Here is a 55555-nt window from a genome sequence, read left to right as displayed (position 1 = left end):
CTGCCACAGCCCCCCTGGCGGCAGCTCCGCTCCGAGCGAGGACAGCGTGCCGGCCGACTGCGGGGTCACCGGTCCGCGTTTCTCGAAGAAGACCAGCCCGGGGCGGGCGCCGAAGTCGCAGTTGCGCAGGGCGGTGGCACCGGTCTCGCCCTCGGGCAGGGCGGCGTGCACCGCGCGGACGCCGACGGCGAAGAGCCGTTGCTCAAGGGCGGTGATCAGGGCACTCCCCAGCCCGCGCTGCCGCCAGCCGGGCGCCATGCAGATGCGCAGGATCCATGCCCGTTCGCCCTCCACCCTGCTCACCGCGGCGCCGATCAGCACGTCGTCGGCCGTGGCCACCACGGCCGGGTGGCGGGTCTGGAGGGCCGTCACGGCGTCCGAGAGCGGGAAGAGCGGCGGCTCCTCGGTCGTGCCGCTCTCCATGTCGACACGGATCACCGCTTCGAGATCGTCCTGGGTGTAGTCCCTGACCCGCCAACCCGTCATGATCAGCTCCGCGTGTTCGGCCGTACTCCCATCATCAGCCGGTGCCCGGAGGATGCGCGCGACAGGCGACGGTCACGAATCCTCCCTGGTGCCACGGATCGCTCGGGCCGTAGTCGGCTTCACGCCGCGGTGCCGGGCGCGCTGCCTGCCGGGCTGAGGGACGTGTCGGTGCGGCCGGTGCCGGCCGGTGGCGCTGCCGCGGCGGGTGCGGCGGCAGCGGTTTCCCGGGCGAGGAAGGAGCCGAGCTCGCCGATCGTGCTCATGAGGGGGGCCGGGAAGACGACGGTGGTGTTCTGGTCGACACCGATCTCCACCAGGCTCTGGAGATTGCGCAGTTGGAGCGCCAGGGGGTGGGCCATCATGGTGTCCGAGGCGTCGCCGAGCGCGGCTGCGGCCAGGGACTCGCCCTCCGCGTTGATGATCTTCGCTCGCTTCTCCCGTTCGGCCTCGGCCTGGCGGGCCATGGCGCGCTTCATGGTGTCGGGCAGCTGGATGTCCTTGAGTTCGACCAGCGTGACCTGCACACCCCAGTCGACGGTGGTGACGTCGAGGATCTGGCGGATGTCCAGGTTGATACGGTCCGTCTCCGACAGTGTCTCGTCGAGCGTGTGCCGGCCGACGACCTTCCGCAGGGTGGTCTGGGCGATCTGGTTGATCGCCGCGTTGACGTTCTCCACGGCGACGACCGACTTCACGGCGTCGACGACCCGGAAGTAGGCGACCGCCGACACGTCCACGCTCACGTTGTCCCGGGTGATGATGCCCTGGGACTGGATCGGCATGGTGACGACCCGCAGCGACACCCGGTGCAGGGTATCGACGAACGGGATGATGAACCGCAGTCCTGGGGAGCGTGTTCCGACGAGTCGACCGAAGCGGAACAGCACTCCCTTCTCGTACTGCTTGACGACCTTCACGGACAGGGCGAGAGCCAGGACGGCCAGGAGGCCGATCACGACGATGAGAACGATCACGACTTGCATGTGCTGCTCCTCGGGACGAGGACCACCTGGGGCGGGGACCCGCCGGTCGAGACCTCTGCATGGGCCTGCGTCGGTTCGTGAGACAGCGCCGAAACCCGTCGGTACGAACCGCGCCGACGGCCGGCGACCTGGACGGTGCTGGTCGCAGGGGGTTGTGCCGTGTCGGTGCTGCGGCGCGGGCCGCCGGGCAGCGCGCGACTGTACCGGTGCACGGCGATCCTTTCCGCCTGCTCGAAGTTGAGCCGGTGGATCACGGACGCCGCCGCTGCGATGAGGACCAGGAAGACGCTGGTCGTCAAAAAGGTGCTCATGTCTCACATGCCGATGATCAGGCGACTGACGCGACCGGTCTGTGCCGGATCGGCCGCAGAGGAGGGGCCGCTCTCGTACTTCCCTGGCTCGTCCGGTTCGAGCGGCCGGTCGGCGGCGGAGACGGCGTGCCGGGTCTCGTCCGCGGCGATGAGAGCGCTTGCGGTCAGCGGCGGACCGTCGTAGTCGGACGCGGCCGCCATCAGGCGGGCCGCCGACTCCGTCTCGGTCTCGGGTGGGATGACCAGCAGATCCCAGCGGCCGGTTCCGTAGGAGAGCAGCAGCAGCTTGTGTGGGTCGATCTCCGGGGTGAACCATCCGACCTTGACGACATGACCGCCCACGGGGATCTCGTGCGGGATGACCGGCCAGTACTTCGGGTTGACGGCGATGCGGGTGATGCGGCCCCACAGAGGGTCCAGCACATCGGTCAGTGCGGGCAGCTCGCTCAGCAGGTCTCGGGAGCGGGGCCACCAGGCACCGTCCAGGAGGCCGCGCGACGGGCCGTCGGTCTTCAGCGCGAGACGCACGGCCGGGGCTGCGACGGGCTCGTGGTGTGGCAGGAGTTGGTGCAAGGTCGCCGACATGATGCGGACCCGTCTCCGGGCAGCCTTCGCGGCGACCCGGGTTTCATCTCTCGCCGAGAACGACCCGGCGTGGAAGCCGGTGTGCGAAATGCCCTCGGTGCTGTCCACGGTACTCCGCACACGCCGGGGCGGTTGTGGAGACGCCGCCGCATTCGGCGAAGCGGCCGTCGATACCGGCGGCAGTGGGCCGAGGGCGCCGGGGCCCTTGGTATGCCGGCTCCCGGACCGGTCTCACGCCCGACGGCCCGCATGCCCCGGCCCAGCACTCCCCTGGCTCTGTGACGTGTGTCGTTCCGTTCAGCCCGTCACTCCCCGCCAGTCCGCCGGGCCTCGGCGAGGAGTATCCTGGTGATTACCGAGAGCATCTCGTACACCGGCTTCCACGCCGGGTCGTTCTCGGCGATTCATGGCAACCGGGCCGGCCGTGACCGGCCCGGGGTTGGGTCCGCGTCATGACCGCGACCATTCCGTTCACACCCGCAGTCGGAGACCGGGCCCCTTCTTCGTCACCGCTCCGACTCACGCTGGCGCGGGCCGGCGCCCCTCCGGCCCTGATCGACGGTGCCTGGTGGCCCCGTTCGCGCAACCTGACGGAGGAGCTCCCGGCGCTCGTCGAATGTCTCGACCCGCTGTGGGGGCGGATCACCCGGATAGCGGTGAGCCGCACGTTGTGGCCGGTCATCCCGGGTGAAGTGCCCGCGCACGGCCACATGGTGCGCGTCGGCTGGTCCAACGCCGGGCAGGACCCGCACAAGCTGTTGCTGCTGTCCCACACCTTCGGCCGCTGGGACCTGCTGGTGATCCCACCGGAGACAGCCCCGGCCACCGCAGCCCGGCTCATGGCCACGGCCACCGACCCGTCGCGGAGCCTCACGGCGACCGGCCTGATCCATGAGGCCGAACGTTTCCGGGCCGCGGCAGAGGCAGCGGCCGACTCGGACTCGCTCCGGGAGGCGGTCTGGGACTCCGAAGGCGGACACGACGCCCCCCACCCCGCCTCACGCACTCCTGACGGACCGGTCACCCGTCACGTGCCCACCGCGGCAGCAGGAGTGTGAGAGATCGGCGGTGGGGGAAAGGCTGCGTGCCGTCGGCCTTTCCTTGGGGGCGGGAGGCCGGCTCACTCCGGGAGGGCGAGGTCGTCGGTGGCGCTCCCGCGCCATTCGATCAGCAGGAGCGTCGCATCGTCCGTCGTGATCCCGCCCCGCGCCCGTTGCAGCGTGTGGGAGAGGGAGCGTGCCACCGTCCGGATCTGCTGCGCCGTGGGCTCAAGGCGGTTCACCCACCCGAAGAGCTGCTCCTCACTGAATTCCTCACCGCCGACATCGCGCTCCTCTATCAGTCCGTCGGTGAAGCACAGGATCCGGTCGCCGGGGATGAGAGCCACTTCGCTGATCCGGGGCTCGTGACCGCCGAAGCCGACGGGCAGCGTCGTCGGGCCCTGCAGCCGTCGTACGACACGGTGTCCACGGATCAGCAGAGGAGCGGGATGTCCGGCATTGACCCACTGAAGCCTGCCCGTTGCCGTGTTGAGCCGCATCATCTGAGCGGTCACGAAGTGGTCGGGGCCGAACTGATCGGCGACGGCCCGGTCCATGAACGTATAGATCTCCGACAGGCCGACGCTGATGCGCCGGGCATGCCGGTGGGCTCCGATGACCACCGTGGCAGGACATCGCCGTTGAGGGCGTAGTCGAAGCTGTCGCCGGCCACGTCGTAGGCGGGTTCCAGCATCCCGGCCAGCTCGACCCGGGGCGTGGACATCGCCAGCGGTGGCAGCAGCGACCACTGGATCTCCGCCGCCACACTCATCGGTTCTCTGCGGCGCAGCCGGAAGAACAGATCGGTGTAACCGTGCTTGGTCACCAGCATGTCGGCCACGAGTGAGGCGAGCCTGCGCAGCAGCCGTCGCTCGTCGTCCTGGAGACGGTCCAGGGTGACGGCCATGACGCCCACCTGGTCGCCACCGTCCAGCAGGGGCAGATAGACCCGCACACCGTCGGCCTGCGAAACCTCGACGGGACGCGCTTCCCGGAAGGCGCGTCCGGCGTCGGAGGCGTCGATCGGCTGCGGTTCCCCGGCCGCCAGCCCGTCGCCCGGCAGGGGGACGAACCACACCTGGCCGTAGTCCTGCAGGAAGATAGAGGTCTCGCGGCCGTCGAGCCTGCCGATCTGCCGTGCGACGAGCGGACCGAGCTGGTGCGGCGGCAACTCGTGCCCCTGGTCCAGCAGGACTCCCAGAAACTCCTCCCCGAAGCACTCCGACCGGGTGGAGCCTTCCGCGGGTCCTTGCCGCTCACCGCCCGCCATCGCTGTGGCCCCGGGGGACGTTCGGGCGGATCCTCACGAAGGTGCTGTGCATACGAACTCCCGACGGAGACTCACGGGCCGACGCGGTGGGGAACTTCCGCCCGGATCGTGGGGGCCGATCCACCGACTCCCCAACGAGTCGGCCGTGCGCTCGTGCGGCGAGGACCGGCACAACGGCCACCGGGCGCGCCCCGGTCGAGCCTCGGCGGCTGGCCGGCATCGGCGGCGGCCTCAGCCGGCTCGACCTCTCCGCCGCCGCCGTCGTCCGCCGCCGCGGAACGTCTTGGTGGGGTCCGCGACGTCTGCCGGCCTGCCCGCAGCCTGGATCACTGCCCTGCAGGGCGACGATTCCGACTACCAGTAGTGGCGTCGGCCGGCGACGGCGTGTCCCATCGCGCCGAGGATCCACAGGATGGCTCCGACGACCAGCAGGATGATCCCGATGGTCCACAGGATGGACAGGCCGGTGAGGAAGCCGACGACGAGCAGTATGACGCCCAGGATGATCATGATCTCTCCTTCGGGGAGTGGTGTCGGCGCGCCCGCGAACCGCGGTGGGCCGCAAGGGCGTCGGCGGGAACGGCCGATCTCCTCCTTACTCCACGCGGTGTGGTCCGTGGCGGCTGACCTGTAGGCGGACCTCGGCGGGCATGTCGATGAGGCCGGTGGACCGACGCGCGGTGCCGATCGGGCCTTCGCACAGGGCACCGAGAGTGGCGCCGGGCGTGCCCTCGGGGGTGAGGGTGAGCTTGATGCGGGTGCGGTGGCGGCCCGGTCGGCCGGTGATGAGTACGGCCGCATGGCCTACCCCTGGCAGGGCACCGGCTTCGTTCGCGATCGCTTCGCTGAGTGCACGGTCGCGCAGTTCGACGCCCTCCTGCGGGGATGTGCCGCCGACGGGTAGTGAGCCGGGGCGGTGTCGGCTCAGCTGGGCGAGCAGCCACCACAGGGCGAGCAGGGCGGTGAGGACGAGGGCGGCGATGACCGCGGGCCACCACCACCAGCCCTGGCTGCTCCAGCGTGCCCGGTCGGCGGAGCCGAGCAGGACGTCGGCCGGGGTGGTCAGGGGCCAGCCGGCGGGTGGGGCCAGATCGTGCCGCCGGTAGAGGTCGAGCCCGGCGAAGAGGATGAGCAGTCCGCCGCCGAGGAGGACCAGTCCGGCGAGGGCCAGCAGAGTGCGGTTGAGGGCGGATCGCGGCGTCATGGCGGGCTCCGGTGCTGCGGGTCTTGTGTCAGCGGGTGCGTCGCCGCGCCCGTACGGCGATGCGGGGAGGACGGGCGAGGGCGAGCCGGTCGCGCTCCTCGTCGAGGACGGCGGTGAGGTCGTCCTTCACCTGTCGGGGGTCTCGGAAGCGGACGTCCGCGCGGGCTCTGATGCGGTGGCGGCCCACCAGGACGTGCGCCGCGCCGACTCCGGGGACCCGCATGGCGGCGTCGCGCAGCAGGACGGCGGCGCTGTTGCGGTCCACGAAGGCCCGCAATCGCGGGCAGCCGGCGGGTGAGCGCAGGGGCAGCCAGCGTCGCTGACCGGGGGTGAGGGCCAGAACGATCAGCCAGACGCCGACGGCGGCGGCCACGGCGGCCCCCGTCAGCATCCACACGTCGTCCACCGGGCGGGTCGCCAGTTCGTCGGCCAGGTGCCGTCGCCAGGCCGCGGCCGGACGTCCCGCCCGTACGGCGACGACGTCGACGAGCGTCGCGACCGCGGCCACGAGGATCACCGCGGCGACGAGCGCCGCCGTGACGCTGCGCGCCGACCACTTGCGACGGGTTCGGTGCCCTCCTTCGCGCTTACCGGCTGTGAGGTCCGAGGGGGACACGTCGCGTTCGGGAGGATCGGGCTCCTTCGTCAGCGGCACTGCGGCACGGTGCCCGGACGACGCGGAGCCGCGGCCCGGGGGATGTGGACCGGATGTCATCACGATCGCCCTTCCTGCACGGCGTGCCCGGTGACCCGGGCCGCCCGGCCGCTCACCGGACCCGCCCCCGGCTCGAGTCGGTGGCGGTCACCAGCCGCCGGACGGTGAGGAGGACCTCTCCCACTCGCAGCCCGGTCAGCTGGGCGACCCGTTCGGCGACGTCCCGCTGGATCCGCTCGCAGACACGCGGGATGTCGGTGGGGTAGGGCAGGTCCATGGTCAGATGCAGGCGCACCGATCCGGTACGGACGGCGGCGGAGGCGTGGGGTGCCGCAGGTCCGCCCCGATCGGGCGGTACCGCGGCGCGCCGCGCCTGCGCCGCGCGCGCGGCCTGCGCGGCGATACGGGCGACCACCCTGTCCGGGATGACGGTGGCGCCCCGCTCGGCCGGGGGCGGCAGCCCGGCGGCCGGCGCCGGCGGGCCCGACCCCTCACCGGGGGAACCGGGCCGGGTCTTCACCGCTGCCTCCGTGTCCGGAGGTCCAGGTCGCCCTGTACGACGAGGCCGACGATCAGCCCCGCCGCGCCCAGGACCAGCACCAGCAGAAACGCCCAGAAGCCGCCGAAGTAGCCGGCGAAGCCGAGGGCCATGCCGGCCGCGAGTCCCGTCGTTGCTGTGTTCATCTCGCACTCACCCGTCTCGCGAGCGTCCCTCTCGCCGTGATCATCCGCTCGGGCCCGAGGACACGGCGGTGCTCCTGGCAGCGGTCACCTCACGCGGCCCTCGTTCGGTTCGGTCTGTTCCTCCTCGTCGTCAGGCAGATGGACGTCGTCGACGGCGATGTTCACCTCGACGACCTCCAGGCCCGTCATCCGCTCCACGGCGCTGATGACGTTGGTGCGTACGCCGCCCGCGACGTCGACGATGGAGACGCCGTACTCGACGACGACGTCCAGGTCCACCGCGGCCTGCCGTTCCCCGACCTCGACCTTGACGCCGCGGGTGACCGCTCCGCCTCCGCCCGCGCCGGGGACGCGTTCCCGCATGGCGCCGAAGGCGCGGGCCATCCCCGCTCCCAGGTTGTAGATGCCCGGTACCTCGCGGGCGGCCATGCCCGCGATCTTGGCCACCACACCGTCCGCGATGGTGGTCCTGCCCCGTGTCTCGGCCGGAGCCCCGGCCCCGGTGCGGCCCTTGAGCGCGCTCACGCCCGCTTCGGGCCGGCTGCCCCCGCCGACGCTGGTGATGTTGTCCGTCATGGCGGTCGCCTCGATCGGTCGGCCGGACACCGGAATGGTGCCCGTCGAACGTTGGACATACCGGGCGGCACAATCCTCACGCGTCTGGCATGTGATGTGCGTCACAACTCGTATCAGGGGTACACGATCGTTCCGAGCCTGCGTGGGAGCGTCATGATCGAACGCACTGCTTCCCCACGACTGGGGTGCGACCTGCCCGACCGCCTGCTGGCGGTACGGGCGGCCGAGGGAGACGAGGACTCCTTCGCCGTTCTCGTCCAGCGGCACAGCCGGTCCCTCCTGACCCTGGCCCGTTGCATGCTGGGCAACCCCCAGGACGCCGAGGAGGCCGTTCAGGACGCCTTCGTCAGCGCCTGGCGCCACCTGCCGGAATACCGCCACAGGGCGGAGTTCCACACCTGGATGTACCGGATCACCGTCAACCGCTGCCAGACCATGTGCCACCGACGGCCGCCGCCTCTTTCCCTGGACACCGTCGCCGAACCCGCGGCGGGCGACGCGTGGAGCCAGCCCGCCCGGACCGCCGAGGAGGACGCGGCCATGGCCGCCCTGTTCCGCGCGCTCGCCGAGCTGGACGCCGGACAGCGGGTCTGCTGGATCCTGAGGGAGGTGCAGGGCTTGCCCTACAAGGAGATAGCGCACGTGACGCGTACCGACGAGCAGACGGTACGCGGCAGACTGTTCAGGGCACGCCGATCCCTGCAGGAGGCGATGGGCTCATGGCGCTAGACGACCCGCACACGCGGCCTCCCGAACCGCCCGGAGCCGGCGGGCCCCGCAACGGCTGGGCCGCCGCCGACGTGCCCCCGATCGCAGGCGATGAGGTACTGCCCTGCGGCCGCCTGCTCAGCCGGGTCTGGGAACAGGCGCGGGACGCACCACCGGCCGCGGACCCGCACCCGGTGTCCTGTCCATACTGCCGAGAGGCGGTCGAGGGACTGGCCACGGTGAACGCGGCCGCCCGGACGCTGCGCGACGAGGACCCTCCGGGCCTGCACGCACTCGCCGACCGGGTCATGGACGTCGTCAGGGCAGAGGTCCGGTTCGGGCGGCTGCTGCCCCTGGCCGACCCCGACCGGGACCTGCGGATCGCCGAGAGCGCCGCGGCCAAGGTGCTGAGGCGGGCCGCGGACACGGTCCCCGGTGCCAGGGCCGCGACCTGCCGGCTCGTACACGAGGGCAACGGCACCGACGTGCGGGTGACCATGACCCTGGCCGCCGCCCTCGACCGCCCGCTGCCCGACCGGGTCCACCAGGTACGCCGATCGGTCCTCCACTCGGCCGGACAGGACCTGGGGCTCACGGTGACAGCCGTCGATATCACCGTGGCCGACGTACTGGAACCGGGACCGACCCTCGGTCCCCGCCTTCCGACGGGCGGTGGCGCATGATGACCGCCACCGGCACCACCGCGCTCCCCGGCGTCGCGGCCGAGGCAGCCCTCGCGGTTCCTGGCGTGGCCGCCCTGCAGCCCCGCCTCGCCCGGCGCCTCGCGGCAGCCGCCGCGCCCACCCGGGCGGACACCACGCCACCTGAGGCCGGCGTACGCGCCGACCGGGCGCCGGACGGTTCGGGATGGCACATCGAGGTGCGCTGCGTCCTGACGGAGGGTCGGCGGGCGCTGGACATCGCCCGAAACGTCCACGACCGGGTGACAGCCGCCCTCGTCACCCACCTCGCCACCCACGGTGCCGCGGAGCCGGTCACCGTCGCGGTCACGGTGACCGGTATCGCCGCCTGGCGCGACGCGGCATGAGCGGCGGCGCGGGCACAGGCCCCACGAACCGTCGTTCGGCAAGCTGGTTTCCCAGGGCGGAAGCGGCCGCGGGGCCACCAGGCGGGCAGGTGGTCGCCATGGACGAGGATGACGCGGACGCGGCGCTGCGAGCGGCGCTCGACCAGCTGGCGTTCGCCACCCGGAGCGCGGCGGCGCTGTCGAGCACGCTGGACGCGGTCGAGGGGCTCAGACGGGTGTGCCGCGTGCTGGTGCCGGGACTGGCCGACTGGTCCGCGGCCGGTCTGGTGGACGAGGACGGCGCCGCCGAGCGGGTCTGTTTGACCCCGACGCGGCCCTGACCGGCCTGACGGGACCGTTGCCGCCGGTGCCGGAGACGGCGACGGGCCCGCTGTCCCGGGTGCTTCGCGGCGCCGGCCCGCTCCTGTTGTCGGCCGGGCGGCTGCCGGCCGCGCAGGAGGCGTCCGATCCGCTGCACACGGCAACCACGCAACCGTTCGCGCGACTCGGGGGAGACTCCGTGATCGTGGGGCCCTTGCGGGCACGCCGGCGAGTGCTCCGGAGCGTGCGTCATCAGCGACCGCCGGTAGGTCTGGCGTGCGACGTTTTGGTCAGATGGGTTCGGGGACGCGTTGAGCGGAGGTCGCGTCGCGTGCGGGTTCGGAAGTGAGCTGGCATTCAACTCGTCCGCCCGCCCTGCCGTCCGGCTCGGAACGCGGGCGGCAGAGCTGTGCTGCGTTCAGATGGACCGTGCGGTGGCCAGTGCCTTGTCCAGGGAGGTGCGGATCTCATCGGGCAGCTGTTCGCTGTGTACCCACTCCACGATCAGTTCGGAGACCTGCCGCAGTTTTGTATTGGTGTGCTGTGAGACCTCTCGTAGCAGTTGGAAGCCCTGCTCGGGACGCAGGCCACCGAGGGTGATGACCACACCGATCGCTTGGTCCACCACGGTGTGGGAGACGACGGCCTCCTGCAGCTGACCGATTTCCGTCTGCAACTCGCTGATCTTGTTCAGGAGCGGTGTCCGTGCCGGAACCAAGCGCCCCTCGAGCCGCATCGGGGTGCCGTTCGAAGAGTCTTCCATCATGGTCACATCCCAGACCTCGGGTTTCCCGTCCGGGTCGCCGGTGCCGTACGGAATTGCGAGGACGACAGTTCGACTATTACCCCAGGTTGCCGTTTTCGTGCATCCGGTTCCACGGCGCGCAGCGGCCGTTGGAGCGGAGCTCACTCAGGGTTCAACTCGGCCATGACGGTGGGCCCTGCCCTGCGACGATCAGTACCGCTCGGATCGAGGGATGTTCCGTCCATGGTCGCGGTGCCTGCGGGCGCGCCTGATCGGGCGAAGGACTGCTCGACCACCAGACGCCGGGGCAGGATCACGAGGCCGGGTGGTGTCGTCCTGGCTCGGCTGACCGTCTTCAGAGTCGGTTCGAGGCTCTCCGGTGCCGACGCGGACGGCCGTGCGTTCGGAGTGCATCAACCGCAGCCGGAAAAAGACGTCCTGATCGTGGCGTCCCAGGGCATCCCCTCCTCCCGGGGTTCTGCGCACGACCGGTCGCGGCTCCGATTGAGCACCTGTCGGACATCGCGGCAGGCATTCGGGTGCGGGGGACTCGGGAGGGGGACCCGGAGGTGGGCCGCATCCATGGGGCCGGCTCGACTCAGGCTCCTCCGGTTCAGCCAACGAGCCGGGGGAGCCGCTGACGTGACCGCAGTGACGGCGCCCCGCGATGGCGCCCATGGCCCCGCCGTTGGTGTGGCGGGTGGCGACGGGGAGTTCCACGCACGATCTGTGCCATCGTGACCCGGGAGGTGCCCTCGTCCCGCGGGAGCGCTGCCCGCTGTTGTGGGCGCTGGCCGGGAGGCGTGCGGCACGCGGGGACGACGACAGGTGCCTGCGTGGTGACGGACGGCTGGTCCCGACGTGCTCGGTCAGACTCTGGAGGTGGACGAGGCCCTCGCCCGGTTGAGCCGCAGCCTTGCTCCCCGCCTCACCGACCGGGCCGCGGTGGACCTGCGGGTCGGCTCCCGTCCGGCTCGGGCGACAAGTAGCCCTGGCCGCTTTCAGGGCCCTGTCCGCAGTTTCGTGAATCCCCAGGCCAGCGGGGGGAACGACGGGCACAGCGCCCACGGCGCGGTGAGGTTCTGTTCGGCAAAAAGGCGTTCCGGAGCAGCCGCCCTGGCGCCCGCGTACGGCCATCTGGTCGTGTCGGTGCCCGCCAGGCGCAACAAGTCGAAGGCGACGAAGTGGGCGGGCCACTGCTCGGCGAGCCGGGCAGCGCCGGCACCGCGCCGCTGGAGGCGACCCTGGAGTCGCTCGAAGGCGAGCCTGCTGGATTTCCCGTACGACCAGCTCGCCGTCCGGGGCCGTCGCGTCGGCAGCTGGACCGTGCCCGGAACGAACCTCGGGGAAGGAGGGTGCCAGTTCCTGTCCCTGCGCGAGCGCAACTCCAAACGCCCGGCATCCAGAGAGAGCAGCGCTCTCCAGCCATCGTTATCCAGACTCTGGCGTGTCTCCTAGGACATGGGCCCGTCGAGCCGCTTTTGTACAGAGCAGCCGTGGCGGCCCCGTCCGCGGGCGAACGCCGGAGCGTGAGTGTTCACGGATTGACGCTCACTGCGGTGATTACCAAGCTGGTGGGGGGGTTGCGGAAGGGACTGCGGTCGTGAGCGGTGGACAAAGTGGGCTCACTCGATTGCTGACAGCAGCGGAGACAGCGGCGCCGGCGGACGCCGTCGACGTGATCGCGGAGGACCTGCGGCGGCGTTTCGAGGCCACTAAGGTCTCTTTCCTCATCGTGGACCTGACAGGGAAGGCGGTGGCTCGGCTGTCCACCGCTCCCACTCAGGGTGGGCGGCAGGCCGAGCGGGTTCCCCTGTTCGGCAGTGTCTACGAGGAGGTGATCCGTACCCAGCGCCTGTATCAGGACGCGACCGGCGAGGGGCAGCGGGTGATCGTGCCCGTCACCAACCGCGGGGATGCGATCGGGCTGCTGGAACTGCTCCTGCCGACCGGCCCTGGCGAGGACGTGCTCGACGCAGTCGGGGAAGCCGCCCACATCCTGGCCTACATCGTGATCGCCAACGGCCGCTTCACCGATCTCTACACCTGGGGCAAACGGTCCAAGCCGGCCACCCTGGCGGCTGAAATCCAGTACCAGCTGCTGCCCCTGTCGCTGTCGTGCGAGGCCGCACAGTTCACCCTGTGCGGGAACCTGGAGCCCTCCGAGGACCTCAGCGGCGACACCTTCGACTACACCGTGGACCGCGACACCTTGCACGTGTCGGTGACCGATCCCATGGGCCACGACATGGATTCCGCCCTGGCCGCCACGGTCCTGGTGGGCGCCCTGCGCGGGGCCCGCCGGGCGGGCACCGGCCTGGCCGAACAGGCCCACCGGGCAGACCAGGCACTGATCGAACACGGCCACGGTCATGCCACCGGGCAGCTCCTGCGCATCAATCTCCATACCGGGCGGGCCCGGTTCGTCAACGCCGGTCATCCCTGGCCGCTGCGCATGCGCGACGGGGCTGTGGAGACGATTGCCTGCGAGGTGGACCATCCCTTCGGGCTGTCTGAGCTGACTCCCCACCCGTACCGTGTGCAGGACCTCGACCTGCGGCCCGGTGACCGTCTGCTCATGTTCACCGACGGCATGCTCGAACGTCACGGAGAGAAGGTCGATCTGCCCGCCCTGCTGGGGTGCACCCGGAATCTGCACCCGAGGGAGACCGCGCTGGCGCTGACGTCCGCGGTCCGGGACGCCGCCGACGGCCGGCTCGAAGACGATGCCACCGCCGTCTGCCTGGACTGGCACGGCCCCCAGGAGACCCAGCGGCACGTCAGCAGCGGCGCAGACACCCGGCAAGCCTCAGCCGCACGCACGAAGGACCAGTCGTGACCTGGGTGAACGGTGCCAACGCGAATGAGACATCACGAGGTGTCTGGAGAACCGTCCCACTTCTCCTCGGCGGCCCACCCATCGGGCGGCGCCGGGTCGGTGACGGGGGCCGCGAGCATCGGGTCCGGCAGCGCCCACATGCGCCATACCTTCCACGCGGGCGCCCCTTCGTGCGGTGCTGCTGTTCCCCGTTACTCGAGTAGACCGAGTTCCCAAGCACTCGCCGGTGCCTTTGCCGAGTTGCTAGGCAGCCTCTTTGGCAGCCCGCTCCATGACTTGCGGACAACCGTGCACCAGAATGAGGGCTCGAAGCCGTTCGTGCGATGGCCGATGGAGGGCGACCAGTAAGGCGGGTCACAGGCTGTCCGTCATTGCCGGTCGCGAGTGGGCGGGGAGTCAACTCATTCTCAGCCTGCTCCGGCCAGGTTGGGCATTGGTTCGGGCGAAGCCATCCGGCTGTGGTCGGTAGATGCCGATACGCCGGGATCGATGCGATGGTTGCGCGATGCCGTCCCGGACGGGGGTCTGACTCTTGAGATCTTTGACCGAAGTGTCCAGTCACAGGCTTGTCGACCGTCGTTGCGGGCTGGCTTCTGCTGTCACCGAGCCACAGGGCGTGTCCCAATAGGGGCCTTGCCGAGTTCCAGGCGCCATCACGGTTCAGACCGCCCGAGCGGGCCGGTGCCATCCACTCAGCGTGTCACCCTGCGGGAGGCGAACCACCATGACGACCAGACAGCGCAGCACCTCCTCCAGTACGGATCCTCCCGTGCGGAGAGAAGTCGTGCTCGGCGTGGACACGCACGGTGAGGTGCACGTCGCCGCCGTAATCTCCCCGCTGGGGAAGGTCCTTGGCACCGAGTCCTTTCCGGCGACGGTGGCCGGCTACCGTCGGCTGCTCGTGTGGGCCCGCAGGCGGGGGACGGTGCGCCGGGCCGGTGTGGAGGGCACCGGTACCTTCGGCGCGGGCCTGTCCCGCTACCTGCTGGCCCAGCATGTCCAGGTGTTCGAAGTGAATCGGCCTGACCGCACAGCCCGCCGTCTGCTCGGCAAGTCGGACCCGCTCGATGCGCAGGCCGCAGCGCGAGCCGTGCTCAGCGGTCGCACCCGGGCCCAGGCCAAGTCCGGCGACGGCCCGGTGCACAGCGCCCGGATCTACAAGCTCGCCAAGGACTCCGCGGTCAAGGCCCGCACCCAGGCGATCAACCAGCTCAAGGCCGTCCTAGTGATCGCCGACCCCGCCCTGCGGGAACGGTTGTCGAGCTTGGGCAATGCCGAGCTGTTCCGCACCTGCGCGACCCTCAGCCCACCCGATGGTGGGGGAGACGAGGACGCGGTGGTCCAGACCACCCACATGACATTACGCATGCTCGCCGAACGCATCGAACAGCTCACCGGGCAGATCAACGAGCTGAACCAACGCCTGACCCGGCTCGTCGAACGCCACGCGCCGCAACTGCTCGTACCGATGGGCATCGGCCCGGACAGCGCCGTCACTCTCCTGATCACCATGGGGGACAATCCCGAGCGGCTGAACACCGAGGCGTCCTTTGCTGCCCTTTGCGGAGTCAGCCCCATCGAGTACTCCTCCGGGCGGCGCATCACGCGACGGCTCAACCACGGCGGCGACCGGCAGGCCAACGCCGACCTGCACCGCATCGTGTTCACCCGCCTGCGCCACGACCCCCGAACCCAGGCGTACTACGAACGCCGCACCCAGGAGGGCAAGACCCGGCGCGAGATCATCCGATGCCTCAAGCGATATGCCGCCCGAGAGGTCTTCAACCTGGTCAGAACGGTATCCAGCGTTCCCCCGTTATAGGGGCGTCCGTGAGACGTGAGAGGGTCTGGGGCGTGAGTGAGACACCACCGAACACCCTGCAATACCGCTTTGACGGGCCAGAAGACGCTCCGGTCCTGATCTTGGGTCCCTCACTGGGTACCACATGGCACATGTGGGACCGCCAGGTGCCGGAACTGGTCAAACAGTGGCGGATCTTCCGCTTCGACCTGCCCGGGCACGGCGGCGCCCCCGCCCACCCCGCTGGTTCGGTCGGCGAGCTGACCGCGCGGCTGCTGGCCACGCTGGACGCGCTCGGCGTGCAGCGCTTCGGGTACGCCGGCTGTGCGCTGGGCGGCGCCGTGGGGATCGAGCTGGCGCTGCGCCACCCCGAGCGGCTCGCCTCCCTCGCGCTGGTGGCGGCCTCGCCCCGGTTCGGCACCGCCGACGAGTTCCGGCAGCGCGGGGTGGTCGTCCGTACCAACGGGCTCGACCCGATCGCGCGCACGGCACCCGAGCGCTGGTTCACCGGCGGGTTCGCCGCCGCCCAGCCCGCGATCACCGACTGGGCCGTGCAGATGGTCCGCACCACCGACCCCGGCTGCTACATCGCCGCCTGCGAGGCCCTGGCCTCCTTCGACGTACGGCCCGAACTGGGCCGGGTCGGTGTGCCGACGCTGGTGCTGGTCGGCTCCGAGGACCGGATCACCGGCCCGGCCGAGGCCCGCACCCTGGTCGCCGGGATCCCCGACGCCCGGCTCGCGGTCGTCCCCGGCGCCTCCCACCTGGTGCCGGTGGAGCAGCCGGCCGCCGTCACCGATCTGCTGGTGCACCACTTCTCCACCGCCTGGCAGCAGCCGTACGAGACCGGCCAGACCGCCCTGCCCGCGGCGGCCGTCGTCCCGGCCCCGGCCGTGCCGCAGCCGGCCGCGCCGGTCGCCGAGATCGCCCCGGCCGCCGTACCCGCCCAGGGCGCCGAGCGGCCGGACCGGTACGAGACCGGGCTGAAGCTGCGCCGGGAGGTGCTCGGCGACGCGCACGTGGACCGGGCGCTGGAGCAGGCCGACGAGTTCTCCGGGGACTTCCAGGAGTTCGTCACCCGCTACGCCTGGGGCGAGATCTGGGACCGGCCGGGGCTGGACCGCCGTACCCGCAGCTGCGTCGCCCTGACCGCGCTGGTCGCCGGCGGCCATCTGGAGGAGCTGGCGGACCACACCCGGGCGGCGCTGCGCAACGGCCTCACGCCGGACGAGATCCGGGAGGTGCTGCTCCAGGCGGCCGTGTACTGCGGCCTGCCGGCGGCGAACCGCGCCTTCACGGTGGCCCAGCAGGTGGTGCGGGAGGAGACCACCCCGGCGGAGTGATCGTCGTCCTGGCAGTGCGAGCACCACCCTGGGAGACCCCCACAGGGGCGCTCGCACGGCAGGATGGACGTCATGAAGCTCACGAAGAAGTCGCACGCCTGCGTCCGCCTGGAGAAGGACGGGCGGACCCTCGTCATCGACCCCGGGATGTTCAGCGAGGAGGACGCCGCGCTCGGCGCGGACGCGATCCTGGTCACGCACGAGCACCAGGACCACTTCGACGAGGGCCGGCTGCGGGCCGCCCTGGAGGCGAACCCCGAGGCGGAAATCTGGACGCTGAAGTCGGTCGCCGAGCAGATCTCCGCGGCCTTCCCGGGCCGGGTGCACACCGTCGGCCACGGCGACACCTTCACCGCCGCCGGCTTCGAGGTGCAGGCGCACGGCGAACTGCACGCGGTGATCCACCCGGACATCCCGCGCATCACCAACGTCGGCTATCTGATCGACGGCGGCCGCGTCTTCCACCCCGGCGACGCCCTCACCGTCCCCGACCACCCGGTGGAGACGCTGATGCTCCCCGTGATGGCGCCCTGGAACAAGATCTCCGAGGTCATCGACTACGTCCGGGAGGTGAAGCCGCAGCGCGCCTACGACATCCACGACGCCCTGCTCACCGACCTCGCCCGCCCGATCTACGACCGCCAGATCGGCGCGCTGGGCGGCGCGGACCACCAGCGGCTCACCCCGGGAGCCTCCGCGGAGGTGTGAGGGCCGCGTTGTCGGACCCTCCGGGTAGGTTGGTGGACATGCGCATCGCCACCTGGAACGTGAACTCGATCACCGCCCGCCTCCCGCGGCTGCTCGCCTGGCTGGAGAGCAGCGGCACCGACGTGCTCTGCCTCCAGGAGGCCAAGCTCGCCGAGGAGCAGTTCCCGTTCGACGAGCTGCGCGCGCTGGGCTACGAGGCCGCGGTGCACGCCACCGGCCGGTGGAACGGCGTGGCGGTGCTCTCCCGGGTGGGCCTCGCCGACGTGGTCAAGGGCCTGCCCGGCGACCCGGGGTACGACGGGGTGACCGAGCCGCGCGCCATCTCGGCGACCTGCGGCCCGGTCCGCGTCTGGTCGGTGTACGTGCCCAACGGCCGCGAGGTCGACCACCCGCACTACGCCTACAAGCTCCAGTGGTTCGAGGCCCTGAAGGCGGCCGTGTACGGCGACGCGCAGGGCAGCCGCCCGTTCGCCGTCCTCGGCGACTACAACGTGGCGCCGACGGACGACGACGTCTTCGACCGGGCGGCCTTCGAGGGCGCCACCCATGTCACCCCGGCCGAGCGCGCCGCCCTCGCCGCCCTGCGCGAGACCGGGCTGAACGACATCGTGCCCCGCCCGCTGAAGTACGACCAGCCGTTCACGTACTGGGACTACCGCCAGCTCTGCTTCCCCAAGAACCGCGGCATGCGCATCGACCTGGTGTACGGCAACGAGCCCTTCGCCAAGGCCGTCGAGGACGCCTATGTCGACCGCGAGGAGCGCAAGGGCAAGGGCGCCTCCGACCACGCGCCGGTGGTGGTCGACCTGGACGTCTGATGCCACGCTGGAACCCATGAACCTTCCGTTCCTGGGCCCCCGGCACAAGAAGCACGGCGACGCGGCACCTCCGGCGGACCCCGAGGCCGTCGCCGCGCTGCTGTCGGAGTGCGAGCTGCTGCGCTCGCAGGCGGCCCGGGCCGGCGTCCGCCTGGACGACACCCCGGCCTCCCTGGAGGCGCTGGACCAGCTGGTCCCGCGCTGGCGCGACGACGCCGAGACCCTCCCCGGGCTGGGCCATGACGCCGGGCTCTACCTCGGCACGGTCGTGGTGCGCACCGTGCCCGGCGCCGCCTGGGTGATCCGCCCCCACGGCGAGCCCGTCGTACGGCTCGCCTCCGGCCGCGAGGTGGAGGTCGTGACCGCCGGCCAGGAGTGGGCGGCGAGCGGTGTCCCGGAGCTGTCCCAGCGCTACGCGGAGATCGCCGAGAGCTGAACTCCTCCCGCCTCGCCGGGGGGTGCTGGCGTCGCCATATTGCCCGCCGTCATCAGCCCGCACCTCGCCCGGGTTTCTCGTCTCCTACGAGGAGTTCCTCCACGCCGGGAAACGCATCGCGGCCAACCTCGACTACGATTTGCCGTTCATCCCTGTGGTGATGGTGATCTCGCCGATCTCCATCGGGATGTGCATGCTGCTCTCGTGGTTCGCCGGCCGGGTGTCCCGCCGTGAGCAGCGCAGCCCCAGGACCCAGGCCGTGGCTCTCGCCGCGGCCGGTCCCGGGGCGCTGCTGCCGGGTGGGGAGCCCCCCATGGCCCCGAAGCCCTAGGTGGGGTGGCAGTTCACACGGGCGAGGCTCGTCCGGCGGCAGCCGGAGATCACTGCTCGCGCACGGGGACGGACACGTACGACGGGTCGTCCGAGGGCGAGGAGAAGGTCAGCTGCGCGCCGGACGGGTTGTGCTCGATGTACAACGGGTCGACGGTGTCGACCACCAGCGCGAGGCGGTGTCCGGCGGGGACGTCGTAGGCCGTGGAGAACAGGTCCAGGTCGACGTCGAACGGTGTGCCGGGCGTCCGCTCGTGCCAGGTGTACGGCGCGTGCGTGACCAGCTTGCCGAAGCCGAGCGGGCCGACGTCGTACAGATAGGCGACGAGGGTGCCGCTCTCCGCGGTCGGGGTGAGCGTGGTGTGCAGGGTGGCGGTGCCGCGCACCTGTTGGGCGGTGCCGTACCGCTCGGACTGCCAGACGGCCGCCCAGCGGCGCGGCAGCAGCGGGATCGAGGCCATGGGCGGCAGCTGCGCGATCTGGTCCAGGATGCTGGAGAGGAAGACGATTCCGCCGTCCGCGCCCGAGTCGACGTTCGCGTGGATCGTGGTGGTGCCCGCCAGCGCGAGCTTGCGGCGGGTCGCGCCGACCGACTTCCAGTCCGGGTAGCCCTCGTATCCCCCCGCGCTACGGGACTTCAGCTGGACCGGCTGCTCGTGGTCGATGCCGTTGTCGGCGCCCTTGAGGTAGTGGTCGAACCAGCGCTCGGTGTCCGTCCACACGTCGTTGGGCAGTCCGAACAGCCCGGTCAGCTCGGCCGTCGCATGGTCGCCGGGGCGCAGTTCGAGCCGCTTGGGCCCGGTCAGCTTCTGGTAGAAGCCGGCGTACTGGTTGGCCGGGAAGATGGTGTCGCCCCAGGCGTTGGCGAGCATGACCGCGGCGCCGTTGCGGTTGAGTTGGTCGACATAGGTCAGCGCGGAACGCTGTCTGCCCCAGTCGGTCATCTTCTGCTCCTCGGCGAGGTTCGAGGAGTACAGGTTGTCGAAGATCTCGCGCACCTCCGGGCTCTCCCGGCCGGTGAGCGTGGCCAGGCCGTCCAGCACGTGCAGCGCCTCGACGTGCTGGGTCCGGCCCGAGTAGATCGAGTCGACCAGGTCCGCCCAGCCGCTGAGCGCGGCCACGGCCTTGATGCGCTTGTCGTGCGCGGCGGCCAGCAGGCTGATCCCGGCGCCGTACGACACCCCCGCCATGCCGATGTGCCGCGGGTCGGCCGGGGTGTGCGCCAGGGCCCAGTCGATGACCCTGGACGCGTCCGCCACGTCCGGCGGACCGGCCACTTCTATGTCGCCGCCGGACTGCCAGAAGCCGCGCACGTTGTAGGTGAGGACCACATAGCCGGAGTCGGCGAGCTTCTGAGCCTGCGCCAGGTACTCCACCTGCGGCAGGCTCCAGCTCGTGGGCAGCACGATGAGCGGGTAGTCGTGGCTGCCGTCGGCGCCCGCCGGGGTGACGACGTTCGCCTTCAGGACCGTGCCGCCGTCGCCGGTGATGTCGACGAAGCGGACGGAGCCGACGGCCTGGGCCGCCGGGGCCAGGCCGACGAGGGCTCCGGCCAGCAGCGCGGTGGAGACGGCTCCGGCGGTGGTACGCAGCGCGGTGCGACCTCGTCCCATGGGTCACTCCTTCACTCGTGATCGGCTGATCCCTTGATCAGTGCAAAGTGACCCGACGGTAACCTCGATCGCTTACCGTAAGTAACCCGTCAGTAAGTTACGTACGGGTAAAGATTGTTGAACGGTTCATTCCGCCGCGGCTGGGGCCGGGTCCGGCAGCGGGGTGCGCGCCGCCCGGGTCACATCGGCGACCAGTTCGACCACGTCGGGGCCGTACGCATGGGAGTTGAGCACCTTCAGCAGGAGGACGAAGGAGCCGGTGCCGTACTTCCGGTGCAGCCGTTCGTGGTTGCGGGCGAGGTAGCGGGTGGCGGCCTGGTTGGTGATGGCCCGCTGGCCGCAGAAGAGGAAGACCGGCCGCGAGCCTCCCTGCCCCTCGGTGGTCAGCCTGGCGAGCAGTACATACTCGGCGACGCCCCGTTCCATGCGGTACTGCTCGCCCCCGATGCGGAACGCGCCGCGCTCCTCGCCCGGTTCGGCGTCGACGTTCACCCGCACGCCCGGGAGCAGGGACGAGAGGTGGGCGGCCATACGGTGATTGGACGAGGGACCACCAAGGCAGAACTCGGTGCGGTCGCCGAATCCCTGCTGGGCGGCGTCGTGTGCGACCACCCGGGCATGCGCATGGCAGTCCTTTATCAGGGCGGCCAGCTCCAGCAGGGCGAACACGTCGGTCCGGGTCACCGTCAGCTCCGGCCCGCCCGCGTCCCGGTTGACCACGAGCAGCGACTCCGAGTTGTCCGGCAGCCCGAAGAACGCCTGCTTGCGCCGGAGTCTGCGCCGCCACAGACCGGTGCGGGCGAGCCAGCCCAGGGCGGCGGATATGCCGGTCGCCACCAGGCCCAGGACGATGTTGCGCACGTCGTCGTTCATGGTCGGGCATGGTAGGCGCTCCGCCACAACCGCACCGGCCGGTGGCGCAGTTCCCCGCGCCCCGCCGGGACGCTAGGCTGCGCGGACGGTTCCGACGGGAGGTACGGATGCGTCGTCCTGGGAGACGGAAGCTGGCTGTGCTGGCGGTCTCGGCCGCCATGGTGTCGGTGGGGGCGGCGGCGCCACCCGCCGCGACGACGGGCGGAGGGGCCACCAAGGTTCCGGTGGCCGTCGGTTACGGCGGCGCGGTCGCCAGCGTCGACGCGGACGCCTCCGCCGCCGGCATCGAGGTGCTCCGGCACGGCGGCAACGCCGTCGACGCGGCCGTGGCCACCGCCGCCGCGCTCGGCGTCACCGAGCCGTACTCGTCCGGCATCGGAGGCGGCGGCTACTTCGTCTACTACGACGCCAACACCCGCACGGTGCACACCATCGACGGCCGGGAGACCGCGCCGCTCACCGCCGACGCCGACCTCTTCAAGGAGAACGGCAAGCCGCTCGCCTTCGCCGACGCCGTCAGCTCCGGGCTGAGCGTCGGCACCCCGGGCACCCCCGCCACCTGGCAGACGGCGCTGGACGCGTGGGGCAGCCGGAAGCTCGGTACGGTCCTGAAGCCCGCCGAGCGGATCGCCCGCGACGGCTTCACCGTGGACGACACCTTCCGCGCGCAGACCGCGGCCAACGAGACCCGGTTCCGCTACTTCCCCGACACCGCCAGGCTGTTCCTGCCGAACGGGCAGCTGCCCGCCGTCGGCTCCACCTTCAAGAACCCCGACCTGGCCCGGACCTATGAGGAACTGGCCGACAAGGGCGTGGACGCGATCTACCACGGCGACCTCGGCCGGGACATCGTCAACACGGCCGACCACCCCCCGGTGGACCCCGGCTCCGGCTGGAACGCCCGCCCCGGCAAGCTGTCCGCGCAGGACCTCGCCGCCTACCGCGCCAAGCTCCAGAGGCCCACGAAGGTGTCGTACCGGGGCCTGAAGGTGTACTCCATCGCCCCGTCCTCCTCGGGCGGCACCACGGTCGGCGAGGCGCTCAACATCCTGGAGAGGACGGACCTCTCCCGGGCGAGCGAGGTGCAGTACCTCCACCACTTCATCGAGGCGAGCCGGATCGCGTTCGCCGACCGCGGCCGCTGGGTCGGCGACCCCGCCTTCGAGGACGTACCGACGAAGCACCTGCTGTCCCAGCGGTACGCCGACTCCCGCGCCTGCCTGATCAAGGACGACGCGGTGCTCACCAGCCCCCTCGCCCCCGGTGACCCGCGTCACCCGGCGGCCTGCGGCCAGGGCGGCACGGCGGCCCCCACGACCTACGAGGGGGAGAACACCACCCACCTCACCGTCGCCGACAAGTGGGGCAACGTCGTCTCCTACACTCTCACCATCGAGCAGACCGGCGGCAGCGGCATCACCGTGCCCGGCCGGGGCTTCCTGCTCAACAACGAGCTGACCGACTTCTCCTTCGCCCCGGCCAACCCGGCCGTGCACGACCCGAACCTGCCCGGGCCGGGCAAGCGGCCGCGCTCCTCGATCTCCCCGACCATCGTGCTGGACCGGCACAACCAGCCCGTCGTGGCGCTCGGTTCGCCCGGCGGGGCGACCATCATCACCACCGTGCTCCAGACGCTCACCGAGTTCCTCGACCGGCATCTGCCGCTCGTCGACGCGATCGCCGCGCCCCGCGCCAGCCAGCGCAACGCGGCGAAGACGGAACTCGAACCCGCCCTCTACGACTCCGTTCTGCGCACCCGGCTGGAGGCCATCGGGCACTCCTTCTCGCTCAACCCCGAGATCGGCGCGGCGACCGGCGTGCAGCGGCTGCCGGGCGGCAAGTGGCTCGCCGCCGCCGAGAAGGTACGGCGTGGCGGCGGTTCGGCGATGGTGGTGGACCCGGCGCCCTGACGCTCACCGTTCGCGTGCCGGCGCCCGACGCTCACAACTCGGGGGCCGGCGGCCGGGCTTCCTCGGGCGGGGTCTGACGCGGGGCTTCGGTGCGGAAGTCCAGCCGGCCGTCCCTGACGTCGACCGTGACCCGGCTGTCCTTGCTGATGGTGCCGTCCAGCAGCAGCCGGGACAGCCGGTTGTCCACCTCCCGCTGGATGGTGCGGCGCAGCGGCCGGGCGCCGTACTCCGGCTGGTAGCCGCGCTCGGCGAGCCAGTCGACGGCCGCGTCCGTGAACCGGACCGTGACGCCCTGCCCCTCCAGCAGCCGCCGGGTGCCGTTCAGCAGCAGATCCGTGATCTGCCGCAGCTGCTCGCCCGTCAGCTGCCGGAAGACGACGATCTCGTCGATGCGGTTGAGGAACTCCGGCCGGAAGTGCTCCCGCAGCGGGCGCAGGATCTGCTCCCGCCGCGCCTCCTCGTCGGCGTCCGCGCCGCCCGGCCCGAACCCGATCCCGGCGCCCCGCCGGGTGATCACCTCGGAGCCCAGGTTGCTGGTCATCACGATGACCGTGTTGGTGAAGTCCACCGTGCGGCCCTGGGAGTCGGTCAGCCGGCCGTCGTCCAGGACCTGGAGCAGGATGTTGAAGACGTCCGGGTGCGCCTTCTCCACCTCGTCCAGGAGCAGCAGCGAGTACGGGTGCCGGCGCACCACCTCGGTGAGCTGCCCGGCCTCCTCGTGTCCGACGTACCCGGGCGGGGCGCCGACCAGCCGGGAGACGGTGTGCCGCTCCTGGTACTCGCTCATGTCCAGGCGGACCATCCGGTCCTCGCTGCCGAACAGCGCCTCGGCGAGGGCGCGGGCCAGCTCGGTCTTGCCGACACCGGTGGGGCCGAGGAACAGGAAGCTGCCGATGGGCCGCCGGGGGCTCGCGAGCCCGGCGCGGGAGCGCAGTACGGCATCGGCGACCACGGCGACGGCCTCCTCCTGGCCGACCACCCGCTGGTGCAGATGCTCCTCCAGGCCCAGCAGCCGCTCCTTCTCCTCCTCGGTGAGCCGGCTGACCGGGATGCCGGTCTGCCGGGACACCACCTCGGCGACGGCCTCCGCCGTCACCTCCAGGTCCTGCCCCTCGTCGGCCCGGTCGCCGCCGCTGGCCTCCTCGATCCGCTGCCTCAGCTCGCCGATCCGGTCGCGCAGCTGCTTGGCCTGCTCGTAGTCCTCGTCCGCGACCGCCTGGTCCTTGTCCCGGGCCAGCTGCTCCACCTCGCGCTCCATCGCGCGTACGTCCGTGCCCTTGGTGCGCGCGCCGAGCCGCACCCGCGCGCCCGCCTGGTCGATCAGGTCGATCGCCTTGTCCGGCAGCCGCCGGTCGGTGAGATACCGGTCGGACAGCTCCACGGCGGCGGTCAGCGCCTCGTCGGTGTAGCGGACCTGGTGGTGGGCCTCGTACCGGTCGCGCAGGCCGCGCAGGATCTCGAGGGTGTCCTCGGTCGTCGGCTCCGGCACCAGGATCGGCTGGAACCGGCGTGCCAGCGCCGCGTCCTTCTCGATCCGGCGGAACTCCTCCAGCGTGGTCGCGCCCACGATGTGCAGCTCGCCCCGGGCCAGCGCGGGCTTGAGGATGTTGCCGGCGTCCATCGCACCGCCCTCGCCGCCGGAGCCCGCGCCCACGACGGTGTGCAGCTCGTCGATGAACACGATCAGCCGGCCGGAGTGGGCGCGGATCTCCTCCACGATGTTGTTCAGCCGCTCCTCGAAGTCCCCGCGGTAGCGGGTGCCGGCGACCACGCCGGTCAGGTCCAGGGCGACGACGCGGCGGGCGGCCAGCACATCCGGCACGTCCCCGTCGGCGATGCGCTGCGCGAGCCCCTCCACGACGGCCGTCTTGCCGACCCCGGCGTCCCCGATGAGGACGGGGTTGTTCTTGCCGCGCCGGGACAGCACCTCGATGGTCTGCTCGATCTCGTTGTCCCGGCCGATCACCGGATCGATCCGGCCCTCCCGGGCCAGGTCGGTCAGATCGCGGCCGTACTTGTCCAGGGTGGGCGTGCCGGTGGCCCGCTGCCGCTCGGTGCGCGGCTGGGTGCTCTCCGGGGCCTCCGGCGGGAGCGCGCCCGCCGAGAAGCGGGCCGCGTTCAGGATGTGCCCGGCGGCCGAGTCCGGGTTGGCGGCGAGCGCGCTCAGCACATGCTCGGGGCCGATGTACCCGGCGCCGCTCGCCCGCGCCATGTCGTGCGCGTCCAGCAGGGCCCGCTTGACGGCGGGGGTCAGCGACAGCGAGGTCGGCGGCGGCACCTCGCCCGGCGGATGCAGCACCGGCCCGGCGCGGTCGTCGATCTCCGTCGCCAGCGAGTCGGGGTCGGCGCCCGCGCGGGTCAGCAGTGAGCGGGTGGGCTCGCTCTGCGCGGCCGCCCGCAGCAGATGCTGGGTGTCCAGGTCCCGGCTGCCGTGTTCGGCGGCGTACAGGGCGGCCCCGCGGACCAGTTCCCGGGCCGGCTGGCTGAGCAGGCGGCCGATGTCGATGTGGCGCGGCGTACCCCGGGCTCCGCCGGTTCCGCCGAAGAAGCGGGCCAGGAATTCACCGAAGGGGTCAGGAGGGTAGCCGTTGGTCATGGCGTTCCGTTCCTTCGCAGGGGCTGGCTCCGCCGGGTAACCCGGGGCTGGGGTGCTCATGCCCACGATGACATGATCCGTGGGGGGTGGCATGTGGGAGTCGTCCCCCTCAGGGAGTCGTCCCCCTCAGGGAGGCGTTCCCCTCAGGGAGGCGTTCCCCTCAGGGAGTCGTCCCCCTCAGGGAGCCGTCCGCGCCGTGAGGACCCTGGGGCCCGACTCGGTGACGGCCACCGTGTGCTCCGCGTGGGCCGCCCGGGAGCCGTCGGCCGTGCGCAGGGTCCAGCCGTCGTCCGCCTCGTAGTAGGCGTCCTTGCCGCCGGCGATCAGCATGGGCTCGATGGCGAGGACCATTCCGGGGCGCAGGGGCAGGCCCCGGCCGGGGCGGCCCTCGTTCGGGACGTCGGGTTCCTCGTGCATCCGGCGGCCGATGCCGTGGCCGCCGAAGCCCTGCGGGATGCCGTAGCCGGCGCTGCGGCAGACCCGGCCGACCGCGTGCGCGATGTCGCCGATGCGGTTGCCCACGACGGCCGCCTCGATGCCGGCCGCGAGCGCCTGTTCGGCCGCCTCGACCAGGCGCAGGTCCGCCGGGCGCGGGCGGCCCACGACGAGGCTGAGCGCCGAGTCGCCCACCCACCCGTCCAGCTCGGCGCCGCAGTCGACGGAGAGCAGATCGCCGTCGCGGAGCCGGTACCGGGTGGGGACGCCGTGCACGATCGCGTCGTTCACCGAGGCGCAGATCACCGCGGGGAAGGGGGTCGGCGCGAAGGAGGGCCGGTAGCCGAGGAAGGGGGAGGACGCCCCGGCCTCGCGCAGCACCTCCCGTGCGACCTCGTCCAGCTCCAGCAGGGACACGCCCACGGCCGCGGCCTTCCGTACGGCCGTCAGGGCGCGGGCGACGACCTGGCCCGCGGCGTGCATCGCGTCGATCGATGTGTCTGTCTTCAGCTCCACCATGCCAATTAATATACCGGTATTTGAATGGGGGTGACGCCTGGTGGCCGCGGCGGCCGGTATTAGAATCGGGCTCATGGTGCGCACCCCTCTCACTCCCGAAGAGCGCGAACGCGGTGAGCGGCTCGGGCTGCTGCTGCGCGAGGCGCGCGGCGGGCGGAGCATGGCCGAGATCGCCGCCGCGGCCGGTGTCTCCGCCGAGACGCTGCGCAAGATCGAGACGGGCCGGGCGCCGACGCCGGCGTTCTTCACCGTCGCCGCGCTGGCCCGGGTGCTCGGGCTGTCCATGGACGAACTGATCGCCCGCTGCGCCCTGGTGGGCGTCTGACGCGCAGCCGCCGGCACCTTGTGATGAGAGGTCCGCTCGCTGCCGGAAAACTCTGCGTAGCAACGCCGTAACACAACTGGTGTTGCCTACCGAGCGGAGTGCTGGCGGTCGGGCGGGAGCTGGGCGATGGCTGTGGATCAACTCCCCGCTGAGGTGCGGGAGTTCGTGAGCTACCTGGACGCCCTCGTGGCGCGCCTCGACCGCGCCGCGGGCTGGAACGCGGTCTTCTGGCAGCGCGACCCCGAGGGCATGCAGGCCTGCCTCGACGGCCGTGAGATGCCGCCGTGGGACGTGGTGGAGGCGCTGCTCCAGGACCTGGGCCTGAGGTACGGCGCCGCCGTCGCCGCGGCCGAGGGGGAGCGGGCCCGCGCGCTGCACGCCGCCGCGCTCGACGCGTACGACGCCCGGCCCGGCGCCCGGGACGCCCTCGCCGACCGCCTCGACGTCATGCTCCGCGAACAGCGGTACGCCGCCGAACGCCAGGCCGTCCTGAGTCGCCGGCTGTCCACGGCGAACACCGCGGAAGAGGCCGAGTCCCTCCGCCAGGACCTCGCCTGGGCCCATGACGACCACACCCGCGCCACCGCCCGCTGCGCGGAACTGCGCGCCCGCATCGCCCAGGTGGACCGCCGCGAGCTGGCCGTCGTGACGGCGGATTCTCAGGTGCCCCCGTCCGCCGCGTCCCAGGTTTCCCGCCTTCGGCAGCCCGCGTCCGCCCAGCCGCTCGGCCCCGACGCGCACGGCTTCCCGCCCTCCGCGTCGCTCGCGGCCCCCGGTGTCTTTGCCGGCCGGACGGCAGGCGCTCCCACGCCGGAGGCCGCGCCGGGCGGGAAGGGGCGGAAGCGCCGGCGGGGCAGTGCCCGGTTCGCCGGGGTGGGGGAGGGGGAGGACCAGCCGGTGGTCGTGCCGCGGGCCGGAGGGCCGGCGGACGGCGGGCGTACGCCGCGAGGGGCCCGGTTCGCCGGTGCCGCCGAGCCGGCCGAGCCGGCCGAACCGGTGTCCGTGGCGCCGGTGGACGCCGGGGCGCACGAGGCCGTCGCCGAAACCGTGCTGCTGCTCGCGCGGCTCCGGGACGAGGGACGCAGCGGGGAGGCCCACGTCTTACTGGTGGAGGCCGCGCAGTGGCCCGCCGGCCGGTTCCCGCTGCTCGCGGACGCCCTGCGGCACGCCGGTCTCGGCGCCGACTGGGCCACCCTGCTGTGGGAGGCCGCCGCGCTGCCCGCCGAGCGGCTGGTCGCCGTCGCCGACGCGCTCGCCGGTGCCGGGTGGGAGGCCGACGGGGAGCGGATGCTGCGGCAGGGCGTGGCCCGCCCGGCGGCGGAGATAGGGGCGGCCGTCCTGCATCTGGAGGAGGCCGGGCGGCGGCGCGACGTGCTGGCCCTGCTGGACGCCTATGTCCGGGTCCGCTCCCCGGAGGAGGCCGCCCGCAGCGTCGCCGCGGACCCGCGCCGGCTCGTGCCGCTGCTGCTCCAGGCCGCGCGGGCCGTCTCCGAGGAGCGGCACTGGGACCTCGTGCACGCCCTGCGCGTCGCCGGACACACCCCGTGACCGGCGCACGGTGGTGTCGTCCTGGTCTGCCCCGGTTGCGCCCCCGCCACGGGGTCGTACGGTCACCCGCAGGAGTGTGAAACGAGATCGACCCAGCGGGTTGGCGACGATGGTCTTGGCAAGGACCGTCCGGAGGCTTACGTTCGTCCCTCTACGGGCCGTTTCTACGTGCGTAGAGGCTCTGACGTCCCGTCGAAGGAGCAGCTCATGGCCAACGTCGTACGAGCCGCACTGGTCCAGGCCACCTGGACCGGCGACACCGAGTCCATGGTGGCGAAACACGAGGAGCACGCCCGCGAGGCGGCCCGCCGGGGCGCGAAGATCATCGGGTTCCAGGAAGTCTTCAACTCCCCCTACTTCTGCCAGGTGCAGCAGCCCGAGCACTACCGCTGGGCCGAGCCGGTGCCCGACGGGCCGACCGTCCGCCGGATGCGGGACCTCGCGCGCGAGACCGGCATGGTGATCGTCGTACCGGTCTTCGAGGTCGAGCAGTCCGGGTTCTACTACAACACCGCCGCGGTGATCGACGCCGACGGCCGCTACCTCGGCAAGTACCGCAAGCACCACATCCCGCAGGTCAAGGGCTTCTGGGAGAAGTACTACTTCCGGCCCGGCAACCTCGGCTGGCCGGTCTTCGACACGGCCGTCGGCAAGGTCGGCGTCTACATCTGCTACGACCGGCACTTCCCGGAGGGCTGGCGGCAACTGGGACTCAACGGCGCCCAGTTGGTCTACAACCCCTCCGCCACCCACCGTGGCCTGTCCGCGCACCTGTGGCAGCTGGAGCAGCCCGCCGCGGCCGTCGCCAACGAGTACTTCGTCGCCGCCATCAACCGGGTGGGCCAGGAGGAGTACGGCGACAACGACTTCTACGGCACCAGCTACTTCGTCGACCCGCGCGGACAGTTCGTCGGCGACGTCGCCGACGACAAGAGCGAGGAACTCCTCGTCCGCGACCTCGACTTCGGCCTCATCGAGGACGTGCGGCAGCAGTGGGCCTTCTACCGCGACCGCCGCCCCGACGCCTACGAAGGGCTGGTACAGCCGTGAACGACCTCTACTCCCGTCACCGCCGGGTACTGCCCGACTGGCTCGCCCTCTACTACGACGACCCGATCGAGATCACCCATGGCGAGGGCCGTCACGTGTGGGACTCCGCCGGGAACCGGTACCTCGACTTCTTCGGCGGCATCCTGACCACCATGACCGCCCACGCGCTGCCCGAGGTCACCAAGGCGGTCGGCGAGCAGGCCGGCCGGATCCTGCACTCCTCGACCCTCTACCTCAACCGGCCGATGGTCGAACTCGCCGAGCGCATCGCCCAGGTGAGCGGCATCCCCGACGCCCGCGTCTTCTTCACCACCTCCGGCACCGAGGCCAACGACACCGCCCTGCTGCTGGCCACCGCCTACCGGCGCAGCAACACCATCCTCGCGATGCGCAACAGCTACCACGGCCGCTCCTTCAGCACCGTCGGCATCACCGGCAACCGCGGCTGGTCCCCGACCTCGCTGTCCCCGCTCCAGACGCTGTACGTCCACGGCGGCGTCCGCAGCCGGGGGCCGTACGCCGAGCTGGACGACCCGGCGTTCATCGACGCCTGCGTGGCCGACCTGAAGGACCTGCTGGGCCACACCCGGCCGCCCGCCGCGCTGATCGCCGAGCCCGTCCAGGGCGTCGGCGGCTTCACCTCCCCGCCCGACGGGCTGTACGCGGCCTTCCGCGAGGTGCTGAGCGAGCACGGGATCCTGTGGATCGCCGACGAGGTGCAGACCGGCTGGGGCCGCACCGGCGAGCACTTCTGGGGCTGGCAGGCGCACGCCCGCAGCGGCCCGCCCGACATCGTCACCTTCGCCAAGGGCATCGGCAACGGCATGTCCGTCGGCGGTGTCATCGCCCGCGCCGAGATCATGAACTGCCTCGACGCCAACAGCATCTCGACCTTCGGCGGCACCCAGATCACCATGGCCGCCGCCCTCGCCAACCTCACCTATCTGCTGGAGCACGACCTCCAGGGCAACGCCCGGCGCGTCGGCGGACTGCTCATCGAGCGGCTGCGGGCCATCGCCGCCCCGCTGCCCGGCGTGCGCGAGGTGCGCGGGCGCGGGCTGATGATCGGCGTCGAGCTGGTACGGCCCGGCACGGACGAGCCCGACCCGCGGGCGGCGGCCGCGGTGCTGGAGGCCTGCCGGGACGGCGGGCTGCTCATCGGCAAGGGCGGCGGCCACAACACCAGCGCGCTGCGCATCGCCCCGCCGCTGTCGCTGACCGTCGCCGAGGCCGAGGAGGGGGCGGCGATTCTGGAGCAGGCGCTGCGCAGGACGTACTAGACGAAAGAGCAGGTGCACAGCCATGACCACCCTCTCGGAGCCCCTGAGCGACCACCAGCCGTCCCCCGGACCCGCCCTGTCCGTGCGCCAGGTGCTGACGCTGGAACGGGTGCTCGCCGGGGAGCCCGAGGTGGTGGCCGGCGCCGCGGGGCTCGACCGGGCGGTGCGCTGGGTGCATGTCGCCGAGGCCGCCGACGTCGGGGTGATGCTCAGCGGCGGCGAGATGGTCCTCACCACCGGGGTGCTCCTCGCCGGTGACGAGGCCCGGCAGGCCGAGTACATCCAGTCCCTGCACCGCGCGGAGGCCGCCGCCGTGGTGCTCGGCCTCGGGCGGGCCTTCCCGGCGCCGCCGGAGGTGATGCGCCGGGCCGCCGAGCGCTGCGGGCTGCCCCTGGTCGTCCTCCACCGGCCGTTCCCCTTCGCGGAGCTGACCGAGGAGGTGCAGTCCCGGCTGGTACGGCGGAAGTTCGCCGCCGTCAGCCTCTCGGAGACGGTACGGACCGCGCTCACCGGACTGATCACGGCCGGCGCCCCGCTCCAGCGGCTGCTGGACGAGGTCGCCCGGCACAGCGGCTGTCCGGTCGTCGTCACCAACCTCGCCCACCGCGTCCTCGCCACGGCGGGGGAGCGGTCCGCGGTGGACGACGTGCTGCGCGACTGGGAGCGGATCGCCCGGCAGGCCGGGGCCGGCGCCGGCCCCGGCTGGATCAGCGCCGGGCTGGGCGGCCGCGGGGAGCGCTGGGGCCGGCTGCTGTTGTGCGGCTACCGGGGCGAGACGGCGACCGGACGGCTGCTCGCCGACCGGGCCGCCGAGGCGCTGGTCCTGCACCGCATGCTGGGCGGCGGCTCCGCGCACAGCTGGGAGGAGCAGTCCGCGCAGAGCCTGCTGACCGACCTCGTCTCCGGGGTGGTACCCGCCCGGCAACTGCTGCCCAGGGCCCGGGCGGCCGGGCTGCCGGTCAACCGGCGCACCTTCGTCCCGCTCGTCGTGCCCGGCGCCGATCCGGCCGAACTCGACCGGCTGCTGCGGGTGCTGGGGCTGCCCGGACTCGTCGCCGAGCTGGCCGGCGGTGCCGTCGCCGTGCTGCTCAGCCTCGCCCGCGACCAGCACGCCGAGACGCTCACCGCACACCTGGCGGCCCGCTGGCGCGGCGGCCCCGGGGCCGGGTCCGCCGTGATCGCCGCCGCCGCTGCCCGCACCTGCTGGGACGACGTGCCCGAAGGGCTGCGCGAGGCCCGGCATGTCGCCGACGCCGTCGCCGACTTTGCCGCCGCCCTCGACCTGCCCGCCGTGGTCCGGCTCAAGGACGTCCATCTGCGCGGGCTGATCCGGCTGCTGCGCGACGACCCGCAGGTGCAGTCCTTCGCCGAACGGGAGCTGGACGGGCTGCTCGGCGACGCCGAACCGGAACTCCTCGGCGTGCTGCGGACCTACCTCGCCACCGGCCGCAACAAGTCCCGCACCGCCCAGCTCCACCATGTCTCCCGGCCCGCGCTCTACCGCCGCCTGGAAGCGATACAGGCCCGCCTCGGCGTCGACCTGGACGACTTCGAACAGGCGGCCTCCGTGCACATCGCGCTGCTCGCGCATGATGCGCAACACCGGTGAAAGCATGCTGCGCAACACCGGTGAAACCTGCAACGACCTGGGAAAACGGCGGTGAAACATGGGCCTTGAAACACGTGACACGGTGACACGCGGCAGGCCCGCACCCGTGACACGCTGCCCGTCGAACGCCCCGCCCGGACTTCCTACGCTCACGGCACACCGAGCTACCGGAGGTCCCGATGAGCCGAGTGATCCGTGCCGCGCTGTTCCAGACCGCCTGGACCGGCGACAAGGAATCCATGATCCAGGTGCACGAGCAGGCGGCCCGCGACGCCGCCGCCCAGGGCGCCCAGGTCCTCTGCTTCCAGGAGCTGTTCTACGGCCCCTACTTCTGCCAGGTGCAGGACAAGGCCTTCTACGAGTACGCCGAGCGGATCCCCGACGGCCCGACCGTCCGGCGGTTCCAGAGCCTCGCCCGCGAACTGGGCATCGTCCTGGTGCTGCCGATGTACGAGGAGGAACAGCCCGGCGTCCTCTACAACACCGCCGCCGTGATCGACGCGGACGGCTCCTACCTCGGCAAGTACCGCAAGACCCACATCCCCCAGGTGCAGGGGTTCTGGGAGAAGTTCTACTTCCGTCCCGGCAACAGCGGCTGGCCCGTCTTCGACACGGCCGTGGGCAGGATCGGCGTCTACATCTGCTACGACCGCCACTTCCCGGAGGGCTGGCGGGCACTGGGTCTCGCCGGTGCCGAGATCGTCTTCAACCCCTCGGCCACCTCGCGGGGTCTGTCCCGCTACCTCTGGCAGCTGGAACAGCCGGCGGCGGCCGTCGCCAACGAGTACTTCGTCGGCGCGATCAACCGGGTCGGCGTGGAGGACCTGGGCGACAACGACTTCTACGGCACCACCTACTTCGTCGACCCGGAGGCCCGGTTCGTCGGCGAGGTGGCGAGCGACAAGGAGACCGAACTGGTCGTCCGCGACCTGGACCTGGCCACCCTCCGCGAGGTCCGGGACCGCTGGCAGTTCTACCGGGACCGGGCGCCGGGGGCGTACACGCCGCTGACCGCGCCCTGAGCGCAGCCGAGTCGACCGAGGGAGCAGCATGAGCAGCCGTACCGTCATCCGCGGTGGTCTCGTCATCACCGCCTCGGACGAGATCCACGCCGACGTCCTGGTCGAGGACGGCCGCGTCGCCGCCCTCGCGGCGTCCGGCACCCCCGCCGCCGCGGCCTTCACCGCCGACCGCGTCATCGACGCCACCGGGAAGTACGTCATCCCGGGCGGTGTCGACGCCCACACCCATATGGAGCTGCCGTTCGGCGGCACCTACGCCTCCGACACCTTCGAGACCGGCACCCGCGCCGCCGCCTGGGGCGGTACGACGACCATCGTGGACTTCGCGGTGCAGACCGTCGGCCGCACCCTGCGCGAGGGCCTGGACACCTGGCACGCCAAGGCCGAGGGCAACTGTGCGATCGACTACGCCTTCCACATGATCGTCTCCGATGTGAACGAGGAGACGCTCAAGGAGATGGATCTGCTGGTCGAGGAGGGCGTCACCTCGTTCAAGCAGTTCATGGCGTATCCCGGTGTCTTCTACAGCGACGACGGCCAGATCCTGCGCGCCATGCAGCGCTCCGCCGACAACGGCGGACTGATCATGATGCACGCCGAGAACGGCATCGCCATCGACGTCCTGGTCGAGCAGGCCCTCGCCCGGGGCGAGACCGACCCGCGCTACCACGGCGAGGTCCGCAAGGCCCTGCTGGAGGCCGAGGCCACCCACCGCGCCATCCGGCTCGCCCAGGTCGCGGGCGCCCCGCTCTACGTGGTGCACGTCTCGGCGATGGAGGCGGTCGCCGAGCTGGCCCGCGCCCGCGACGACGGACTGAACGTCTTCGGCGAGACCTGCCCGCAGTACCTCTTCCTGTCCACCGACAACCTCGCCGAACCCGGTTTCGAGGGCGCCAAGTACGTCTGCTCGACCCCGCTGCGGCCCAAGGAGCACCAGGCCAGACTGTGGCAGGGGCTGCGCACCAACGACCTCCAGGTGGTCTCCACCGACCACTGCCCCTTCTGCTTCACCGGCCAGAAGGACCTGGGCCGCGGCGACTTCTCCAAGATCCCCAACGGGCTGCCGGGCGTGGAGAACCGCATGGACCTGCTCCACCAGGCCGTGGTCGACGGGCACATCTCCCGCCGCCGCTGGATCGAGATCGCCTGCGCCACCCCGGCCCGGATGTTCGGTCTGTACCCGAAGAAGGGCACCATCGCCCCGGGCGCCGACGCCGACATCGTGATCTACGACCCGCACACCGAGCAGGTCATGTCCGCGCAGACCCACCACATGAACGTGGACTACTCGGCGTACGAGGGCAGGCGCACCACCGGCCGGGTGGAGACCGTGCTCTCGCGCGGCGAACTCGTCATCGACCAGCGGGAGTACACCGGGCACGCCGGGCACGGTGCCTTCACCCCGCGCTCCACCTGTCAGTACCTCAACTAGGAGAGGCGCCCATGGACTTCGGACTCGTCCTTCAGACCGACCCGCCGGCCTCCCGGGTCGTCAGCCTGATGAAGCGCGCCGAGCGCAACGGCTTCACCCACGGCTGGACCTTCGACTCGGCGGTGCTCTGGCAGGAACCGTTCGTGATCTACAGTCAGATCCTGGCGAACACGGAGAGGCTGAAGGTCGGCCCGATGGTCACCAACCCGGGCACCCGCACCTGGGAGGTCACCGCGTCCACCTTCGCCACCCTCAACGACATGTTCGGCAACCGCACCGTCTGCGGCATCGGCCGGGGCGACTCCGCGATGCGGGTCGCGGGCCGCAAGCCCAACACGCTCGCCCGGATCAGCGAGGCCATGAAGGTGATCCGGGCCCTCGGCCGCGGCGAGGAGGCCGACCTGGGCGGCACGAAGATCCGCTTCCCGTGGATCGGGCCGGGCGCCGAACTCCCGGTCTGGATGGCCGCGTACGGTCCGAAGGCGCTGAAGATGGCGGGGGAGGAGGCCGACGGCTTCATCCTCCAGCTGGCCGACCTGTACCTCACCGAGTACATGGTGAAGGCGGTCAAGGACGCCGCCGCGGCGGCCGGCCGGGACCCCGGCGAGGTCACCGTCTGCGTGGCCGCACCCGCCTATGTCACCGCCGACGACTCGCCCGAGGCCCTCGCCCACGCCCGGGAGCAGTGCCGCTGGTTCGGCGGCATGGTCGGCAACCATGTGGCCGACCTGGTGGCCAAGTACGGCGAGCACTCCGCCCAGGTCCCCGAGGAACTCACCGAGTACATCAAGGCCCGACAGGGCTACGACTACGCCCACCACGGGCGCAGCGGCAACCCGGACACCGCGTTCGTGCCGGACGAGATCGTGGACCGGTTCTGCCTCGTCGGCCCGGCCGAGCGGCACATCGAGAAGCTGAACAGGCTGCGCGAGCTGGGCGTCGACCAGTTCGCCGTGTACGACATGCACGACGCGCAGGAGGCCACCATCGACGCCTACGGCTCCCAGGTGATCCCCGCCGTCAACTCCTGATCCGCTGCGGCGCGTCGACCCCCCACGCTCCTCGCCTCATGGTCTCCCCTCCCCGCCGTCCCCGGGGAGGGGGCTGGTGCCCGCACGGCCTCTCTCGTCCCGCCTCCCCGATTGGCCAGCCCATGACCGACACCGTCCCTCCGGCCATATCCGCATCCGGCCAGGTCACCCTCCCCGACGGGCGCGTGGAACTCGCTCCTGACACCCCGCCGCCCAGCGGCCCGTACGCCAACGAGGACCTGCTCCCGGTCCCGGTGGCGAAGCGCACCTGGACGACGTACAACTTCTCCGCGCTGTGGGTCGGCATGGCCCACAACACCGCCTCCTGGACCCTCGCCTCCGGGCTGATCGCGGTGGGCATGGACTGGAGACAGGCCGTGTTCACCATCGCCCTCGCCAACCTGGTCGTGCTGGTGCCGATGCTGCTGACCGGGCACGCCGGCCCCAAGTACGGCATCCCGTTCCCGGTCTTCGCCCGCGCCTCCTTCGGGGTGCGCGGCGCCAACCTGCCCGCGCTGGTACGGGCGTTGGTGGCATGCGGCTGGTTCGGCATCCAGACCTGGATCGGCGGCGAGGCCATCTACTTCCTCGCCGGCAAGCTGATCGGCGACAGCTGGGCGAACGCGGCGCACCTCGGCGGCCACCCCTGGACCATGTGGCTGTCCTTCGCGCTCTTCTGGGCGCTCCAGGTCGCGATCATCTACCGGGGCATGGAGACCATCCGCCGCTTCGAGAACTGGGCCGCGCCGTTCGTCCTCGTCGGCGCGTTCGTGATGCTGTGGTGGATGAGCGAGAAGGCGGGCGGCGTCGGCCCGCTGTTCGACCAGCCGTCGAAGCTCGGCTGGGGCAAGGACTTCTGGAAGCTGTTCGCGCCCTCCCTCATGGGCATGATCGGCTTCTGGTCGACGCTGTCCCTGAACATCCCCGACTTCACCCGCTACGGCCGCAGCCAGCGCGCCCAGACCTGGGGCCAGGCGCTGGGCCTGCCCACCACGATGACCCTGTTCGCCTTCCTCTCCGTGCTGGTCACCTCCGGCTCCCAGGCCGTGTACGGCACACCGGTCTGGGACCCGGTGCAGCTCGCCGCGAAGACCGACAACGCGGTGGGCCTGCTCTACGCCCTGGTCACGGTGCTGGTCGCCACCCTCTCGGTGAACATCGCGGCGAACCTGGTCTCCCCGGCCTTCGACTTCTCCAACATGGCGCCCAGAAAGGTCGGTTTCCGCACCGGAGCGCTGATCACCGCCGTACTCGCCGTGCTGATCCTGCCCTGGAAGCTGTACTCCGACCCGCAGGGCTACATCTTCACCTGGCTCGGTCTGGTCGGCGGTCTGCTCGGCACCGTCGCGGGCATCCTCGTCGCCGACTACTGGATCCTGCGCCGCACCCGGCTCGACCTCGCCGACCTGTACCGCGCGGGCGGCCGCTACTGGTACGCGGGCGGCTGGAACTGGCGGGCGGTCGCGGCCTTCCTGGCGGGCGGTGTCCTCGCCGTCGGCGGGGCCAGCTTCAAGCCCCTGATCGACGGCCGCCCCATCCCCGCCCTGTCCGCCCTCGCCGACTACGGCTGGGCGGTCGGCCTCGGCACCTCCCTGGTGCTGTACCTGGGGCTGACCCTGCTCACCGGCCGCGGCCGGCCGGACGGTCAGGACGACACCGCACCGGCCGTGCCCGCGTCCCGGTCCGACGCCGGCCACACATAGGGCTCCAGGTGCTGGGCGGTCTGACCGTGCCGGGCTACGGCCGGCGCCGGTATACCGCCGTACGCATGTGGACCGGGTACGAGGAGGCGCTGGTCCGGTACGGCCTGGAGATCTGCCGGGTCTGGCGGGGGCAGGGCCACCATGACAGCTGCGCCGCCTCGCTGGTCGCGCGGTTCGCCGACGGTCGGGCGGGCGCCCGCGTGTGCGGCAGCCCGCGCTCGCCGCCGCGGGCGAGCTGCCGCCCCGGCTGGGTGACGAAGACTTCCGTCGCAGCCATCGGTCCGCGCTGGTCCGCGAGGACCCTCACTTCTACGCCGGGGAGTTCGCCGGGATGCCGGACGATCTGCCCGGGGAGCGTCGGCCGTACGGCCCGCCGCCCCTTCAGCGCCGAGTGCCCCGCGCGGGAGCGGCCGAACCCTCGAGCGCCGACGGGCGGTCAGCGGGCCAGTGCGCCGACCGCGGCCCGGGCCGCCTTGATCGCCCCGGTGTTGATCACGTCCGTGCTCGGGGCCTTCTTGGTCTCGAAGTCGCTGCCGCTGTAGGTGATGATCACCAGGGCGTTGGAGATCCGGGCCATCACCACCCCCTCCCGGGTCTGCTGCTTGTCCTCCGTGGTGAGGTCCACGATCGAGTACGCGCTGTCCCCGAGGCCCGGTACGGTCCCGCCGCCGCTCTTCTCCTGCACCCGCTGCTGGTACTCCTGCCGCGCCTCCTGCTCCGACGCGCCGATCTCGAACGAGACGTCCAGCCAGCGGTAGTCGTAGCCGTCCAGCGCGTTCCAGGAGCAGGTGCGGCGCAGCTGGGGGTCGGTCGACGGGATCTCCTTGCCGGTCGTCTTCGCGCCGGGCACCAGCGACGTGACCAGGGCGGCGGGCAGGCTGGTGCAGGGGGCGGGCGCGGTGTCGTACGCCTTCGCCTTCGCCGCCGCGCTGGACGGCGGGGCCGCGGCGGAGGTCGCGCCGGGTGCCGGCCGGCCCTGCTGCTGCGCGGCGGAGGGCGGTGCGGCCGGGCCCGACGACAGTGCCCAGCCGGCGCAGGCGAGGACCGCGACCGGCGTCAGACGCGCGGTGAGGGCGAGCGGCAGAGGAAGAGAACGCACGGCGCACTTCTCGTGGGGGAGGGGGCGTTGGAAGGTGTCCGTGGGGTGGACGGGGACGACAGTGTCACACGACCGCCTGTGGGCGGAAGTGCCAACGCGCTGTGTGCGCGGGCGGTCACGGCAGCGCGTTCACGACGTACTGATTGACCCGTTATGTTCCTCCAGTTGGCGACGGGCGCCGATCTCGCTCGGGTACGCGCGGACGGCGAGGGCGGCCAGGAGCCGGCCCGCGCACCAGGCCGCGAACGCGGGCAGGACCGGCGCCGCGAGCAGCAGCGGCACGACACCCGCCCGGGACCAGTTCCCGGCCCGGCCGGTCGCCGCCCGCTTCGCCGCGCGGACCTCGCCCGGCGCCGGCGGGTCCAGCCGTTGCCGCCGCAGTGCGCGGCGCTGACCGACCCAGCCATGGACCAGGGCCGCGCAGGACGCGACCGCCTGGACGGCGTCCCACGCCCGGCGCACCCGCGGCGGCAGGTCGCTGCGCGGCACGCCGAGATACAGCCGCAGGGCGACATAGCAGAAGAAGGCCAGGACCGTGAGCAGGAGGACGGCGCCGCCGGCGCGGCGCAGCCAGTAGCGTGCCCCGCGCCGGTACCAGGTGGTCCCGAGGCCCGGCAGCGCCGGGACGGTCACGGGAGCCGCGGGCGGGGTCGAGGGGCGGTGCGGGGTCATGGACGGGTGGAGTGCGCCTCGAGCCAGCGGCGGGCGCCGACCTCGCTGGGGTACTCGCGCACGGTCGTCCAGGCCGCCAGCCAGCCCACGAGGTACGCGGCGAACGCCGGCATGACGGGGGCGGCGAGCAGCACCAGCCCGCGCCCCAGGGCGATCCGGCCCGGGACGCGCCGGTCGTGGGCGCGTTTGGCCCGGAGCGTCTCCTCGGGGGTCGGCGGGTCCGCCAGCGCCGCGCGGTGGCCCCGGCGCTGCGCCACCCAGCCCCACACCAGGGTCACGGCGGACGCCGCCGCCTGCACCCCGTCCCACACGACCCGCGCGGTGGCCGGCAGCAGATCCCGGACCCCCGCGTACAGGCCCAGCGCGAACAGGCAGAACATGGCCATGGCGAACACGATGAAGACCGTCGTACGGGCCCGGCACAGCCAGTAGCGCGTGCCGCGCTCGTACCACGTCCGGCCCAGTTTCGGCAGGGCGGGGACGGGGACGGAGAACCCCGGGGCGGGGGCCTCAGAAGATACTCGTGACGCCATGCCAGACATCCTTCGCCAGTCGCTTTCCGTCGTCGACGGTCTCCGTGGCGACGTGCTTGGTGCCGGTCAGCACGCCACCGACCACCCCGTGGTCGTGAATGTCCTCGCTCCAGTGCTCGTGGAAGGCGTGGTCGAGGACCGAGGTCGAGACGATCACCGTGCCGACCCCGACCGCGGCGACGGCGGCGGCACCCTCGACGGGCAGGGCCGCGGTGATCGCCGCACCGGCGGCCAGTCCACCGAGCGCGACGCCGCCGTCCACGACGACGGAGTGCTGCCAGGACCAGCCCTTGTCATGGTCGTCCTTGGCCTCGATCAGCCCGCAGGCGGCCGCCGCGGCCACGTCCAGCACCGGCAGCTCCTTCAGGGCGTCCGGCAGCGCCTCCAGCCCCCTGCCCAGGCGCAGCGCGTCCGCGGCGTCGGCCAGCTTCACGTTCAGGGCACGGTCGTACGGCAGCTTGCTGCTGCCGCTGTCGGCGCGGGCGATGTCCCGCTCCAGCGAGTCCACCTTGGTGACCGCGTCGCGGTAGGCGCTCTTGGCCGGCAGGTCGTCGGGCAGCCGGCGGCCCTGCTGCTGGAACACCCTTCGCTCGGCGCGGAGTTGCTTCTTCGCGGCCTGTGCCTCGGCCCTGGCCGCGTCGATGTGCTGGCGGGCCTCGATACCGCCCGCCCGGGCGTCCTCGGCGTCGTACGCGTACAGCCCGCGCAGCGCGTCGTACAGGGTGACCTTGTCCCCGGGGGAGACCGAGTCGTCCTTCGAGGTCACCTTGTCGTACAGCCCCTGCAACTGCTTCGCCGCGACCAGCCGTGCGTGCTGGGCGGTGTGCAGGATCTCGTCGCGTGCCGTGGCGTACTCGTCCAGCGCCGCGACGGCCTTGTGGTCGTCCGCGGTCGGCGGGTTGGCCGTCGTCATCGGCAGCGGCGCGCCCCGGGGGCCCGTCGGCACCCCCTTGCGGGCCGCGACGTCCTCCGCGTTCTGAAGGGACGCCTCGCACGTGGCCAGCGCGTCGGCGAGGGTCTGGAGGATCTCGCCGGCCGCGTGCACCAGTTCGGCGAAGCCGCCGGCGGCCAGCGCGTCCTCGCTCCACTTGGCGCGGAAGGCCTCGGCCGCCTCGCCCTTCCAGCTCGCGTCGTCGACCAGCTTGTCGACGGCGCTGCCGATCGGCCTGACCACGCCGTCGAGCTTGTCCTTGGCGTTCTTGTACGTCTCGGCCATCGTGCGCAGCCCGCCGATGTCACCGCCGACCCAGCTGTCACTCATCCGTGCTCACCCGTCAGCTCTCAGCCCATCAGGTCTTCGAAGACACCGTGGACGTCCACGTCGTGCCGGTGGAAGGAGTCCCGCGCGTACGCCACCTTGTCGCCGTGGTCGTCCAGCCGGTCGGCCATGCCGATGTGCAGGGCGACGATGAGGTCGGCGACCTCCTTGATGGCCGAGTCCAGCCCCGGATCGCCGCTGCCGGCCACGGCGGGGGCCACGTCGGCGTGCAGCGCACGGTAGTCGCGGGCCTGGGTGTGGAACGTCTTCGCCATCGTCGACAGGTCGTCGTAGATCACCGTGAAGTCGGTCATGGCGTGCGCACCTCCCGTGCGTAGGCGGCCAGGTCGGCCGGTTCCCAGTGGTGGCGGCCGGCCGGCACCCGCGGGTCCACCAGCACGGTGACGCCCTGGGCGCGCACGCCCTCGGCCAGCGGGCCGAGCGAGGCGGCGACCCACGGCTGGGCCTCACCGAGGGCTTCGGCCAGCTTCGCCGGCGTGCTGAAGGCGAAGGCGACCGTGCCGTGCGCGGGGTGCTCGAACAGCTCCAGGACGACGAACGGCACCCGCGCGGGGCGGCCGTCGCCGCCGGTCCCCGCGACGGAGCGCGGATGCGCCGGAACGCACACCGGCGTGTGGTAGGCGGGCACCCCCGGCCGGGGGCCGGGGCGGCGGTCGTCACCGGCCGCCCGCGGCGGCGGCGCGCCGGTCAGGAGATCCCGCAGCCGGGCCGGGCGCGCTTCCGGTGCCTGCTCCGGAGGCGGCCCGGCGGGCGGCTCCGGTTCCAGGAAATCGCGCAGCCGAGAACGCTTCGGCGCCCCCACCGCCGTCACCTCTTCCCCGTGGTTCTGCGTGGCCGAATCGGGCCCGTCCACGGTAGCCAGCGGGCGGCGGGGCAAATCCGGCTAAGTGGGGACGGCGGTTCCGACGTACACGGAACTCATACGACCGTTTGGGCGGGGCGAGGGAAGCTCTTGACCCTTCCCTGAAGGAGGCCCCCGACGGTCACGGCACTCTCGCGGTCCACTCGGCCGACGTGAACTTGGTCCGCGCCAGCTCCTCGGCCCGGGCCAGCTCCTCGTCCGTGATCTTGCCCTGCTCCAGGCCGTACCGCGCGCGGAAGGAGTCGATCATCCGCTCGATCACCGCGGCGCGCGGCAGCCCGGTCTGGCGGCGCAGCGGATCCACCCGCTTCTTCGCGCTCGCGGTGCCCTTGCCGGACAGCTTCTCCCGCCCGATCCGCAGCACCTCGACCATCTTGTCGGCGTCGATGTCGTACGACATCGTCACATGGTGCAGTACGGCGCCCGGCCCGCCGCCCGGTCCGACGATCCGCTTCTGCGCCGCGCCCGCGATCTTGCCCTGCTCGGTGGCGATGTCGTTCAGCGGCTGGTACCAGGCCCGGATGCCCATCTCGCCGAGGGCACCCAGCACCCAGTCGTCCAGATAGGCGTAGCTGTCCTGGAAGGACAGGCCCTGGACGAGGGAGTCGGGCACCGACAGCGAGTAGGTGATCGTGTTGCCCGGCTCCACGAACATCGCGCCGCCGCCGGAGATCCGCCGCACCACCTCGATCCCGTGCCGGGCGGCGCCCTCGGGGTCGACCTCGTTGCGCAGCGACTGGAAGCTGCCGATGATCACCGCGGGGGCGCCCCACTCCCACACCCGCAGCGTCGGCGGCCGCCGGCCCGCGGCCACCTCGGCGGTCAGCACCTCGTCCAGCGCCATGTGCAGCGCAGGCGGCTGGGGGCTCTCGTGGATCAGCTGCCAAGCGTAGTCCGTCCAGTCCGTGGCGTGTGCGAGCGCTCTGCGCACCGCGATGCCCACGCCCTCGGCGGTCAGCCCGTACATCACGGTCCCCGCCGGCAGCGCGGCCTCGATCCGCGCGGCCAGCCCCGACGCGTCGGTGTCCGCCGGGGCCCCCTCCAGGGCGCGGTTCACCGCGTCCAGTGCCTCGTCCGGCTCCAGGAAGAAGTCGCCCGCCACGCGCACCTGCCGCAGCACGCCGTCCTCGACCTCCGCGTCGACGACGACGAGCTTGCCGCCGGGCACCTTGTACTCACCGTGCACTGTCCGGTCCTCCATCCTGCCGCACGAGATCAACGACCGGGAGGGCCGCGGTGTTCCCCCCGCGGCCCCGGACCGGCCGGGCCGCCCGCCCCGCTCAGGCCTTCCTGAGCGTGCGCGCCATGTGCTCGAACTCCTCGAACGGCGCCACCGCCCCCATGAGCGTCCGCAGCGAGCCGACGATCTTCCGGCTCGGCCTGCGCACCCGGCTGCTGGTACGGCCGATCCACACCAGCATGGATTCGAACTCCTCGGCGCTGGTGGCCGCCTCCCGCATCTCCCGGGACTGCTCGATCATCTGGTCGAGCAGCGAGTCGATGCCGTCCGGCCACTCCGCGCGCGGGGTCTCGGCGGTCCACTCCAGGAACGCGCGCAGCGCGCCGAAGGTCAGCTCCATCCGGCCGGCGAGCCGTCGGGCCGCCTCCTCCAGCTCGGCCGACGGGCCCTCGATGGACTTGGCGAACCGGTTGACCGCGGCCAGCTGAGCGCTCATCGGCACGCCCGGCAGATTGGCCCGCAGCAGGTCCTCGGAGGACAGCTCCGCCATCGCGCCCAGATCCTCGAAGGCCGCCTCGACCATCGCCATGTCCTCCGCCATGGCCCCCATCTCGGTCTCGGCCTCCACGGCCAGATCCAGCAGGCCGGGCCCGTTCTCCTCCGGCGCGGCCGGGGCCTCCTCCTCCCACCCGGGCGCGGCCTCGCCGGACCCCTCACCCGGCGTGGGTACGGCCGTCCGGCCCAGCTCCTCGGCGAGCGCCGCCCGCAGCAGGGCCCGCGCCACGGCCCGGCCGAGCGGCAGCGGCGGGAACTCGAGCGCCGGGAACGCGTCGAGGCCCGCCGGCACCGTCCCGGCCTGCACCAGACGCACCGTGCGCCGGCCGGCGGCGTGCCGGACCCCCAGCCCGAGCACGACGGACGGATGGCCCCCGGTGAGATCGGCGACGACCACGTCCTCCTCGACGAGGTGCCGGACGAGCCGGTCGCCGAGCGGGCTCGGGTCGGCGAGCTGGTCGGCCCGGACCAGGGACAGCTCCAGCTCTTCGCAGACGGGCCGCACGACCTCCTCGTGGAAGAGCGCCGTGGGACCGAGGGCGAGACACGTGGGCATGACGGAGTACCTCCGAAAGAAGGGAAGGAAAGGGTGAGGGAAGTGAGGCGAAGGGGGCTCAGTCGAACAGCGTCAGCGCCACGCCGTCGCCGAGGTCGTCGGCGTAGACGGGCCGCTCCTCGATGCCCAGCGAGGACAGCAGACGGGTGGTGAGGACACGGTGCCGGCGGCCGACCCGGACCGTCTCGCAGGGGAACGTGCCGAGGGCGACCAGCCGGTAGGCGGTGGCCATGCACATGCCGTACGCCCGGGCCGCCGTACGGAGATCGACGCTGACCGGCAGGTCGAGGACCTCCCGGAAGGTCAGCGGGGTCGGCGGGCGCCCGGTCATCGGCCGCTCCCGGGCCGCAGGGACAGCGTGCCCACCCGGCGGCCCCGGTGGATCCGGCGGGCCGTGGCGACCCGCTCGGTCAGCCCCCATTCCGCGGCCAGGGCGCCGAGGCGCACCCCCTCGGCCCGGTCGGCCGGGACGGTGATCCGCAGGGTCGCGGCGAGCCCCTCCGGCCGGGTACCGCCGTCGAACTCCGCCTGCCACAGCGCGCCCCGGTCCCGGCGGACCGCCGCCGCGACCTGGACGTCCTCGACGGGCCGCTCGGCCCGGGCCTGCCCGGCGGTGTTCCAGGCATGGGTGCACGCGGCACGCAGCAGCACGGAGCCCGGGTCGGCGGTGCCCGGCTCGATCGTCCGCAGGGTCTCCAGGCAGGCGGTGAGCATCTCCGCCTCCACGTCGTCCCGTTCGGCGCCCAGGCGCTGGACGATCGCGAAGGCGTGGCGGCGCAGCCCGGGCAGGGCGCACCACACCGCGCCGAGCAGCCAGCCGTTCCCGTCGGTGTCCTCGCGGGCCAGCGCGGCGATCTGGTGCCACAGCGAGGTCCGTACGGCGGCCGGTGCGCAGCGGTCGTAGAGCAGGGGGCGTGCCTCGGCGGGGGTCAGGGCGGTGCCCGGGGCGCCGGAGCCGTCGTCCAGCCGGAGCCCGGCCAGCGGTTCCCGGCCGGCCATCTCCCGCTCCACGCGCGTGAAGAGGCTGGTGGGGTACGGGGGCAGGGGTGTCATCGATCTCCTCGGGTGGTGAGGGGGCATGGGGTGCCGCGGGGATGTGTCCGGCGGCGGGTGGTGGGGAGCCCGGGCGGCGCCGGAGAGGGCAGGGCGGATCAGGCGCTCTGGTCGGCGCCTTCCGGCACGGCTCCGGCGCGCCACTCGGCGAGCGACCGTTCGGCGAGCGCCTTGCCGGGGGTGGTGTCCCCGGCCCGGTCGATCGACCTCAGCAGTCGCAGGCTGCCGGGGTTGCGCTGCCGGACGAGCCGGGCGAACAGCTCGTCCAGCTGCCGCTCCTGCTCCGGAGTCCCGGCCGCCCCGGCGCACCAGGTGAGCAGCGTGTCCCGCATCGCGGGGTAGGCCATCGCCTCGTCCAGGGCGTGGCACACGAGGGCGACGACCTGGTCCGCGCCCTCCTGCCCGGCGGTCAGCAGCGCGCCGTACCAGCCGGGGTCCTCGGCGACGAGGGCGGGGACGGTGAGGACGGTCACCAGTCCCGGCAGGTCCTCGATCGCCGCCCACTCGGCCAGGTGACGCACCATCACCTGCCGGGTGGGCGCGGAACCGGTGGCGAACCGGCGTACCAGCGTCGCCGACACGCCCATGGCCGTGGGGGTGGGGTCGGCGTCGTCGGCGAGGGCGTCCAGCACCTGGCGCAGCAGCCGCAGGGCGGTCTCGGCGGGCAGCGCCTCGGCGTCCGGCCGGCAGGCGGCCAGGACCGCGGCCCGGCAGGCGGGTTCGGGGGCGCGGCTCCACGCGTCCAGCAGCGCGAGCGCCGGGGCGGCGGCCCGGTCGAGGCGGCCCTGAGCGGCGAGGGCGCGCCCCGCGACCTCGACGGCCGTCCGGAGCCCGGTGCCGACCAGGTCCTCGACCAGTCCGAGGCTCCGTCCGGCCGTCCGCGCGGCCAGCGCGCTCAGCGCACGCGCGGCGTGCTCCGCCTGCACCTCGTCCGCGGCTGTGCCGAGCCAGCGGTGCAGCAGCGGCAGCCACTCGGTCCGCTCCCGGCACACCACGTCCCAGACCGCCTCGCCCACCGCGGGCCAGAGGAGGTCGACGGTGCCGTCGCCGTCCTCGCGGACCGTGCACCGCCCCCCGACGGCCGCGAGGACGGCTGGTGCGGCTGCCTGTACACCCCTTGTGGTGCGCGGTGACGTCTCGGCAGGGTCCGCGGCGGCGCGGTCGGCGCGGACCAGGTCGAGCAGGTCCGCCGCCCGGCCGAGGATGGTCTCCCGGTCCAGTCCCCGGTGGACGCAGACCGCGAACAGGTGGGCCGGCAGCACGGGATCGCCGTCCGTGCCGAAGCCCGGACCGGTGTCCGCGCCGACGACCGGGCCGGTGTCCGTGCCGGACAGCAGCCGCGCGGCCTCGGCGGCGGCGAGCCGGGCCGTCAGTGCGGCGGCGGTCACCCGGCCGGCGGGTCCGGGGCCGGACAGCGCCTCGGCGACCCGCACCGCCTTGCCCGGCGGCAGCCCGGGCGGCAGCAGCGCGGCGAGGGCGGCCGGCCCCACCCGTCTGCGCCGGCGGGCCCGCTCCCCGGGGTCGGGGCACAGGCGGGCGAAGTGGCGCGCGAAGACCTTCCCGGGGTGGGGCGGCCGGTGGCGCAGCGCGCACACGCCCAGCCGCTCCTCAAGGGCCCGCGCCAGACCCGGTGTCTCCCGCAGGACGACGACCATCCGGGCACCGGCCTCCGCCAGCTCGCGCTCCAGGCGCTCGATGTCCCAGGGCCGCAGGGCGAGCGGATCGGCCAGGTTCATCACCAGGAAGCCGTGCGTCCCGTGGGGCCGGGGCCGCCAGTGCGCGAGGTCCACGGTCCCGTCGACCTGGACCAGCGCGGGATCGGCACGTTCGTGCGCCAGCAGGTTCAGCGCCAGCGTCTGGCGGCCGGTTCCGGGCGGGCCGACGAGGAACAGGACTCCGGAGCCGAGCGCCTCCAGGGCGTCGGTGTATCCGGCGGGCGGCACGAAGTGGGCGCGGGCCGCCCGGAGCTCCTTCGCCCGCACCGGCCCCTGGCGGACCGGGGGCAGGCCCAGGCCGCCGGGCGCGGGGGAGTCCGCGGACGCGTAGCGCTGATCGCCGTGCACGGTTCCGGTGTTGACGGTCCCGTGCGGGGCGACGACCACCGTCCCCCTGACCCGGGCGACCCCGGGCAGCAGGGCGTCGAGGAGGTCGTCCGGGTCGTCCTCAGCCGTCATGGCGCTCCTCCGCATCCGGGCGCGCGGACGGACCGAGAACGGTCAGGTGCTGCCCGCCGTGCACGGAACCGGTGTTGACGATGCCCCGGTCGGCGCGCAGCACCCCGATGACGGCGCGGCCCAGGCCGACCGCCGGGGCCTTCGCCTGCGCCCCTTCCGGTCCCTCCTGCGGTGCCTGCTTCGGTGCCTCCTCCGGCGCTTCTTCCGATGCCGCGGGCCGGCCGGGCGGTACGGACAGCGGCCCGGAGGGCGAGGGCACGTACAGCCAGGCCCGCTGGGCGAACGCCTTGCCCTCGACGGTCGCCGGCACCTCGATGAACTGCTCGCAGGGCCGCCCGGTGTACCCGGAGGCGACGGCGTCCTGGTAGCAGCGGTCGGACAGGATGGCCACCACCTGCGTGACCCGCTCATGGGACTGGGCCAGCACGGCCCTGACGGGACGGGAGTCGAGCAGCCGGTGCGTGTCGTTGCGTGCCGTTCCGTTGCCGCCGAAGACGTCCCCGGTGTCGGGGAGCGGGCCGATGTGCAGACTGACGCGCAGCCTGATCCGGGCCAGTCCGGCGCCGTGCACGTTCAGTTCGGCGAGCACGTCCTGGAGGGTGTCCAGCCAGGGATGGATCACCAGCGGCAGCAGCCTGGGGTCGAAGCCGAGGACGTAGCCGTCGCCGGTCGTGGCGGGAAACAGCCGGGTGTCCCACACCTCGGCCAGCCCGGCGCGCGCCAGCGAGGTCCTGACCAGCTCGGGCACCGCCCGGCTGAGCGCCTCGTGCTCGATCGCCGGGCGCGCGGTGAAGCCCTCCATGTCCACGGCCAGGATGCCGCGGTACGGGGGGAGCGGACGGCTGCGCGAGTAGGGGAGTGCCGTGGTCACCGGCGGTGCCTGGGCGTCGACGTGCACTGTCTCTCCTTCGGTAAAACGCGTGTAGGACAAGGAAGTTGAGCCGGGCTGGGTCTGTCGGCCCGTGCTCCGTCGAGCTTCATGGGGAAACGGCGGGAGTTCCGTTCCCTCGGCACCGACGGAGCGTGTCGGCCGTCACATCCGGCTCAGGCGGCCGTCACATCCGGCTCAGGCCGCGGGCCGCTGCCGCAGTACGGCGCGCAGCCGCCGCTCGTCCACGACCTGGACGGAGGTACGGCCGACCCGCACGCACTCCGGACCCAGGCGCCGTAGCGCCTCGCTGACGGACCGCCGGCCCGTGTCGAGGTGCTGGGCCAGCTCCACCCGGGTGAGGCGGAACGTGTGCGCGCCGGACAGCGCCATGAGGCGGAGCAGCGCGGCCGCGAGCCGCCGGTCGAGGTCGCCCTCGCCGGCCTGGGTCTGCTCGCGCAGCCGGCTCACCGCGAGCCGGGCCAGCTGCTCCCCGAGGCCGTACCTCCTGACGACGTCACGGAAGTCGCGCGCGGAAACGGGGATCACTTTGCATTCAGTAATGGTCTGGACGTCCGCGAGCCGGGTGTCGCCGTCCTGTACCGCCATCTCGCCCAGCACTTCTCCCGGACCGCGGAAGGACAGCAGCTTCTCGCGGCCGTCAGCGCTTCTGCGGACCACCTTCACCACGCCATGGAGCAGTACCAATACATGAGTTCCGGGCTCTCCCTGACGGAGCAGTGGCACCCCGGCGGGGTGCCGGCGGGCAGGGCGGCCGGTCAGCTCCCGCCAGGCCTCGAAGGGGGCCGTGTCGCGCAGTGTCGCGTACGGCGAGAGAGGGGTTTCTTCGCTCATGCGACGAAAAGTAGAGGAGCGGAGAAGCCGGCGGTGGGCAATGATCACATCTGTTCGCGACATCACCATCTCCGGCTCCGTCTGGCCGAGTTGGTGATGATCGGGTTCATGTGCGGTGCTCGGTAAACACCACGCCATATTTTCCTGTGAGCCCTATCTGCGACTGTTGTGGCCACGCCAAGATCCCCTCTGCGCCGGGACACCCCGATATGCCCGGTGCAGGGAGGAGAGGGCATGACGGCCCCGCAACAGCGACGACGGCTCATGACCTGCGCCGTCGTGGCGGCCGCGTTCGGACTGGTGAGCACCCAGTCGTTCGCGGCCTCGCACGACACCAGACCCCGGCCCTGGCAGGCCCGCCACCAGGCCGCCGCCGGCCGGCAGCACATCAAGGCGGTGCGCGCCGGACAGGGCATGTCCGCCCTCAACGCGACCGAGGGCGATGACGACGGCGGCGACGAGGCGGAGAACTCGGCCGAGTCCACCGCCCAGTTCACCGAGGCCCGCACCGCGCCCGGCGTCGTCGCGCCCGGGGCCTACGGGGCGGCCTGGCAGCAGTTGCAGTCGATGCGGCACACGCCCGGCAGCTGGAACCACGTCACGGACAAGGCGTACGACTCCGACGACCGCCGCTACCGCGATGTGAACTCCAACTCCAGCGGCGGCGCCGGCAAGGTGACGGGCCGGATCACCGGTATCGCCGCCGACGACCAGGGCTACGTCTACGCGGGCGGCGCCAACGGAGGCGTCTTCCGCTCCACCACCGGCGGCGGCCACTGGAAGCCGATCGCCGACGCGCTGCCCTCCCTGTCGACCGGCACCCTCGCCCTGGACGGCCGGCAGCGGCTCTGGTACGCCACCGGCGAGTCCAACACCGGCGCGACGTCCTTCGTCGGCACGGGTGTGTACGTACTGAAGGACCCGCACCACGGGCAGTTCCAGCCCGGTGACCGGGTGGGCGGCGCGGAGCTGGAGTCCACCGTCATCCACGCGCTGCGCTTCGCCGGCACCACGGTGTGGGCGGCCACCAGCACCGGTGTCTGGTCGCACTCCACGACCACCCTCTCCGGCCCCTGGAAGCACGAGTTCGCACCCAACCCGGACTACCTGCCCGGCGGTTCGAAGGCGGACGACCCGAGCGCGCCGTACAAGAACATCGCCAACGACATCGCCGTCGACCCCAAGGACCCCGGCAAGGTCCTGCTCGCGGTCGGCTGGCGCGGCGGCGACACCTACAACGGGCTGTACGCGAAGGCGGACGACGGCAGCTGGAAGCCGGTCAGCGGCCTGGGCGACCTGCCGACCGACAGCGACGACGTCGGCAACATGACGTTCGCGGCGGCGGCCGACGGCTCGCGCCTGTACGCCATCGACCAGTCGCCGGCGCAGATGGCCGCCAACCCGGACAGCGGGCTGAAGGGCGTGTACGTCTCCAAGAACGGCTCCCCGTTCGGGCCGTGGACGCAGATCGCCGACTACACCAAGCTGAAGGCGTCCGGGTCCGCCTTGCAGGGCGCGGGCTACATGCCCGGCATCCAGTCCTGGTACAACCAGTTCCTCCAGGTCGACCCGGCCGACCCCGACCACCTCTACCTCGGCCTGGAAGAGGTCTTCGAGACCAAGAACGGCGGCCAGAGCTGGACCACCCCGGGCCCGTACTGGAACTTCCCCTTCCCCTGCTGGAGCATCGACCCGGCCAAGCAGACCGGCGACTGCTCGCCCACCACGCACTCCGACCAGCACGCGGTCGCGATCGGCAGCTCCAAGGGCAAGACCTGGGCCTACGTCGGCAACGACGGCGGCATCTACCGGCGCCCGCTGAACGGCGCGGTGGACTCCGGCGGCCACGCCAAGGACTGGCAGTCCCTCAACGACGGCACCATCGACGCCCTCCAGTACTACTCCGTGGGCGTCGGCAGGGACCTCGACCACGGCGGCGTCTCGGTCACCGGCGGCCTCCAGGACAACGGCCAGTCGATCCTGCGCGGCCACGACAGGGTGATGGGCTCGAACTTCGGCGGCGACGGCGGCGACACCATCGCCGACCCCGCCAACGGCTGCAACATCGCCGCCGAGTACGTCTACCTGGACATGTGGGTGACCCAGAACTGCGGTGCGAACGACGGTTCCTGGTCGACGGACCCGGCCAAGGCCACCGAGTACGAGGTCGCCCCGCCGGACAAGGACCTGGGCGGCGCGGGCGCCCGCTTCATCGCCCCGATCACCGCCGACGCCAAGGACACGCACACCTGGATCGCGGGCGGCCGGCACGTCTGGGTGCAGACCAAGGGCTTCGCGATCCGCTCCGGCAAGGAGTGGACCAGCGCCTACGACCTCGGCGACGGCCATGTGGCCACCGCCGTGGCGTCCTCCGGCGGCACGGTGTACGTCGGCTGGTGCGGCCCCTGCAACAACCAGGGCTTCACCCGGGGCATCGCGGTCGGCAAGGCGGACGGGACCGGCTGGCACCAGCTGAACCTTCCGGTCGACGGCACCGTCCCGAACCGCTACGTCTCCGGCTTCGAGATCGACCCGTCCGACGCCCAGCACGTCTACGTGGCGATGAACGGCTTCTCCCGCCGGTGGACCGAGGGCCCGGGCGCCGGCGTCGGCCACGTCTTCGAGTCCAGGGACGGCGGCGCGCACTGGACGGACATCTCGGCCAACCTGCCCGACGTCCCCGCCGACGCGGTCAAGCTCCTGCCGAACGGCGGCCTCGCCCTCGGCACCGACCTCGCCACCTTCTACCGGCCCGCCGGGGCCACCAAGTGGCTGGTCCTCGGCCACAACCTGCCCACCACGGCCGTGATGCAGCTGCGCCTCGGCCCCGACGGCAGGCTGTACGCCGCCACCCACGGCCGCGGCATCCGGTCCTACGACGTACGGCACCTCAGGGGCCGTAAGGACTGATCACGGCCTGTACGCCCCGCCGTACGACGACGGCCGGTGCGGCCCCGGACCCCCGGGACCCACCGGCCGTCCGGCGTGTCCGGGCTACAGACCGAGGGCCTCACCGGGGAGGTTCCGGGCAGCCCAGGTCCGCCGGCCTGCCCAGCGTGTCGGCGATCGCCTGCTCCTGGAGTGACCACTTAAACCGGAAGCCGGCCAGGAAGGTTCACCCGGTCGAGAGGGTCCCGGCACCCTACGATGGGCACTCCGATCGCAGCGAGGTGAGAGCCCGTATGTTCACCACCCGCCCGACCCTCCAGGGCACGTTCGGCATGGTGTCCTCCACCCACTGGCTCGCCTCGCAGTCCGCGATGGCGGTGCTGGAGGACGGCGGCAACGCCTTCGACGCCGCCGCGGCGGGGGCGTTCGTGCTGCATGTGGTGGAGCCGCATCTGAACGGGCCCGCCGGCGAGGTGCCGATCCTGCTCGCCCCGGCGGGCGGCGAGGTGCGGGTGCTGTGCGGGCAGGGCGTGGCTCCGGCCGGTGCCACCGTCGCCCACTACCGGGGGCTCGGGCTGGACCTGGTGCCCGGGACCGGTCCGCTCGCGGCCGCCGTGCCCGGCGCCTTCGACGCCTGGCTGCTGCTCCTGCGCGACCACGGCACCAAGTCCCTGGACGACGTCCTGAAGTACGCCATCGGATACGCCGCGCACGGGCACCCGCCCGTGGAGATGGTCGGCGCGACCGTCGAGAGCGTACGGACGCTGTTCGAGACGGAGTGGACCTCCTCGGCGGAGGTGTATCTGCCGGGCGGCAGGGCGCCCCGGTCCGGTGCGCTCCTGCGCAACCCCGCCCTCGCCGCCACCTGGCAGCGACTGCTCGCCGAGACCGCGCGGGCCGGCGACCGGGAGGCCCGGATCGACGCGGCCCGCGAGGTGTGGCGCTCCGGCTTCATCGCCGAGGCGCTGGTACGGCAGTCCCGCCGGCCCACCCTGGACACCAGCGGCGCCCGGCACACCGGCACGCTCACCGAGGCCGACCTCGCCGGCTGGTCGGCGTCCTACGAGCCGCCGGTGCGCTACGACTGGAACGGCTGGACCGTGTGCAAGGCCGGCCCCTGGAGCCAGGGACCCGCCCTGCTCCAGCAGCTCGCCCTGCTCCCGCCCGAGCTGCCCGCCCCCGGCTCCGCCGAGTACGTCCACCTGCTGGTCGAGAACTGCAAGCTCGCCATGGCCGACCGGGAGGCCTGGTACGGCGACGCCGCCGAGGTGCCGCTCGCCGAGCTGCTGTCGGACGAGTACAACGCCGCGCGGCGGGCCCTCGTCGGCGCCAAGGCCTCGTACGAGCTGCGGCCCGGCAGCCCCGGCGGACGCGCCCCGCGGCTGCCCGCGCAGGCACACGCGTGCGTGCCGGAGGGCACCGGCCGGGGCTTCGACCCGATGGGCGCGGGCGAACCGACCGTCGCGCAGTTCCCCGCCGAGCCGCAGGTGGCCGCCGACGGCACCACCCGCGGCGACACCTGCCACCTGGACGTGGTCGACCGCTGGGGCAACATGATCGCGGCCACGCCCAGCGGCGGCTGGCTCCAGTCCAACCCGGTCGTGCCCGAGCTGGGCTTTCCGCTCGGCACCCGGCTCCAGATGACCTGGCTGGAGGAGGGCCTGCCGAACTCCCTCACCCCGGGCCGCCGCCCCCGCACCACCCTCACCCCGTCCCTCGCCCTGCGCGACGGCGTCCCGGTGCTGGCGTTCGGCACCCCGGGCGGCGACCAGCAGGACCAGTGGCAGCTGCACTTCTTCCTCGCCGCCGCGCTGCGCCCGCCGGTCCGGGGCGGTCTCGACCTGCAAGGCGCCATCGACGCCCCGAACTGGCACAACGACAGCTTCCCCAGCTCCTTCCACCCCCGCGGTCGCCGCCCGGGCAGCCTGACCGTGGAGTCCCGCACGGACCCCGCCGTGGTCGAGGAACTGCGCCGGCGCGGCCATGACGTCACCGTCGGACCCGCCTGGTCCGAGGGCCGCCTGTGCGCGGTGGCCCGGGACCCGCACACCGGCATCCTCTCGGCGGCGGCCAACCCGCGCGGCATGCAGGGGTACGCGGTGGGCCGCTGAACAGGGCGCGGCGGCACCTGTTCGTCATGCCGATTCCAGCCCCTGTACACCCGGGCGGCGGGCGATGTCAGTGGGGCGTGCTCTCATGGAGGCATGATCGAAGAGACCAGGGAAACCATCGAGGAGTTTCTCACCCGCTGCTCGGCCGACGTGGAGGAAGCGCTCCGCAAGGCCGCCGAGGCCGAGATCCTGCCCCGCTTCCGCCGCCTCGCCGCCCACGAGGTGGACCAGAAGAGCGGCCCCCACGACCTGGTGACGGACGCCGACCGGCGGGCCGAGGAGCGGCTCACCGAGGCGCTCGGCGCCCTGCTGCCGGGCTCGCTGGTGGTCGGCGAGGAGGCGGTGCACGCGGACCCGGCGACGTACGACGCGATCCAGGGCGGCATACCGGTCTGGATCGTGGACCCGGTCGACGGCACCCGGCAGTTCGTCCACGGTGACGACGGCTTCTGCACCCTGGTCGCGCTCGCCCACCACGGCACCGTCCTCGCCTCCTGGACCTACGCCCCCGCGCGCGACCAGCTGGCCACCGCCGTCCGCGGCCGGGGTGCCTTCCTGGACGGCGAGCGGCTCGCCGCCGGGGCGCCCGAGCCCGGCCGGGATCTCACCGTCGCCACCTCCCACCCGGACTACACCACCGGCGCGCAGAAGCAGGCGCTGCTCCCGCTGTGGAGCGACGGCCTCGCCCCGCGCCCCTGCGGCTCGGCGGGCCTGGAGTATCTCGCCGTCGCGAGCGGCCGGCTGGACGCGGTCGCGTTCTCCTGGGAGGCCGCCTGGGACCACGCGGCCGGGCTGCTGCTGGTCGAGGAGGCGGGCGGCACCCACCTGACCCGCAGCGGAGAGCCGTTCCGGGTGACCGGGGACAACGCCCTGCCGTTCACCGCCGCCCGTGACGCCGCCACCGCCCACCGGGTGGCCGGACTGCTGCGCGCGGCGGCCTGACCCGGGCGGGCAGAAGCCGTCGCGAGCGGCCGGCTGGACGCGGTCGCGTTCTCCTGGGAGGCCGCCTGGGACCACGCGGCCGGGCTGCTGCTGGTCGAGGAGGCGGGCGGC

51 protein-coding genes and 4 pseudogenes (1 of these 55 running past the window's edge) are annotated in these 55555 nt (G+C 72.5%); 27 read left to right on the top strand and 28 right to left on the bottom strand.

What is annotated here, in order from left to right; all coding sequences use genetic code 11:
• From ACZ5CZ_RS06700 to ACZ5CZ_RS06690, 3 genes are all read right to left on the bottom strand, one after another.
• Positions 1-486, bottom strand: the beginning of a protein-coding gene (locus tag ACZ5CZ_RS06700; RefSeq protein WP_386417319.1) for an ATP-binding protein. Its footprint begins 783 nt before the window's first position; only the first 486 of its 1269 coding nucleotides appear in the window; the start codon lies at positions 484-486; the stop codon falls past the left edge of the window.
• Positions 487-605: 119 nt separating this feature from the next.
• Complete coding sequence (locus ACZ5CZ_RS06695) at positions 606-1469, bottom strand: slipin family protein (protein ID WP_385842449.1); 864 nt, start codon at positions 1467-1469, stop codon at positions 606-608.
• 314 nt (positions 1470-1783) lie between these two features.
• Entirely contained in the window at positions 1784-2473 is a 690-nt protein-coding gene (locus ACZ5CZ_RS06690; RefSeq protein ID WP_386417315.1) for a DUF5994 family protein, read from the bottom strand.
• Positions 2474-2817: 344 nt separating this feature from the next.
• Here ACZ5CZ_RS06690 and ACZ5CZ_RS06685 point away from each other — a divergent pair, with 344 nt between their 5' ends.
• Entirely contained in the window at positions 2818-3423 is a 606-nt protein-coding gene (locus ACZ5CZ_RS06685) for a DUF5994 family protein (RefSeq protein WP_055707165.1), read from the top strand.
• Positions 3424-3485: 62 nt separating this feature from the next.
• Here ACZ5CZ_RS06685 and ACZ5CZ_RS06680 read toward each other — a convergent pair.
• The 7 genes and pseudogenes from ACZ5CZ_RS06680 to ACZ5CZ_RS06650 form a co-directional block, all read right to left on the bottom strand.
• Positions 3486-4675, bottom strand: a pseudogene (locus ACZ5CZ_RS06680) (PP2C family protein-serine/threonine phosphatase).
• Between the two features lie 354 nt (positions 4676-5029).
• A complete protein-coding gene (locus ACZ5CZ_RS06675) occupies positions 5030-5185 on the bottom strand; it encodes a DUF6131 family protein (RefSeq protein WP_099054839.1) in 156 nt (51 codons plus the stop codon).
• A gap of 85 nt (positions 5186-5270) precedes the next feature.
• On the bottom strand, positions 5271-5879 hold the full coding sequence (locus tag ACZ5CZ_RS06670) for an alkaline shock response membrane anchor protein AmaP (RefSeq protein ID WP_468939821.1): 609 nt from the start codon (positions 5877-5879) through the stop codon (positions 5271-5273).
• A 28-nt stretch (positions 5880-5907) separates the two neighbouring features.
• Positions 5908-6534: a DUF6286 domain-containing protein gene (locus ACZ5CZ_RS06665; protein ID WP_468939818.1), complete on the bottom strand. Its 627-nt coding sequence runs from the start codon at positions 6532-6534 to the stop codon at positions 5908-5910.
• A 112-nt stretch (positions 6535-6646) separates the two neighbouring features.
• Positions 6647-7054: an Asp23/Gls24 family envelope stress response protein gene (locus tag ACZ5CZ_RS06660; RefSeq protein ID WP_030645373.1), complete on the bottom strand. Its 408-nt coding sequence runs from the start codon at positions 7052-7054 to the stop codon at positions 6647-6649.
• Complete coding sequence (locus ACZ5CZ_RS06655) at positions 7051-7218, bottom strand: hypothetical protein (protein ID WP_030645371.1); 168 nt, start codon at positions 7216-7218, stop codon at positions 7051-7053. The genes ACZ5CZ_RS06660 and ACZ5CZ_RS06655 overlap by 4 nt, the downstream gene beginning before the upstream one ends.
• Before the next feature lie 84 nt (positions 7219-7302).
• Positions 7303-7794: an Asp23/Gls24 family envelope stress response protein gene (locus tag ACZ5CZ_RS06650; RefSeq protein ID WP_399776588.1), complete on the bottom strand. Its 492-nt coding sequence runs from the start codon at positions 7792-7794 to the stop codon at positions 7303-7305.
• A 153-nt stretch (positions 7795-7947) separates the two neighbouring features.
• Here ACZ5CZ_RS06650 and ACZ5CZ_RS06645 point away from each other — a divergent pair, with 153 nt between their 5' ends.
• The 4 genes from ACZ5CZ_RS06645 (at position 7948) to ACZ5CZ_RS06630 (ending at position 9870) form a co-directional block, all read left to right on the top strand.
• Positions 7948-8523, top strand: coding sequence for an RNA polymerase sigma factor (locus ACZ5CZ_RS06645; protein ID WP_171151366.1), 576 nt, complete (start codon positions 7948-7950; stop codon positions 8521-8523).
• Positions 8514-9185, top strand: a complete 672-nt coding sequence (locus tag ACZ5CZ_RS06640) for a hypothetical protein (RefSeq protein ID WP_310769926.1) — start codon at positions 8514-8516, stop codon at positions 9183-9185. The genes ACZ5CZ_RS06645 and ACZ5CZ_RS06640 overlap by 10 nt, the downstream gene beginning before the upstream one ends.
• On the top strand, positions 9182-9550 hold the full coding sequence (locus ACZ5CZ_RS06635) for a hypothetical protein (RefSeq protein WP_351092570.1): 369 nt from the start codon (positions 9182-9184) through the stop codon (positions 9548-9550). Before ACZ5CZ_RS06640 ends, ACZ5CZ_RS06635 begins: the two co-directional genes overlap by 4 nt.
• Positions 9551-9648: 98 nt before the next feature.
• Positions 9649-9870, top strand: a complete 222-nt coding sequence (locus tag ACZ5CZ_RS06630) for a hypothetical protein (protein ID WP_158926425.1) — start codon at positions 9649-9651, stop codon at positions 9868-9870.
• A gap of 398 nt (positions 9871-10268) precedes the next feature.
• Here the strand turns inward: ACZ5CZ_RS06630 and ACZ5CZ_RS06625 are convergent, their stop codons facing one another.
• Positions 10269-10616 carry an ANTAR domain-containing protein gene (locus tag ACZ5CZ_RS06625; protein WP_450338260.1) on the bottom strand — a complete coding sequence of 116 codons (348 nt, stop codon included), beginning with the start codon at positions 10614-10616 and terminating at the stop codon, positions 10269-10271.
• Between the two features lie 1612 nt (positions 10617-12228).
• On the opposite strand from ACZ5CZ_RS06625, the gene ACZ5CZ_RS06620 reads away from it, so the two are divergent.
• From ACZ5CZ_RS06620 to ACZ5CZ_RS06590, 7 genes and pseudogenes are all read left to right on the top strand, one after another.
• The gene (locus tag ACZ5CZ_RS06620) at positions 12229-13434 is read left to right on the top strand and encodes a PP2C family protein-serine/threonine phosphatase (RefSeq protein WP_468939813.1); all 1206 of its coding nucleotides are present in this window, start codon (positions 12229-12231) and stop codon (positions 13432-13434) included.
• A gap of 724 nt (positions 13435-14158) precedes the next feature.
• A complete protein-coding gene (locus ACZ5CZ_RS06615; RefSeq protein ID WP_468939810.1) occupies positions 14159-15256 on the top strand; it encodes an IS110 family RNA-guided transposase in 1098 nt (365 codons plus the stop codon).
• Positions 15257-15288: 32 nt separating this feature from the next.
• Positions 15289-16578, top strand: a complete 1290-nt coding sequence (gene pcaDC, locus ACZ5CZ_RS06610) for a bifunctional 3-oxoadipate enol-lactonase/4-carboxymuconolactone decarboxylase PcaDC (RefSeq protein ID WP_468939807.1) — start codon at positions 15289-15291, stop codon at positions 16576-16578.
• A gap of 72 nt (positions 16579-16650) precedes the next feature.
• Entirely contained in the window at positions 16651-17286 is a 636-nt protein-coding gene (locus ACZ5CZ_RS06605) for an MBL fold metallo-hydrolase (RefSeq protein ID WP_468939805.1), read from the top strand.
• A 38-nt stretch (positions 17287-17324) separates the two neighbouring features.
• A complete protein-coding gene (locus ACZ5CZ_RS06600; protein WP_385842998.1) occupies positions 17325-18104 on the top strand; it encodes an exodeoxyribonuclease III in 780 nt (259 codons plus the stop codon).
• A gap of 16 nt (positions 18105-18120) precedes the next feature.
• A complete protein-coding gene (locus ACZ5CZ_RS06595) occupies positions 18121-18540 on the top strand; it encodes a DUF6278 family protein (protein WP_385842997.1) in 420 nt (139 codons plus the stop codon).
• A gap of 61 nt (positions 18541-18601) precedes the next feature.
• Positions 18602-18871, top strand: a pseudogene (locus tag ACZ5CZ_RS06590) (amino acid ABC transporter permease); the annotation flags it as partial.
• Positions 18872-18920: 49 nt separating this feature from the next.
• On the opposite strand, the gene ACZ5CZ_RS06585 reads toward ACZ5CZ_RS06590, so the two are convergent.
• Both ACZ5CZ_RS06585 and ACZ5CZ_RS06580 read right to left on the bottom strand, forming a co-directional pair.
• Entirely contained in the window at positions 18921-20483 is a 1563-nt protein-coding gene (locus tag ACZ5CZ_RS06585) for an alpha/beta fold hydrolase (protein ID WP_468939800.1), read from the bottom strand.
• A gap of 126 nt (positions 20484-20609) precedes the next feature.
• A complete protein-coding gene (locus tag ACZ5CZ_RS06580) occupies positions 20610-21356 on the bottom strand; it encodes a hypothetical protein (RefSeq protein ID WP_468939797.1) in 747 nt (248 codons plus the stop codon).
• Between the two features lie 107 nt (positions 21357-21463).
• Here ACZ5CZ_RS06580 and ggt point away from each other — a divergent pair, with 107 nt between their 5' ends.
• Positions 21464-23266, top strand: a complete 1803-nt coding sequence (gene ggt / locus ACZ5CZ_RS06575) for a gamma-glutamyltransferase (protein WP_468939791.1) — start codon at positions 21464-21466, stop codon at positions 23264-23266.
• 31 nt (positions 23267-23297) lie between these two features.
• Here the strand turns inward: ggt and ACZ5CZ_RS06570 are convergent, their stop codons facing one another.
• Together ACZ5CZ_RS06570 and map are read right to left on the bottom strand one after the other, a co-directional pair.
• Positions 23298-25862, bottom strand: a complete 2565-nt coding sequence (locus ACZ5CZ_RS06570) for an ATP-dependent Clp protease ATP-binding subunit (protein WP_468939789.1) — start codon at positions 25860-25862, stop codon at positions 23298-23300.
• Positions 25863-26039: 177 nt separating this feature from the next.
• Complete coding sequence (gene map, locus ACZ5CZ_RS06565) at positions 26040-26816, bottom strand: type I methionyl aminopeptidase (RefSeq protein WP_385842992.1); 777 nt, start codon at positions 26814-26816, stop codon at positions 26040-26042.
• A gap of 73 nt (positions 26817-26889) precedes the next feature.
• Here map and ACZ5CZ_RS06560 point away from each other — a divergent pair, with 73 nt between their 5' ends.
• From ACZ5CZ_RS06560 to ACZ5CZ_RS06515, 10 genes and pseudogenes are all read left to right on the top strand, one after another.
• Positions 26890-27141 carry a helix-turn-helix domain-containing protein gene (locus ACZ5CZ_RS06560; protein WP_385842991.1) on the top strand — a complete coding sequence of 84 codons (252 nt, stop codon included), beginning with the start codon at positions 26890-26892 and terminating at the stop codon, positions 27139-27141.
• A gap of 126 nt (positions 27142-27267) precedes the next feature.
• Positions 27268-28689, top strand: coding sequence for a hypothetical protein (locus tag ACZ5CZ_RS06555; protein WP_468939785.1), 1422 nt, complete (start codon positions 27268-27270; stop codon positions 28687-28689).
• Between the two features lie 207 nt (positions 28690-28896).
• A complete protein-coding gene (locus ACZ5CZ_RS06550; RefSeq protein WP_385842988.1) occupies positions 28897-29739 on the top strand; it encodes a nitrilase-related carbon-nitrogen hydrolase in 843 nt (280 codons plus the stop codon).
• Positions 29736-31019: an aspartate aminotransferase family protein gene (locus ACZ5CZ_RS06545; RefSeq protein ID WP_468939781.1), complete on the top strand. Its 1284-nt coding sequence runs from the start codon at positions 29736-29738 to the stop codon at positions 31017-31019. Before ACZ5CZ_RS06550 ends, ACZ5CZ_RS06545 begins: the two co-directional genes overlap by 4 nt.
• Positions 31020-31041: 22 nt before the next feature.
• Positions 31042-32628, top strand: a complete 1587-nt coding sequence (locus ACZ5CZ_RS06540; RefSeq protein ID WP_385842986.1) for a PucR family transcriptional regulator — start codon at positions 31042-31044, stop codon at positions 32626-32628.
• A 179-nt stretch (positions 32629-32807) separates the two neighbouring features.
• Entirely contained in the window at positions 32808-33650 is an 843-nt protein-coding gene (locus tag ACZ5CZ_RS06535) for a nitrilase-related carbon-nitrogen hydrolase (protein WP_450785965.1), read from the top strand.
• Positions 33651-33678: 28 nt separating this feature from the next.
• Positions 33679-35082 (top strand): dihydropyrimidinase, encoded by a 1404-nt coding sequence (gene hydA, locus ACZ5CZ_RS06530; RefSeq protein WP_385842984.1) that lies wholly within the window; start codon positions 33679-33681, stop codon positions 35080-35082.
• An 11-nt stretch (positions 35083-35093) separates the two neighbouring features.
• Positions 35094-36113, top strand: a complete 1020-nt coding sequence (locus tag ACZ5CZ_RS06525) for a TIGR03842 family LLM class F420-dependent oxidoreductase (protein ID WP_385842983.1) — start codon at positions 35094-35096, stop codon at positions 36111-36113.
• 122 nt (positions 36114-36235) lie between these two features.
• A complete protein-coding gene (locus ACZ5CZ_RS06520; protein WP_468939776.1) occupies positions 36236-37816 on the top strand; it encodes an NCS1 family nucleobase:cation symporter-1 in 1581 nt (526 codons plus the stop codon).
• Positions 37765-38165: pseudogene (locus ACZ5CZ_RS06515) on the top strand (MSMEG_6728 family protein); the annotation flags it as partial. The gene ACZ5CZ_RS06520 and the pseudogene ACZ5CZ_RS06515, both read left to right, overlap by 52 nt.
• Before the next feature lie 87 nt (positions 38166-38252).
• Here the strand turns inward: ACZ5CZ_RS06515 and ACZ5CZ_RS06510 are convergent.
• From ACZ5CZ_RS06510 to ACZ5CZ_RS06450, 13 genes are all read right to left on the bottom strand, one after another.
• Positions 38253-38915, bottom strand: coding sequence for a hypothetical protein (locus ACZ5CZ_RS06510; RefSeq protein ID WP_468939774.1), 663 nt, complete (start codon positions 38913-38915; stop codon positions 38253-38255).
• A 129-nt stretch (positions 38916-39044) separates the two neighbouring features.
• Entirely contained in the window at positions 39045-39587 is a 543-nt protein-coding gene (locus tag ACZ5CZ_RS06505; protein WP_468939771.1) for a hypothetical protein, read from the bottom strand.
• Positions 39584-40120 (bottom strand): hypothetical protein, encoded by a 537-nt coding sequence (locus ACZ5CZ_RS06500; RefSeq protein ID WP_385842979.1) that lies wholly within the window; start codon positions 40118-40120, stop codon positions 39584-39586. The genes ACZ5CZ_RS06505 and ACZ5CZ_RS06500 overlap by 4 nt, the downstream gene beginning before the upstream one ends.
• Positions 40098-41381, bottom strand: a complete 1284-nt coding sequence (locus tag ACZ5CZ_RS06495) for a WXG100 family type VII secretion target (RefSeq protein WP_468939767.1) — start codon at positions 41379-41381, stop codon at positions 40098-40100. The genes ACZ5CZ_RS06500 and ACZ5CZ_RS06495 overlap by 23 nt, the downstream gene beginning before the upstream one ends.
• 20 nt (positions 41382-41401) lie before the next feature.
• Positions 41402-41692, bottom strand: a complete 291-nt coding sequence (locus tag ACZ5CZ_RS06490) for a DUF6317 family protein (RefSeq protein ID WP_385842976.1) — start codon at positions 41690-41692, stop codon at positions 41402-41404.
• The gene (locus ACZ5CZ_RS06485; protein ID WP_468939763.1) at positions 41689-42201 is read right to left on the bottom strand and encodes an SAV_915 family protein; all 513 of its coding nucleotides are present in this window, start codon (positions 42199-42201) and stop codon (positions 41689-41691) included. The genes ACZ5CZ_RS06490 and ACZ5CZ_RS06485 overlap by 4 nt, the downstream gene beginning before the upstream one ends.
• A gap of 181 nt (positions 42202-42382) precedes the next feature.
• Complete coding sequence (locus ACZ5CZ_RS06480; protein WP_385843030.1) at positions 42383-43447, bottom strand: lipoate--protein ligase family protein; 1065 nt, start codon at positions 43445-43447, stop codon at positions 42383-42385.
• A gap of 94 nt (positions 43448-43541) precedes the next feature.
• A complete protein-coding gene (locus tag ACZ5CZ_RS06475; protein ID WP_468939761.1) occupies positions 43542-44552 on the bottom strand; it encodes a hypothetical protein in 1011 nt (336 codons plus the stop codon).
• Positions 44553-44610: 58 nt separating this feature from the next.
• Entirely contained in the window at positions 44611-44883 is a 273-nt protein-coding gene (locus ACZ5CZ_RS06470) for a DNA-binding protein (protein WP_385842973.1), read from the bottom strand.
• Positions 44880-45605, bottom strand: a complete 726-nt coding sequence (locus tag ACZ5CZ_RS06465) for a hypothetical protein (protein ID WP_385842971.1) — start codon at positions 45603-45605, stop codon at positions 44880-44882. The genes ACZ5CZ_RS06470 and ACZ5CZ_RS06465 overlap by 4 nt, the downstream gene beginning before the upstream one ends.
• Positions 45606-45703: 98 nt before the next feature.
• Positions 45704-47779 (bottom strand): hypothetical protein, encoded by a 2076-nt coding sequence (locus ACZ5CZ_RS06460; RefSeq protein WP_468939757.1) that lies wholly within the window; start codon positions 47777-47779, stop codon positions 45704-45706.
• Positions 47769-48677, bottom strand: coding sequence for a hypothetical protein (locus ACZ5CZ_RS06455; protein WP_468939755.1), 909 nt, complete (start codon positions 48675-48677; stop codon positions 47769-47771). The genes ACZ5CZ_RS06460 and ACZ5CZ_RS06455 overlap by 11 nt, the downstream gene beginning before the upstream one ends.
• A gap of 168 nt (positions 48678-48845) precedes the next feature.
• Positions 48846-49502: a Crp/Fnr family transcriptional regulator gene (locus tag ACZ5CZ_RS06450; RefSeq protein WP_468939752.1), complete on the bottom strand. Its 657-nt coding sequence runs from the start codon at positions 49500-49502 to the stop codon at positions 48846-48848.
• A 234-nt stretch (positions 49503-49736) separates the two neighbouring features.
• On the opposite strand from ACZ5CZ_RS06450, the gene ACZ5CZ_RS06445 reads away from it, so the two are divergent.
• The 4 genes and pseudogenes from ACZ5CZ_RS06445 to ACZ5CZ_RS06430 form a co-directional block, all read left to right on the top strand.
• Positions 49737-52412, top strand: coding sequence for a beta propeller repeat protein (locus ACZ5CZ_RS06445; protein WP_468939749.1), 2676 nt, complete (start codon positions 49737-49739; stop codon positions 52410-52412).
• A 272-nt stretch (positions 52413-52684) separates the two neighbouring features.
• Positions 52685-54502 carry a gamma-glutamyltransferase family protein gene (locus ACZ5CZ_RS06440; RefSeq protein ID WP_468939746.1) on the top strand — a complete coding sequence of 606 codons (1818 nt, stop codon included), beginning with the start codon at positions 52685-52687 and terminating at the stop codon, positions 54500-54502.
• A 93-nt stretch (positions 54503-54595) separates the two neighbouring features.
• Positions 54596-55444 carry an inositol monophosphatase family protein gene (locus ACZ5CZ_RS06435; RefSeq protein WP_468939743.1) on the top strand — a complete coding sequence of 283 codons (849 nt, stop codon included), beginning with the start codon at positions 54596-54598 and terminating at the stop codon, positions 55442-55444.
• Between the two features lie 27 nt (positions 55445-55471).
• Positions 55472-55555 (top strand): annotated as a pseudogene (locus ACZ5CZ_RS06430) (inositol monophosphatase family protein); the annotation flags it as partial.

The organism is Streptomyces sp. NPDC031418, assembly GCF_055581605.1.
Note: the sequence above shows the minus strand (reverse complement) of the source record. Positions and strands in the feature narration are given on the sequence as shown.

Bases quoted from the DNA above. Each gene is read 5' to 3' on its own strand.
- ACZ5CZ_RS06535 (WP_450785965.1), top strand. From the start codon at position 32,808: ATGAGCCGAGTGATCCGTGCCGCGCTGTTCCAGACCGCCTGGACCGGC.
- ACZ5CZ_RS06655 (WP_030645371.1), bottom strand. From the start codon at position 7,218: ATGAACACAGCAACGACGGGACTCGCGGCCGGCATGGCCCTCGGCTTC.
- ACZ5CZ_RS06525 (WP_385842983.1), top strand. From the start codon at position 35,094: ATGGACTTCGGACTCGTCCTTCAGACCGACCCGCCGGCCTCCCGGGTC.
- ACZ5CZ_RS06495 (WP_468939767.1), bottom strand. From the start codon at position 41,381: ATGAGTGACAGCTGGGTCGGCGGTGACATCGGCGGGCTGCGCACGATG.
- ACZ5CZ_RS06440 (WP_468939746.1), top strand. From the start codon at position 52,685: ATGTTCACCACCCGCCCGACCCTCCAGGGCACGTTCGGCATGGTGTCC.
- ACZ5CZ_RS06445 (WP_468939749.1), top strand. From the start codon at position 49,737: ATGACGGCCCCGCAACAGCGACGACGGCTCATGACCTGCGCCGTCGTG.
- ACZ5CZ_RS06450 (WP_468939752.1), bottom strand. From the start codon at position 49,502: ATGAGCGAAGAAACCCCTCTCTCGCCGTACGCGACACTGCGCGACACG.
- map (WP_385842992.1), bottom strand. From the start codon at position 26,816: ATGGTGGAGCTGAAGACAGACACATCGATCGACGCGATGCACGCCGCG.
- ACZ5CZ_RS06550 (WP_385842988.1), top strand. From the start codon at position 28,897: ATGGCCAACGTCGTACGAGCCGCACTGGTCCAGGCCACCTGGACCGGC.
- ACZ5CZ_RS06470 (WP_385842973.1), bottom strand. From the start codon at position 44,883: ATGACCGGGCGCCCGCCGACCCCGCTGACCTTCCGGGAGGTCCTCGAC.
- ACZ5CZ_RS06630 (WP_158926425.1), top strand. From the start codon at position 9,649: ATGGACGAGGATGACGCGGACGCGGCGCTGCGAGCGGCGCTCGACCAG.
- ACZ5CZ_RS06625 (WP_450338260.1), bottom strand. From the start codon at position 10,616: ATGATGGAAGACTCTTCGAACGGCACCCCGATGCGGCTCGAGGGGCGC.
- ACZ5CZ_RS06615 (WP_468939810.1), top strand. From the start codon at position 14,159: ATGACGACCAGACAGCGCAGCACCTCCTCCAGTACGGATCCTCCCGTG.
- ACZ5CZ_RS06685 (WP_055707165.1), top strand. From the start codon at position 2,818: ATGACCGCGACCATTCCGTTCACACCCGCAGTCGGAGACCGGGCCCCT.
- ACZ5CZ_RS06580 (WP_468939797.1), bottom strand. From the start codon at position 21,356: ATGAACGACGACGTGCGCAACATCGTCCTGGGCCTGGTGGCGACCGGC.
- ACZ5CZ_RS06570 (WP_468939789.1), bottom strand. From the start codon at position 25,862: ATGACCAACGGCTACCCTCCTGACCCCTTCGGTGAATTCCTGGCCCGC.
- ACZ5CZ_RS06465 (WP_385842971.1), bottom strand. From the start codon at position 45,605: ATGACACCCCTGCCCCCGTACCCCACCAGCCTCTTCACGCGCGTGGAG.
- ACZ5CZ_RS06635 (WP_351092570.1), top strand. From the start codon at position 9,182: ATGATGACCGCCACCGGCACCACCGCGCTCCCCGGCGTCGCGGCCGAG.
- ACZ5CZ_RS06505 (WP_468939771.1), bottom strand. From the start codon at position 39,587: ATGACCCCGCACCGCCCCTCGACCCCGCCCGCGGCTCCCGTGACCGTC.
- ACZ5CZ_RS06695 (WP_385842449.1), bottom strand. From the start codon at position 1,469: ATGCAAGTCGTGATCGTTCTCATCGTCGTGATCGGCCTCCTGGCCGTC.
- ACZ5CZ_RS06490 (WP_385842976.1), bottom strand. From the start codon at position 41,692: ATGACCGACTTCACGGTGATCTACGACGACCTGTCGACGATGGCGAAG.
- ACZ5CZ_RS06555 (WP_468939785.1), top strand. From the start codon at position 27,268: ATGGCTGTGGATCAACTCCCCGCTGAGGTGCGGGAGTTCGTGAGCTAC.
- ACZ5CZ_RS06640 (WP_310769926.1), top strand. From the start codon at position 8,514: ATGGCGCTAGACGACCCGCACACGCGGCCTCCCGAACCGCCCGGAGCC.
- ACZ5CZ_RS06435 (WP_468939743.1), top strand. From the start codon at position 54,596: ATGATCGAAGAGACCAGGGAAACCATCGAGGAGTTTCTCACCCGCTGC.
- ACZ5CZ_RS06520 (WP_468939776.1), top strand. From the start codon at position 36,236: ATGACCGACACCGTCCCTCCGGCCATATCCGCATCCGGCCAGGTCACC.
- ggt (WP_468939791.1), top strand. From the start codon at position 21,464: ATGCGTCGTCCTGGGAGACGGAAGCTGGCTGTGCTGGCGGTCTCGGCC.
- hydA (WP_385842984.1), top strand. From the start codon at position 33,679: ATGAGCAGCCGTACCGTCATCCGCGGTGGTCTCGTCATCACCGCCTCG.
- ACZ5CZ_RS06540 (WP_385842986.1), top strand. From the start codon at position 31,042: ATGACCACCCTCTCGGAGCCCCTGAGCGACCACCAGCCGTCCCCCGGA.
- ACZ5CZ_RS06560 (WP_385842991.1), top strand. From the start codon at position 26,890: ATGGTGCGCACCCCTCTCACTCCCGAAGAGCGCGAACGCGGTGAGCGG.
- ACZ5CZ_RS06670 (WP_468939821.1), bottom strand. From the start codon at position 5,879: ATGACGCCGCGATCCGCCCTCAACCGCACTCTGCTGGCCCTCGCCGGA.
- ACZ5CZ_RS06645 (WP_171151366.1), top strand. From the start codon at position 7,948: ATGATCGAACGCACTGCTTCCCCACGACTGGGGTGCGACCTGCCCGAC.
- ACZ5CZ_RS06605 (WP_468939805.1), top strand. From the start codon at position 16,651: ATGAAGCTCACGAAGAAGTCGCACGCCTGCGTCCGCCTGGAGAAGGAC.
- ACZ5CZ_RS06675 (WP_099054839.1), bottom strand. From the start codon at position 5,185: ATGATCATCCTGGGCGTCATACTGCTCGTCGTCGGCTTCCTCACCGGC.
- ACZ5CZ_RS06595 (WP_385842997.1), top strand. From the start codon at position 18,121: ATGAACCTTCCGTTCCTGGGCCCCCGGCACAAGAAGCACGGCGACGCG.
- ACZ5CZ_RS06500 (WP_385842979.1), bottom strand. From the start codon at position 40,120: ATGGCGTCACGAGTATCTTCTGAGGCCCCCGCCCCGGGGTTCTCCGTC.
- ACZ5CZ_RS06585 (WP_468939800.1), bottom strand. From the start codon at position 20,483: ATGGGACGAGGTCGCACCGCGCTGCGTACCACCGCCGGAGCCGTCTCC.
- ACZ5CZ_RS06475 (WP_468939761.1), bottom strand. From the start codon at position 44,552: ATGCCCACGTGTCTCGCCCTCGGTCCCACGGCGCTCTTCCACGAGGAG.
- ACZ5CZ_RS06600 (WP_385842998.1), top strand. From the start codon at position 17,325: ATGCGCATCGCCACCTGGAACGTGAACTCGATCACCGCCCGCCTCCCG.
- ACZ5CZ_RS06460 (WP_468939757.1), bottom strand. From the start codon at position 47,779: ATGACGGCTGAGGACGACCCGGACGACCTCCTCGACGCCCTGCTGCCC.
- ACZ5CZ_RS06650 (WP_399776588.1), bottom strand. From the start codon at position 7,794: ATGACGGACAACATCACCAGCGTCGGCGGGGGCAGCCGGCCCGAAGCG.